Annotated in this window: 52 protein-coding genes (1 of these 52 running past the window's edge); 22 read left to right on the top strand and 30 right to left on the bottom strand. The window is 34.5% G+C overall.

Annotation, left to right across the window (positions count from 1 at the left end; genetic code table 11):
• Positions 1–482 carry the 5' portion of a DUF2490 domain-containing protein gene (locus J8281_RS06995; RefSeq protein ID WP_210196898.1) on the bottom strand. Its footprint begins 217 nt before the window's first position, so only the first 482 of its 699 coding nucleotides appear in the window; the start codon lies at positions 480–482; its stop codon lies off the left edge, out of view.
• A gap of 184 nt (positions 483–666) precedes the next feature.
• Positions 667–1,422 carry a carbonic anhydrase gene (locus J8281_RS06990; protein WP_210196897.1) on the bottom strand — a complete coding sequence of 252 codons (756 nt, stop codon included), beginning with the start codon at positions 1,420–1,422 and terminating at the stop codon, positions 667–669.
• Between the two features lie 560 nt (positions 1,423–1,982).
• Here J8281_RS06990 and corA point away from each other — a divergent pair.
• Positions 1,983–3,050, top strand: a complete 1,068-nt coding sequence (corA, locus tag J8281_RS06985) for a magnesium/cobalt transporter CorA (RefSeq protein WP_210196896.1) — start codon at positions 1,983–1,985, stop codon at positions 3,048–3,050.
• A 33-nt stretch (positions 3,051–3,083) separates the two neighbouring features.
• Here the strand turns inward: corA and J8281_RS06980 are convergent, their stop codons facing one another.
• The gene (locus tag J8281_RS06980) at positions 3,084–3,902 is read right to left on the bottom strand and encodes a hypothetical protein (protein ID WP_210196895.1); all 819 of its coding nucleotides are present in this window, start codon (positions 3,900–3,902) and stop codon (positions 3,084–3,086) included.
• A 281-nt stretch (positions 3,903–4,183) separates the two neighbouring features.
• Here J8281_RS06980 and J8281_RS06975 point away from each other — a divergent pair, with 281 nt between their 5' ends.
• From J8281_RS06975 to J8281_RS06965, 3 genes are all read left to right on the top strand, one after another.
• Entirely contained in the window at positions 4,184–7,213 is a 3,030-nt protein-coding gene (locus tag J8281_RS06975; protein WP_210196894.1) for a hypothetical protein, read from the top strand.
• A gap of 908 nt (positions 7,214–8,121) precedes the next feature.
• Positions 8,122–8,469 carry a type II toxin-antitoxin system MqsR family toxin gene (locus J8281_RS06970; protein ID WP_210196893.1) on the top strand — a complete coding sequence of 116 codons (348 nt, stop codon included), beginning with the start codon at positions 8,122–8,124 and terminating at the stop codon, positions 8,467–8,469.
• Between the two features lie 2 nt (positions 8,470–8,471).
• Positions 8,472–9,494, top strand: coding sequence for a type II TA system antitoxin MqsA family protein (locus J8281_RS06965; RefSeq protein ID WP_210196892.1), 1,023 nt, complete (start codon positions 8,472–8,474; stop codon positions 9,492–9,494).
• An 867-nt stretch (positions 9,495–10,361) separates the two neighbouring features.
• On the opposite strand, the gene J8281_RS06960 is transcribed toward J8281_RS06965, so the two are convergent.
• Positions 10,362–10,916, bottom strand: a complete 555-nt coding sequence (locus J8281_RS06960) for a DUF4251 domain-containing protein (RefSeq protein ID WP_210196891.1) — start codon at positions 10,914–10,916, stop codon at positions 10,362–10,364.
• Between the two features lie 383 nt (positions 10,917–11,299).
• Here J8281_RS06960 and J8281_RS06955 point away from each other — a divergent pair, with 383 nt between their 5' ends.
• Complete coding sequence (locus J8281_RS06955; RefSeq protein WP_210196890.1) at positions 11,300–12,496, top strand: multidrug effflux MFS transporter; 1,197 nt, start codon at positions 11,300–11,302, stop codon at positions 12,494–12,496.
• A 98-nt stretch (positions 12,497–12,594) separates the two neighbouring features.
• On the opposite strand, the gene J8281_RS06950 is transcribed toward J8281_RS06955, so the two are convergent.
• Complete coding sequence (locus tag J8281_RS06950; RefSeq protein ID WP_210196889.1) at positions 12,595–12,768, bottom strand: hypothetical protein; 174 nt, start codon at positions 12,766–12,768, stop codon at positions 12,595–12,597.
• A 405-nt stretch (positions 12,769–13,173) separates the two neighbouring features.
• On the opposite strand from J8281_RS06950, the gene J8281_RS06945 reads away from it, so the two are divergent.
• Complete coding sequence (locus tag J8281_RS06945; protein WP_210196888.1) at positions 13,174–13,752, top strand: YceI family protein; 579 nt, start codon at positions 13,174–13,176, stop codon at positions 13,750–13,752.
• Between the two features lie 465 nt (positions 13,753–14,217).
• On the opposite strand, the gene J8281_RS06940 is transcribed toward J8281_RS06945, so the two are convergent.
• From J8281_RS06940 to J8281_RS06850, 19 genes are all read right to left on the bottom strand, one after another.
• Complete coding sequence (locus tag J8281_RS06940; RefSeq protein WP_210196887.1) at positions 14,218–14,760, bottom strand: 4'-phosphopantetheinyl transferase superfamily protein; 543 nt, start codon at positions 14,758–14,760, stop codon at positions 14,218–14,220.
• Complete coding sequence (locus J8281_RS06935) at positions 14,757–15,011, bottom strand: phosphopantetheine-binding protein (protein ID WP_210196886.1); 255 nt, start codon at positions 15,009–15,011, stop codon at positions 14,757–14,759. Before J8281_RS06935 ends, J8281_RS06940 begins: the two co-directional genes overlap by 4 nt.
• Before the next feature lie 17 nt (positions 15,012–15,028).
• Positions 15,029–16,300 carry a beta-ketoacyl synthase gene (locus J8281_RS06930; RefSeq protein WP_210196885.1) on the bottom strand — a complete coding sequence of 424 codons (1,272 nt, stop codon included), beginning with the start codon at positions 16,298–16,300 and terminating at the stop codon, positions 15,029–15,031.
• Positions 16,301–16,349: 49 nt separating this feature from the next.
• Positions 16,350–16,799, bottom strand: a complete 450-nt coding sequence (locus J8281_RS06925) for a 3-hydroxyacyl-ACP dehydratase FabZ family protein (protein WP_210196884.1) — start codon at positions 16,797–16,799, stop codon at positions 16,350–16,352.
• Between the two features lie 148 nt (positions 16,800–16,947).
• The gene (locus tag J8281_RS06920; protein WP_210196883.1) at positions 16,948–17,769 is read right to left on the bottom strand and encodes an SDR family oxidoreductase; all 822 of its coding nucleotides are present in this window, start codon (positions 17,767–17,769) and stop codon (positions 16,948–16,950) included.
• A 54-nt stretch (positions 17,770–17,823) separates the two neighbouring features.
• A complete protein-coding gene (locus J8281_RS06915) occupies positions 17,824–18,876 on the bottom strand; it encodes a type III polyketide synthase (protein ID WP_210196882.1) in 1,053 nt (350 codons plus the stop codon).
• Between the two features lie 16 nt (positions 18,877–18,892).
• Positions 18,893–19,612 (bottom strand): methyltransferase domain-containing protein, encoded by a 720-nt coding sequence (locus J8281_RS06910; protein ID WP_210196881.1) that lies wholly within the window; start codon positions 19,610–19,612, stop codon positions 18,893–18,895.
• On the bottom strand, positions 19,603–20,751 hold the full coding sequence (locus J8281_RS06905; protein ID WP_246849019.1) for an NAD(P)/FAD-dependent oxidoreductase: 1,149 nt from the start codon (positions 20,749–20,751) through the stop codon (positions 19,603–19,605). Before J8281_RS06905 ends, J8281_RS06910 begins: the two co-directional genes overlap by 10 nt.
• Before the next feature lie 65 nt (positions 20,752–20,816).
• Positions 20,817–21,509 (bottom strand): OmpA family protein, encoded by a 693-nt coding sequence (locus J8281_RS06900; protein ID WP_210196880.1) that lies wholly within the window; start codon positions 21,507–21,509, stop codon positions 20,817–20,819.
• A 17-nt stretch (positions 21,510–21,526) separates the two neighbouring features.
• The gene (locus J8281_RS06895; RefSeq protein WP_210196879.1) at positions 21,527–22,006 is read right to left on the bottom strand and encodes a lipocalin family protein; all 480 of its coding nucleotides are present in this window, start codon (positions 22,004–22,006) and stop codon (positions 21,527–21,529) included.
• A gap of 300 nt (positions 22,007–22,306) precedes the next feature.
• Entirely contained in the window at positions 22,307–23,635 is a 1,329-nt protein-coding gene (locus tag J8281_RS06890) for an MFS transporter (protein ID WP_210196878.1), read from the bottom strand.
• Positions 23,636–23,883: 248 nt separating this feature from the next.
• A complete protein-coding gene (locus J8281_RS06885) occupies positions 23,884–24,705 on the bottom strand; it encodes a M48 family metallopeptidase (RefSeq protein WP_210196877.1) in 822 nt (273 codons plus the stop codon).
• Positions 24,706–24,993: 288 nt separating this feature from the next.
• Entirely contained in the window at positions 24,994–27,396 is a 2,403-nt protein-coding gene (locus J8281_RS06880; protein ID WP_210196876.1) for a glycoside hydrolase family 31 protein, read from the bottom strand.
• A 188-nt stretch (positions 27,397–27,584) separates the two neighbouring features.
• Positions 27,585–29,507, bottom strand: coding sequence for a 1,4-alpha-glucan branching protein GlgB (gene glgB, locus J8281_RS06875; protein ID WP_210196875.1), 1,923 nt, complete (start codon positions 29,505–29,507; stop codon positions 27,585–27,587).
• Between the two features lie 66 nt (positions 29,508–29,573).
• On the bottom strand, positions 29,574–30,845 hold the full coding sequence (locus tag J8281_RS06870; RefSeq protein WP_210196874.1) for a glucose-1-phosphate adenylyltransferase: 1,272 nt from the start codon (positions 30,843–30,845) through the stop codon (positions 29,574–29,576).
• Positions 30,842–32,257 carry a glycogen synthase gene (locus tag J8281_RS06865; protein ID WP_210196873.1) on the bottom strand — a complete coding sequence of 472 codons (1,416 nt, stop codon included), beginning with the start codon at positions 32,255–32,257 and terminating at the stop codon, positions 30,842–30,844. The genes J8281_RS06870 and J8281_RS06865 overlap by 4 nt, the downstream gene beginning before the upstream one ends.
• 555 nt (positions 32,258–32,812) lie before the next feature.
• Positions 32,813–33,181, bottom strand: a complete 369-nt coding sequence (locus J8281_RS06860; RefSeq protein WP_210196872.1) for a hypothetical protein — start codon at positions 33,179–33,181, stop codon at positions 32,813–32,815.
• An 83-nt stretch (positions 33,182–33,264) separates the two neighbouring features.
• Positions 33,265–33,966, bottom strand: a complete 702-nt coding sequence (locus J8281_RS06855; protein ID WP_210196871.1) for a YafY family protein — start codon at positions 33,964–33,966, stop codon at positions 33,265–33,267.
• Complete coding sequence (locus J8281_RS06850) at positions 33,963–35,285, bottom strand: cation:proton antiporter (protein ID WP_210196870.1); 1,323 nt, start codon at positions 35,283–35,285, stop codon at positions 33,963–33,965. Before J8281_RS06850 ends, J8281_RS06855 begins: the two co-directional genes overlap by 4 nt.
• Before the next feature lie 436 nt (positions 35,286–35,721).
• Here J8281_RS06850 and J8281_RS06845 point away from each other — a divergent pair, with 436 nt between their 5' ends.
• Complete coding sequence (locus J8281_RS06845) at positions 35,722–36,597, top strand: pirin family protein (RefSeq protein WP_210196869.1); 876 nt, start codon at positions 35,722–35,724, stop codon at positions 36,595–36,597.
• Between the two features lie 16 nt (positions 36,598–36,613).
• Here J8281_RS06845 and J8281_RS06840 read toward each other — a convergent pair whose 3' ends face one another.
• Positions 36,614–37,180, bottom strand: a complete 567-nt coding sequence (locus tag J8281_RS06840; RefSeq protein WP_246849018.1) for a hypothetical protein — start codon at positions 37,178–37,180, stop codon at positions 36,614–36,616.
• A gap of 465 nt (positions 37,181–37,645) precedes the next feature.
• Between J8281_RS06840 and J8281_RS06835 the strand changes: the two genes are divergently transcribed.
• A complete protein-coding gene (locus J8281_RS06835; protein ID WP_210196868.1) occupies positions 37,646–38,377 on the top strand; it encodes a hypothetical protein in 732 nt (243 codons plus the stop codon).
• 309 nt (positions 38,378–38,686) lie between these two features.
• Here J8281_RS06835 and J8281_RS06830 read toward each other — a convergent pair whose 3' ends face one another.
• Positions 38,687–39,265: a carboxymuconolactone decarboxylase family protein gene (locus J8281_RS06830; protein WP_210196867.1), complete on the bottom strand. Its 579-nt coding sequence runs from the start codon at positions 39,263–39,265 to the stop codon at positions 38,687–38,689.
• 170 nt (positions 39,266–39,435) lie between these two features.
• Here J8281_RS06830 and J8281_RS06825 point away from each other — a divergent pair, with 170 nt between their 5' ends.
• The 4 genes from J8281_RS06825 (at position 39,436) to J8281_RS06810 (ending at position 43,865) form a co-directional block, all read left to right on the top strand.
• Positions 39,436–40,323, top strand: a complete 888-nt coding sequence (locus tag J8281_RS06825) for a LamG-like jellyroll fold domain-containing protein (RefSeq protein WP_210196866.1) — start codon at positions 39,436–39,438, stop codon at positions 40,321–40,323.
• Between the two features lie 289 nt (positions 40,324–40,612).
• Positions 40,613–41,188: a DUF4494 domain-containing protein gene (locus J8281_RS06820; RefSeq protein WP_210196865.1), complete on the top strand. Its 576-nt coding sequence runs from the start codon at positions 40,613–40,615 to the stop codon at positions 41,186–41,188.
• A gap of 490 nt (positions 41,189–41,678) precedes the next feature.
• Positions 41,679–42,419 carry an SDR family oxidoreductase gene (locus J8281_RS06815; protein ID WP_210196864.1) on the top strand — a complete coding sequence of 247 codons (741 nt, stop codon included), beginning with the start codon at positions 41,679–41,681 and terminating at the stop codon, positions 42,417–42,419.
• Positions 42,420–42,467: 48 nt separating this feature from the next.
• The gene (locus J8281_RS06810; RefSeq protein ID WP_210196863.1) at positions 42,468–43,865 is read left to right on the top strand and encodes an NAD-dependent succinate-semialdehyde dehydrogenase; all 1,398 of its coding nucleotides are present in this window, start codon (positions 42,468–42,470) and stop codon (positions 43,863–43,865) included.
• Between the two features lie 313 nt (positions 43,866–44,178).
• Here J8281_RS06810 and J8281_RS06805 read toward each other — a convergent pair whose 3' ends face one another.
• From J8281_RS06805 to J8281_RS06790, 4 genes are all read right to left on the bottom strand, one after another.
• Positions 44,179–46,755: a toxin-antitoxin system YwqK family antitoxin gene (locus tag J8281_RS06805; RefSeq protein WP_210196862.1), complete on the bottom strand. Its 2,577-nt coding sequence runs from the start codon at positions 46,753–46,755 to the stop codon at positions 44,179–44,181.
• A gap of 377 nt (positions 46,756–47,132) precedes the next feature.
• Positions 47,133–48,575 carry a glycosyltransferase gene (locus J8281_RS06800; protein ID WP_210196861.1) on the bottom strand — a complete coding sequence of 481 codons (1,443 nt, stop codon included), beginning with the start codon at positions 48,573–48,575 and terminating at the stop codon, positions 47,133–47,135.
• Between the two features lie 334 nt (positions 48,576–48,909).
• The gene (locus tag J8281_RS06795) at positions 48,910–49,548 is read right to left on the bottom strand and encodes an SDR family oxidoreductase (RefSeq protein WP_210196860.1); all 639 of its coding nucleotides are present in this window, start codon (positions 49,546–49,548) and stop codon (positions 48,910–48,912) included.
• 119 nt (positions 49,549–49,667) lie between these two features.
• Positions 49,668–50,525 (bottom strand): hypothetical protein, encoded by an 858-nt coding sequence (locus tag J8281_RS06790; protein WP_210196859.1) that lies wholly within the window; start codon positions 50,523–50,525, stop codon positions 49,668–49,670.
• Between the two features lie 296 nt (positions 50,526–50,821).
• Between J8281_RS06790 and J8281_RS06785 the strand changes: the two genes are divergently transcribed.
• The 10 genes from J8281_RS06785 (at position 50,822) to J8281_RS06740 (ending at position 57,191) form a co-directional block, all read left to right on the top strand.
• Positions 50,822–51,043, top strand: a complete 222-nt coding sequence (locus J8281_RS06785; protein ID WP_210196858.1) for a hypothetical protein — start codon at positions 50,822–50,824, stop codon at positions 51,041–51,043.
• Between the two features lie 40 nt (positions 51,044–51,083).
• Positions 51,084–52,892: a tetratricopeptide repeat-containing sensor histidine kinase gene (locus J8281_RS06780; RefSeq protein WP_210196857.1), complete on the top strand. Its 1,809-nt coding sequence runs from the start codon at positions 51,084–51,086 to the stop codon at positions 52,890–52,892.
• A 12-nt stretch (positions 52,893–52,904) separates the two neighbouring features.
• Positions 52,905–53,573, top strand: coding sequence for a response regulator transcription factor (locus tag J8281_RS06775; RefSeq protein WP_210196856.1), 669 nt, complete (start codon positions 52,905–52,907; stop codon positions 53,571–53,573).
• Positions 53,574–53,694: 121 nt separating this feature from the next.
• Positions 53,695–53,868, top strand: coding sequence for a YegP family protein (locus J8281_RS19640; protein ID WP_210197106.1), 174 nt, complete (start codon positions 53,695–53,697; stop codon positions 53,866–53,868).
• Between the two features lie 173 nt (positions 53,869–54,041).
• On the top strand, positions 54,042–54,335 hold the full coding sequence (locus J8281_RS06765) for a TM2 domain-containing protein (RefSeq protein WP_210196855.1): 294 nt from the start codon (positions 54,042–54,044) through the stop codon (positions 54,333–54,335).
• 5 nt (positions 54,336–54,340) lie between these two features.
• Positions 54,341–54,880, top strand: coding sequence for a hypothetical protein (locus J8281_RS06760; protein WP_210196854.1), 540 nt, complete (start codon positions 54,341–54,343; stop codon positions 54,878–54,880).
• Between the two features lie 6 nt (positions 54,881–54,886).
• A complete protein-coding gene (locus tag J8281_RS06755; protein WP_210196853.1) occupies positions 54,887–55,942 on the top strand; it encodes a type I restriction endonuclease in 1,056 nt (351 codons plus the stop codon).
• 11 nt (positions 55,943–55,953) lie between these two features.
• Complete coding sequence (locus J8281_RS06750; protein WP_210196852.1) at positions 55,954–56,337, top strand: hypothetical protein; 384 nt, start codon at positions 55,954–55,956, stop codon at positions 56,335–56,337.
• A gap of 42 nt (positions 56,338–56,379) precedes the next feature.
• Positions 56,380–56,889: a thermonuclease family protein gene (locus tag J8281_RS06745; protein WP_210196851.1), complete on the top strand. Its 510-nt coding sequence runs from the start codon at positions 56,380–56,382 to the stop codon at positions 56,887–56,889.
• A gap of 29 nt (positions 56,890–56,918) precedes the next feature.
• Entirely contained in the window at positions 56,919–57,191 is a 273-nt protein-coding gene (locus tag J8281_RS06740; protein WP_210196850.1) for a hypothetical protein, read from the top strand.
• Positions 57,192–57,671: the final 480 nt, after the last annotated feature.

The following is a 57,671-nucleotide window of genomic DNA, read 5'->3' as shown; positions in this document are numbered from 1 at the left end:
TTTTGCACTAGTGTTTCCTTATTGATTGGAACATTGACAAATATATTGTATCGGTAACGGGTTCTAAAGTCCTGATCTTCTACCCAACGCTGCTCATATCGAAAACGATGCGTAAGAAGCAAACGCTTTAAAATCGTATTAGAAAAAAGAGCTTCTTGATATATACGATTTTCAGAAATAGGTGCGTCAATCTCTGTACCATAAGTTCCTGTTGTAATATTTGCAAAACCCATAGTAAATTTAACACCAGAATTTGTAGGTGAGTAGGTAATACCAGATCGTAATAAGAGTTGCTCTCGATCACCTAGACCCCGCCAATCTCGATATTGAAAATCTCCTTGTACTCCCCAATTTGATTCTTTAAAATTAATGTTGTAAAAATACATATACCAGGCACCCAATTGATTTTCATCTGGGGATTGTGCACTACTCTGCATACAACAAAACAAAGTGAGTATCACGAGTATACTTTTTATTTTCATACGTTTAAATCTTTTTAATTGTTTGGAAACGAAATAATTAAAAAATTGAGAGCGTATGTAACCGCTACGCTCTCACATTAAAAATTTTAAACATTCCCTTTGGTGAAGTAATTTTTAAAATTTTATGACTATTCGTTTTATAAATAATTATGTTGATTTAGCTATAGTTTTGAACAAGTCGTAATTAGCCCTTAATATTTTGTTTAAATTTAGGTAGACTTGTTATAGTTTCTTCTATAAATTCTACTTTTCCAGAGCTCAAATTATAGATGGCTCCTACAATTAAAACTTCGCCTTTGTCAAACTTACGACTTAATATTGGTTCTAGGTTTCTAAGTAAATTAACTTGTTCTACAACATTTGATCTAACCGCTAAATCTAATTCTTGGGTATCGTCTAAATTCGCCTCCTTGGCTTTTATAGCAGATGGTTTTATAGCGTTAATCAAACTAACTACATGTCCGGGAGGATTTTCTGGTAATTTCATGGCAGCGTCTACAGCCCCACAACTTTCGTGACCTAATACTACGATAAGTTTGGTGTTTAAAGCTACGGTTGCATATTCTATAGTTCCGTAGGAAGCTTCTGCCATAACTTGTCCGGCTGTTCTGGTTATAAATAAATCACCTACTCCCTGATCAAAAATAATCTCGTTAGGAACACGGCTATCTGCGCAACCAATAATCGTTGCAAATGGTTTTTGTCCTAATTGATTATTCTTGAGATCTGCATCTGTTTGTCTCGGACTAATACTTTTGTTTTCTGCAAAACGCTTATTACCGTATATTAGTTTTCGTAAACCATAATACGGATCAACATAAGCACTATCTCGATCTGCGAAATAAACATCATCTTTAGCTTTTAACAGAGTTTTTACCTTAGACTGACCAACCATAGAAAAGGACAGAAGAAAGGTGAATAGGTACATTACTTTTTTCATACGTTTAATTTTATTAATTATTTGATAATTGGTTAATTATAAAACAGAGAACATCTGTAACCGCTATGCTCTCACAATAAAAGTTCTAAATATTCTCCTTCTTGATAAAGAAGCTATTAAACTTTATTAATGTTCGTCTCATCTGTTTAACGGTATTTATAATTATTTGAACAAAATTAAAATTGTATTTGGGATTTCAACCATAATTGTATAAAATTTAACAGTATTACTTTTAATATTAATAGTATTTATATTGATGCTTTTTATGTTCTTCTTCAAAGTGGTTGAGCTACTGTTTAAATGCCTTTGCTATTGAACTCATTTAGACTTTTTTGATTCAAGCAGGACCGACCAATAGGAAGGTGCCAGACGGTGCGATTGCGAAAGGTTTTTTGATCAATTGAAGTGTTTTTCGCACTTCATAGCAGCGCTACAGAGTAATAAAAAGACAAAAATTGAGTGAAAAAGAGCATTTTTATAGCGAATTGAAAAAAGTCTAAATGAGTTCATTGTATAGCTATTTTTAATGTAGTACATTGTAGTTACAAAATATACAACTAATGAGCGATAACATACTATCTCCTGCTGAAAAGCAATCTGGCTTAGCACCTGGAACAATAGTATATACAGGAGACAAAACTTCTGGAGAATTATATATTGAAGTTTTTAATTATGATAAAGAAAGCTATCTTGAAAAGGAAGTAGATCATATCGGTAATGTATTTACCTACATTGATTCTGAAAAAATTACATGGATTAATATAAATGGTCTTAATCATATTGAAGCCATCAAAGAAATTGGATCGTATTGTAATTTACACCCTCTTATTTTAGAAGATATTGCGAATACACAGCAACGACCCAAAATAGATGAATATGATACCTATTTATTTGTGGTTTTGAAGATGCTATACTTTGATAAAGATGAAAATTTGGTCATCGAGCATATTAGTTTTGTACTAGGAGAGGGGTATGTGATCACTTTTCAAGAATCTGACGGCGATGTATTTGATACGATTCGTAACCGTATTAAACATAACAAAGGGAGAGTACGCACTATGAAAGCCGATTATTTGTTGTATGCTTTGATGGATGCAGTAGTTGATAACTATTTCAACTTAATTGAAGTTATGGGAGATAAAATTGAAGAATTAGAAGATGATTTATTTCAAGAAACGCCCAATGATGATATTGCCCATGATATTCAAAGCTTAAAAAAAGAAGTTTTAAAAATTAGAAAGGCAATTTTTCCATTGCGAGAGGTAGTAAATCGATTAGACAAAAATGAATATCAATTAATTGGAGAAAAAACACAGTTTTACTTAAGGGATTTATACGATCATATTATCCAGGTATCTGAAAATGTAGAAATCTATCGAGACATGATTTGGGGATTGATGGACATGTACATGACCACCATTAGCAACAAAATGAACGAGGTGATGAAAGTACTAACCATTATGGCTTCTATTTTTATTCCACTTACATTTCTCGCAGGAGTATATGGTATGAATTTTGAAAACATACCAGAGCTACGCTATAGATACGGGTATCATATCCTTTGGGGAGTTATGATTCTGGTGTTTTTCAGCTTATTGTATTACTTTAAAAGAAAGAAATGGTTGTAATAGCACAGCAGAATTAAAATGATTTTATTTAAATTATGAGACCAGTAAATCCTTACAACAATCTTCTTGGAAATCAATAAGTTCATATTTCGTTACCAAACAACAATAAAATTCCAAGGTTAATTTAGAGTCATTTAAAAAATGCCGCAATACTTCATCTTTGCAAATATTATCAGGATCAGGAAAAACACAAAATCCTGTCTGTGGGACTTCTCCATACTTTTCAAAATAATCCAGTAAACTTTGATACCTTCTCCTTCCCAATTCTTCGTGGCATGAAAATGCTACACCATTTATCTGATCTTCTAAATCTAATCTTCCTGCCTCTCGAATTCGTTCGTTTTGTGTCGGACAATTAGTAGAGAAACCAATATTTTTAAGAATTTTTGTACTCAAAACATTTTGAATCTCGGTTGGGTTTGTAAGATCCTCGATTATAGGCTTCAAATACAAATCTAAAGAATCCTGAGGTCTGTTTTTTAAATCATATTTTTGATAAAAAGATGCGCCTTGAGCGATAATTCGATTGGCATACGTTTCAAAATCCTGAAGGTTTGCATAACCAAAAGCCGAAAGTAATGTTTGCTGATCAGTATCTTGAAGAGTTCCTGTGCGTGCTATAGCATTAAATATAGAATCGGCTTCTTCTAAGTCTGGAATTACGACAGGTGGTGAATTCAACTCGATTACAAAATTTTTAAATTGTTCATCAGAGCCTAATTCACTTAAAGCAGTTATAGTGGTGTCATTTCCATTTCCAGTATCGTCGTCATCAGAACATGAAATATTCATCAGTAGTATACAAACGAAAAAAGAAGAAAAACCTAACTTTTTATATAAATAAAATTTCATTTTGATGGTTTAAATAGTATAGAAACAAATATATAAAATGAAAATGTTTTCTTAAAGGTTATGGCTACAGCATTTGGAATAATTTTGTTAACTAACCACCATAGCTGAAGATTGCTAATTATCTCTATATACATATTTTTTACCTTGAGTGGAGTAGATGGGGCTGATGAATACATCATGACTAAGCTCGAGACGACAAGCTAGTATTGATTTTTGGTATTTTGACATTTAGGTAATTTTACGGATATTTAAAATCATTTTAGCTTAATCTATTTATTCCTATGAATCTCTTTTTACACACAAGCGTGTTATTTTTATCACTTTTTGTTTCTACTACAACAGTTTTATCCCAAGATTTTGAAGCTTTAGAATATCGTACAGTGGGCCCAGCTCGTGGTGGTCGTGTTACGGCCGTAACGGGTATCGCTTCGCAACCAGGTACTTTTTATTTAGGAGCTTCGGGTGGGGGTGTTTGGAAGTCTGAAGACTATGGAACGACCTGGAACAACGTTTCTGACGGGTTTTTCGACACACCATCGATAGGGGCGATACGGGTAGCTAAAAACGATCCGAATATTGTATATGTTGGTACCGGTTCTGATGGATTACGAAGTAATGTCATTAGTGGAAAAGGAATATATAAGTCTATCGACGCAGGTACCACATGGGAACATATCGGTCTCAAAAACGTAGGACAAATTGGTGCTGTAGAAATCGATCCTACTAATAGTAATATTGTATGGGTTGCAGCTATCGGAAATGCTTTTAGAAGTAATAAGGAACGTGGAATTTTCAAAACTACCGACGGAGGAAAAAACTGGGAAAACGTATTATTCATATCAGATACCGTAGGTTTTTCAGATATTGAATTGTTACCAGGAAATCCTAATGTAGTTTATGCAGCAGCCTGGAAAGCTGAACGTAAACCCTGGACAATCATATCGGGAGGTACAACCGAAGAAGGAGGCATCTACAAATCTGTAAACGGAGGTAAAGATTGGATCAAACTCAAAAACGGACTCCCACAAGGGACTATCGGAAAGATAGATTTGGCCGTTTCGCCTGTTAATTCGAGTATTCTTTATGCAATTATCGAAGCACCACAAGGTGAACAAGGGCTCTATAAATCGGTCGATCAAGGTGCATCGTTCGAACATGTTTCAGATGACAAACGTTTGGTAAACAGACCCTTTTATTATACTAATGTAGCGCTAGACCCTACAAATCCAGATATTGTGTATTCTAATGCCAATCGGCTCATTATATCAAAAGATGGGGGAAAAACCTGGGAAGAAATGAAAGTTCCTCACGGAGATAATCATGACATTTGGTTAAATCCTAATAATCCACAACTGTTAATTCAGGCCAACGATGGCGGTGCCAATGTGAGTTTTAATGGTGGTAAAACCTGGTCAACCCAATTTAACCAGCCTACTGCCGAACTCTACCAAGTAGAAGTTGATGATCAATATCCATATTGGTTGTATGCAGGACAACAGGATAATTATACCACTATTGCAATACCTAGTTTTCCACCTAATGCGGTACAAAATGTGGGTACTGCCTGGGTCATTAACACCGGGGGTTGCGAAACGGGTCCTGCTGTGCCCAAACCGGGTAATTCTAACATTGTGTATGTTAATTGTAAAGGGCGCTTTGGGGTCTTCAATAAATTAACCGGGGTAGAAAAAAGTTATTACGTAGGTGCCACCAATATATACGGACATAATCCAAAGGATTTGAAGTATCGTTTTCAGCGGGTTGCACCCGTACATGTTTCTCCGCATAACGCCGATATAGTTTATCATGGATCACAATTTTTACACAAAACAGATTCTGATGGGCACTTCTGGGAAACCATTTCACCAGATTTAACCGCTTTTGAAGAAGATAAGCAAGTCATTTCTGGAGGCCCGATTACGCGTGATATTACAGGAGAAGAGTATTATAGCACCTTATATTCCATAAGAGAGTCTACTTTACAAGCAGGTCTGATTTGGACAGGATCTAATGATGGTGTGGTTTCGGTAACGAGAGATGGGGGCAAAACATGGCAAAATGTGACTCCGAAGAAATTGCCTAAGGGAGGCAGGGTAGAATCCATAGCACCCTCACTACACGATGTAGCCACTGCTTATATTGCAGTAGACAGGCACCTGTTAGGAGATTCGCGACCATATTTGTATAAAACTGCTAATTATGGCGCCAGTTGGACCTTATTAAGTACCGCATCCAACGGAATTCCAGAAGATTATACAGCTCGTGTTTTACGCGAAGATCCTGTAAAACCGGGATTGTTATACGCTGGCACAGAATATGGTATGTATATTTCGTTTAATGATGGTGGTAATTGGCAGTCGTTTCAACAAAATCTCCCGGTCACTCCGATAACAGATATTAAAATTTTTAGAGGAGATTTAGTGCTAAGTACCATGGGGCGTGGATTTTGGATTTTGGATAATATAACTAGTTTGCGAGATAAAGCAATGCCAAACCTGAGTACGGCACCACATCTTTTTAAACCAGATACTACGATTCGCTATCGCTATCCCAAGGTGCGTACCCATAACAGCTTTCCTAAGTATCCAAGAACGGCAGTGCATATGGATTACTATTTGCCAAAAGCCACCAAGGGTATTAAACTCGAGATTTTTAATGCTCAAAGAGAGCCGATCGTTACGATACTAAGTGATAGTACTGTACTAAAATCCTCGGTAAGTGAAGTAGAAGATATGAATTTGAGTACTACCTTTCGCTATGTAAACGAACAATTGAAATCAAAGAAAGGGCTAAACCGTTTTAGTTGGGACTTACGCGAAAAAGGGCCATGGCACAGCGAGAAGAAAAAGCGTTATAAAAACGGACCTATAGTGCCTCCGGGAACATATACGGTTTCACTTACGGTTGGTGATCAAAATATGGAACAGGATTTTGTAGTTTTGATAGATCCTCGGGTAAAATTAGAGGGCATGACTGAAGCGTTACTTCAGAAACAACACAACATGCAACAGAAAGTCATAACCTTATTAACAGAAGCTCGATTGTTGCAGAAACATTTAGAAAAAGAAATTAAAGCGCTAGAGTCCAAAAAAAGTGAGACTGACAAAAACAAACTAAAAACTCTAAAAGCAGCAATACAACAACTTAAGAATGATAAAGGTGCTTATCCGCAACAAATGTTGGTGGCACAAATATCATATATCTACAATATGGTGAACGGTGCTGATCAACGAATTGGCAAAGATGTTATCGCACGTTATGAGGAATTGAACGCTAATTTTACAGAAATTAAGAGTAGGGTTGGGATGTAGTTTGCGTTAAGATATTGGCTAGTTTTTTGATGTGATGTGGTAGCATTGTGTATTGGTATGGATCAAGCAATAAAATATAAATATGAACCTGAAGAAATGTTTAATAAATTAGTTAATAGATCTGAAATCGTAAGGGATGCTTCCCCAATTGCTGGCTGTTTTTGAGTTTTTATTCAATAATACACTGAAACTAATAGAAATTGAAGATAATATTACGTTATTGACTAAAAGTTTAAATAAATGATCAATCAAATATGGAAAAGCTGGCTTTTCCGTATTTGAAAACATAAAGAATAATGAAATTTGTATAAATTAGACCGTAGCTAGTTTAGGGGGTACTTACATAGGCAGCAGCAATTTTACATAACGGCAAATTATAGTTACAAATGTGAGCAGAATGTTTCAACAATAGTTTTTTTGGAATTATGATGACCCCAGTAGCTGCAATTACTATGAAATAGAATTATCCTGGGATATTTTACATAGTATTACATTATAGCTACGAATGAACTTAACGTGTCGCAAATTGGCTTTTACATAATTGCTGACGATATAAAACACCTAACGGTGTTATCATATCTGCAATTATGTAAAATACTACGTATGCGCCAATTTGCTATAATACACATTTGTACTATAATGTACTGCGTTATGTAACTTGAGCTTTGGATAAAAGCGAAAAGTTCTTACTACAGTTTCTTCAAAAAATTTATTCTAAAAGTTTCTTCTACAATGCTAATGGAACACTTTTTATGCGACGACGTAGGAGGGAAGCGTAATATGTGTGGAATGGCAATAATTTCAATTTACACACTTTAAAGTTATAAACAATTATGTTAATAACTATTTTTCACACTTTAAAGTTGAATATAGATATTTTCACTATATTTGTAATGTGAATTTATATCATGGCATCAAAAGAACAAGTAAAAAACTTCTTAAAGGAGTTCAAAGTAAACATGAATATCTGGGATATTCTTTTCCTCGACGATAGAGGAAAAAACTCCCAGACTCTTGCTGACTTGGAATTAATGCCTAATGAAAGAAAAAAAATTCTCGAAAATTTAGTAATTGATGATTACTGCGAAGGCCCTCTTGAAGAAACTCAATATGGAGGTTCAGAAATGTGGGTGTTCGGCAGGACGTTGAGAGGAAAGGAAGTTTATATTAAAATTACACTTGGACTTGAAAATACAAGTGTGATTTGTATTTCTTTTCATATTGCAGAGTATCCAATGGAATATCAATTTAAGTAATTATGAAGAGCCCATTTACAGGTAAAGAAATGTCTATTAAGATTAAAAAAGAGGATTTAACTTTTAGAAAGGAAACTTTTAATGTTACCTATCCTAGTTTTTATTGTACTGATAGTAAACAATATTTTACCACGACAGAATTTGATACTATTAAGATGAGACAAGCTTATAATCAGTATCGTGATAAGTATAATTTGCCTTTTCCTGAAGAAATTAGGGAAATACGAGCAAAATATGGCGTTTCTGCAACTAAAATGTCTGAAATTTTAGGTTTTGGTATTAATAGTTATAGAAATTATGAAAATGGTGAAGTGCCAAATCAATCAAATGCAAATTTGATTCAGTTAGCTAAAAACCCTATTCAATTTAAGTCTTTGGTCAATTTAAGTAATGTTTTCAAAATTGATAATGAGGATAAAAATGATTTTACAGTCGAAGGATACAAACTTCTTGATAAAATTGAAAAGTTAATAGAGGAAAAAAAGAAAATCAGATTTTCAATACGATTTGAAAATTATTTATTAGGAGATAAGTTACCTGATAATTATACAGGATATATAAGACCTAATATTGAAAAGTTAACTGAAATGGTGGTCTTCTTTGCAAAAAATATGCAGCCATATGTTACTCAATTAAATAAGCTCTTATTTTATTGTGACTTCCTTCATTATAAGTATGAAGCAGTTTCTATAAGTGGTACTCGATATAGAGCAATTAATATGGGTCCTGTTCCGAATAACTATGATAGTATTTTTGACTATATGGAAAGTACTAATGCAATCGATATAATTAAAAAGGAAAATGATTGGGGTTACAGTAAAGAATTTGTTAGTAATAAAGATTTTGCTTCTGAAAAATTTACAGAAAAAGAACTTGAAATTTTAGATAGAGTTTATCAAGAATTCAAGTGTAAAAACACAACTGAAATTATTGAGAGAAGTCATCTTGAAGATGCTTGGAAAGATAATTTTAAAAATGGCAAAAGTTTAATTGATTATAAATATGCGTTTAACTTAAATATATAAGCCGATAAAAAAACAAAATCCAATCTATTGCTGGTAACAATAAATTGGATATAAATGGGATTTAAAGTTTTCGAGGACTTCAATAATTTAAGACTTATCATCTTAACATTTCCCGTGTTTTGTTATACAAAGGTACAAATTAATATTAATTAAACAATACCTAGTATAACACCTACCTGAATAGTATGCTCAAGCTATTTTTAAGAAATGAGTTAATCCATTAATTGTTTCCAAAATTATATGCAGCCTTGAATTTTTGTTTCTTTTGTTTCAAGACAAAAGATAATGAAACACGAAAAAAAGATTAATTGAAGTTCTACATATAACAAGTGCATAGAATTTTATTTTTCTTAAAATTTATGCTCTTGTGGCAAGCTTATGAGAATCGTCTAAAATTTTTTATAACGTAATTTTATCGAATACGCGATTTTTAATAATAGCAAAAAGGTTAGCTTTTATTTTGGCGTTGGCAAGCGTTGGATAATTGTGTGTAAAATAAATTGCCAAAGCAATTTGATTTTATAAAACAATCGAGCGCTTGGTAGCGGCTATTTTACATAACGGCAAATTATAGCTACAAATGAGAGCAGAATGTTTAAACAATAGTTTTTTAGAAATTATGATGACCCCAGTAGCTAATATGACTATGAAATAGAATTACTGTGGGATATTTTACATAATACTACATTATAGTTACAATAGAACTATAAATGCCGCAAATTGACTTTTACATAATTACTATCGATATAAAACACTGACGTGTTGTTATATCTGCAATTATGTAAAATGCAAGCATCCGTCAAATTGCTTAAATAAATACATTTGTACTATAATTTATATTATGTAAAATAGAATAATTCGGAACCACTATTCTTTTGAATTTAGCCTTGACAAAGTACCTCGGTAACTTATTGAAGTTCTGTGCATACTATTGATAAAAATGGTACTCGTAAGATTAGGGAAAAGTGTTACTAATACATCGTAGGTATCACGTTCGCTCTTAGCTGTAAATTTTATTTCATAAATGTCTTTCTTCTTTGTATTTGAAATTTCAATTGTATCTGGCGAACCTTTATATTCAATTGCAATATCTGTAGCATTATAACTTCCTGCGATGCGTTGTTCTCCAAAAAAAGGTAAATACATGATAATACTGTCACCTTTCATCTTAAAGTAATTCGTATTTCCTATTAAATTCACCGAGCTCGTATTACTTCCTGGTGGCAATAATCCGATATTTGCGATGCCTATTACGCTACCCGTAACCAAAGGATATGCCCAATTTGAGATAATTTCAAATTCTTTTTCAGCAATCAGTTGATGCAAAGTGTTCCTTTGTGTTTCAGTCGCTACCCTATTTTTGTTGCTGCCACAACTCATTATACTATTCACTATAAATAATAAAAGCACTGTGTTTTTCATAGCTTTTCGTTAAGATTCCCTTAAATTACGCAAATTCCACGTATTTTTTACTATTTATTATTCTTCAGTCATTGAACAGATATCAACTTTTTGAATATCCAAAATTAGTAATAATTCTTTCCTAATGTCATGCTGAACTCGTTTCAGCATCCCATAAAATTAACGTATGAATTATGAGTCTAAACGGATTCTAAACCTATTTTACGAAGACGAAAAGTTCTTGACTGCGCTCAAACGGATATATAAACATATAGCAAGGTTTCAAATTACTGAAAAACAAATGACATCTAAAGATGATATCAGCTCATTTAACTGATGTAATCTTTTTTCAATTTTTAGCCAAACACAAGCATTCCCCTTTTCAAATACCGTACTTTTACCTGATGCAAGAAAACAAATTCGCTCAGTTTGAATTTATTGGTCTAATGGCATCTTTAATGTCTATTGTAGCGCTCGCTATCGACGCACTTTTACCTGCTTTAGATACTATTGGTATAAGTATAGGTACTACACAAGTCGCAGATAATCAATTGCTTATTACCATGATATTTTTAGGATTGGGTATTGGTCCGTTACTTTTTGGGCCTTTATCAGATCACATAGGTAGAAAACCAGTAGTGTATATAGGTTTCCTTATTTTTATTTTGGCGAGTCTTATCTGTGTTTTTGCCGAAAGCGTAGTTATGATGGTGGCAGGACGAATTTTACAGGGTATCGGTCTTTCGGCGCCACGAACTATGGCTATTGCCATGATACGAGATAAGTACAGCGGGGATTACATGGCGCGTATCATGTCTTTTGTAACCGTTGTATTTATTTTAGTACCTATTATTGCTCCCGCTTTAGGCAAGGCTGTATTAGATCATTTTCACTGGAAAGCTATATTTTATGTTCAGCTAATGATTAGTATAATTGTTTCCTTTTGGTTTTGGAAACGGCAACCTGAAACACTATCCAAATCAAAGCGAATCGCCTTAAATACTACTATATTTAGCAATGGTCTTAAAGAAATGAGTCGGCACAAAACCACAGTGGGTTATACTTTAATTTCCGGATTTATTGTTGGGTCATTTATGGTGTATTTAAGCACGTCTCAACAAATTTTCGAACAACAATATCAGTTAAAAGAAGAATTTCCGTACATATTCGGGTTATTGGCTTTTGCTATCGGAAGTGCAATTTTTCTTAACGGAACCCTAGTACTTAAATTAGGAATGGAAAAATTGATCACCACTTCCCTATTTGCTTATTTTACCATTTCGCTGCTATACATTATTTTGTTTCACAATGGCCAAAATCCTAACATCGTTATTTTATTGCTCTTTTTTGCAATGCAATTTTTTGCTATTGGATTTATGTTCGGAAATTTACGCGCGATGGCAATGGAGCCTATTGGTCATATCGCGGGTATAGGAGCAGCAATTACAGGATTTATCTCAACGCTTATGGCCGTACCCATTAGTACTTTTATCGGAAGATTTGTGGTTGACACGACGCTACCTTTGTTTGTTGGTTTTTTAATTTGTGCTACGCTTTCTTTACTTATTTTAGGATATCTAAGGTTACCCATTAAAAAATAATGACTTTATAACTAATATACCTGCTCTAAAATAATCTTTAAGACATTGAAACTTTGATTAGGGAACGTATATGTATCTCTACAATAAAAAAATCTCAATTATTTATTAGTTATTTCTTCGGTATCAGAGTTTTCTGAAGCGAGTAATTCACCATCACCAGCGATAGCAAACCGATCTCTTTTCGAACCATATCCAAAATTTGAAGAACGTCTGTATTTTGTTTGAAAATCTGCGAATCTTTTTTTCTTAGTGTCTTTTTCTTGATTACTCATAACTTAGTTTTTTTAAATGGATTACCTGGTTAACCTTCCTTTTCTATCGAATTTATTACTTTTTTCAATTATAATCTACTTGTTTTTATGACTTTATATTTATTTTATGATCTCTGTAATCCAAAATCCTACAAAACTATGGTTAAACATATTAGCAAAAATTTTTAGAATTGAATATATGAACTCAATAGGATAAAATATGTAGGGAATTACCACGGAATCAAATTGAATTACCTGTTTGTTTAACTTAATTTAATTCAGCTTTTCACTCCATGATGAAACTCAATAAAAAATGATAAAATTCTTTAGTTTACCTATGCAGTTTTCATTTCAATTTTCAGAATACTATCCATGTAATATTTAAATATACTAATCGACATTCGTTTTAAAATATTATTTTGCAGTATGAAATGGTATCTATGTATTATTTTTATTGGTTTCTTCTATGGTTTTGGTCAACGTACATTTCCAGATGATGGTTATGTTTCTCGTGCCGGAAATTATGCCCTCATTAACGATTTTAAAAATTTAGATTTTGATAATGATTCATCCCGGGTAACTTTCAATTTTATAGAAGATAACACAACCGGAACCATTGGCGGACTAGATTTTAACATACAATTTAATCCCGAGGATCCAGATAACGCTTCTTTTGTAGGTAGTGCTCAAATTAAAACGTTAGATACTAATAATTTTTTGAGAGATGGTCATTTAATGTGGAAAAAATTCTTCTACAAGACTAAATATCCCAAAATCTTCTTCAATAGTACTCATGTGATAGCTTTTGGAAATCATGTGTTTAAAGTAATTGGTGATCTAACCATTAAAGGAATAAAAAATGAAATCATTATTACGTTTACGTTGAACGACAATGAGTTAACAGGAACTACTTCAATAAATACTAGTAATTTTGACATCCATATTCATGATGAACGTAAAAAAAATAAACTCGATATTCAATTTCATTTTCCTATTCTAAAGTAAATTACCTCGGGACATGCCCAACGTCATTAAGTTAAGAACTAATTCATTGCTATACAATGTAATGCACATGTTATAAAATGATTTGTTCTTACTTATATTATGTGAAGCCGAAAGGTCATTTTTAGGTTTATTGATCAGGTCCTAACTGTGCCCGATCAGACAGGCAAAAGTGAATGAATACTATTCAAAGTGAGTTCGATGTAAGAAAATTGCTTCAGTCTGAGACATCCAATAAAAATTTTATCCGATGGTTGAACTGACATTCGTTGTATCGACGGCTTCTACTTCCTCCTTTTGAAGGAGGATTGAGGAGGATGTTTTTAAAGAAACCCCCATCTTTATCCACCACCTGCAACTCGCCTACAACTAACGTTGTATCGTCCTCAGCTATAAGCCCCATGGGTATTGTACCCTTTAGCGGTGCCGATAAAACCAAATTCTCTAGAATGCTTACGTATAACGATTTTAAATTATCAGTACGAAAGCAAAATATTTTCCATGATGTGTTAAGGAGCATGAGATTTGCAAATTATGCGTGTCTGTATATAAGTGTGGAATACCGTTTTCGTCTTTTTTAAGTGAAATAACGCTAGTATTTCCTGTCTTTTGAAATATTATTTGCTCAAGCTGTTTCTTAAGGTCGACAGTTCCCGAAAACATTTCAGAATAGTAATGCGTAGCATTATACTGAGTTGCAATACTGTATACGTAGCGATTTGTATATGTAGTATGCACATCATAAGTCGATTTGTCTATACATACTTTATGAGCTGAAGTGCATTCAATTTTTGTAGGATTAAAAACTGGTTTTTTCGAAAAAGATCGTTGATGCGCCTTGTAGGCAGCCTCTTTCATGCTCCAGAATGTCCAAACCTGAAGATTTTGATCCTTAGCAGTATGGATCTTTTCTTGTTCAGCCGCTGTAAAAATCTTTTGTAACCAACCTTTTCTTTGCCAATTACTTTCTAAGTTAGCAAGCTGAAGATCAACAACATCATTGCCGATCATTTTGCTGCAAGTTTTCCTTCAATAACCTCAATTGACGCTTTTACAGTCAACATTTTCTCCATAGACTCATTATCGATCTCTATATCAAATTCGTCTTCTACATCTAAGACCACATCGACCAAATTCGCTGAATTGATTTCAAGATCCTGTATAAAATCAGTCTCTTCGCTCAAGTTATTAAGACCTTCTTCATTTTGAACATAAGGTGTAATGATTGTTTTTAATTTTAAGAGTAATTTTTCATTATTCATCGTAAATAGGCATTGCTTTAATATTTTTTAAAGATAACACATGCATTGACATCTCCAAATCCAAAACTTGCTTTTGCGATAATATTAGGAGAAGTATAAAGTGTTTTCAAAGGTACCTGACGGTTATCTATTAAAGCTTCAATTTTGGGATGCAGATCTTCACAATTCATATTGCCAAAAATAAATCCATCTCGAAGTTGTAATACAGTGGCAACACTTTCAATACTTCCAGAGGCTGCAAGACAATGTCCTACATGACTTTTTAATGAATTAATGTATGGAAAATCTGATTTTTTACGACCAAGAGCTTCACACCAATTATTGATCTCTACAGGATCTTTGGATGTAGCCGTAAGATGCCCGTTAATCGCATCAATATCATCTGCATGAATTTCTGCATGTTGTACAGCCTTTTTTATACATCGTTGTACGGCTTCGTTATTGGGTGCTGTCATGCTTCCTCCATTCTGTTGAGCGCCACAGTTAACATGTCCTCCTAAAATTTCGGCATAAATAGTGGCTTTGCGAGCCATAGCACTATCCAGACTTTCAATAACCAGAGCTCCTGCTCCACTTCCTGGTACAAAACCGCCGGCGCTGGCACTCATTGGTCGTGAAGCTTTGGTGGGATCATCATTATACTTGTACGGTAAAATTCGCATAGCGTCGAATCCCCCCCAAACATAGGGTCCGCTATCACTTGTACTACCTGCCAGAACTATTTCAGCTTGACTGTTTACAATTCGATCATATGCCATAAGAATAGCTTCGGTACCCGTGCTACACGCTGAAGAATTGGTGGTTACTACATTGCCACAGCCCAACATTCCGCTTAAAAAAGCACTAATACCACTAGCCATCGTTTGAAGTACCGTATTACTTCCTAATCGTCGTACATTACCTTGATCAACCTTGTAAATTGCTTCGCGAAACTTATCTACACCAAGAATTCCGGTACCAAAAATCACACCTGCATCCCACAAAGGTGTTTCAGATGGTATACGCGGTAGTCCAGCATCTAACCAGGCATCAATACCTGCCATAACTCCATATTCAAGACCTGATGCTTTTAAACCTCTTAATTGAATAGAGTTAAAGTAATTGTTTAAATAATCATCATCATATAACGGTAAACCTGCAATTTGACAAGAAAATTTTAGATCTTTAAGTTCTTCTATAAACCGAATACCACTATCTAAATTTTGTATAGCTTCTTTGAATTTTGAAACGCTAGTTCCATTTGGTGCCACTACTCCCAAACCTGTAACCACTACTCGCCTACGACTCATAAATTGCCTTATTAAATTGAGAGGATTAAGTACTTGAATAATTGAACAGTCATAATTTCTTCTGATTAGAAAATGCAATACCAGCTACTACTCCTTTGGCTACGATAACTTCTTTAGCATTACGCATAACCACGTTACATTTAAGTTTATTAAATCGAAAATATACTTTTTCAGCCTCTACTATTACTTTTTCACCAGGAAAAACAGGTGCGAAAAAATTAATTTCGTTACTGGTCATGGCTACACTCCATTGCGTTTCATCCCAGGCATCTCCAAGAAGGTATATTCCGAAGCAAGCCATACCAATTTGAGCCATACATTCTGTTAGAATTACTCCCGGAGTAATGGGATTGTTCTTAAAATGACCTTTGTAAAAGTACTCATCTTTTAAAAAGGTATAATTTCCAACGATATGATGATCATCAAGCGTTAGAATGTTATCGACAAACAAAAATGGTTTATCATACGGTAACTTTGCAATAATATCTGTTCTAATCAATTTGTTTTGTATTAAAATGCGTAGCCATCATCTATTAGATCGAAGAGCCAAGAATCAAGAATCAAGATAAAAGATAATTTAGTGTCTTTGGTTCTTAAAGCGAAGCGGTTTTAATCAAAATACACCAAAAGCGTTGCCTCAGCGTAATTTATCTAAGATGTTCCCCTCCATTAACGGGAATTGTACAACCGTTAATCCAGGATGCCTCTTCTCTACATAGTAAATATACTACATTCGCTACATCTTTAGCGGTTGTTAATCGATTAAATGGATTCCGTGCTATGCTATGAGCCATAATTTTTTCATGCCCGGGTATTAAACGTAAGGATTTTGTATCTACAGCACCAGGTTGCAAACAGTTTGCTCTGATACCGTAGGGTGCAAATTCTAAAGCTATACTTCTTGTAATCGCTTCAAGTGTTACTTTTGCAGCCGAAACAGCGGCATAGTTTTTCCATGCCTTGGTGTTACCCTCGCTAGTAAAAGAAATAATCCTCGCATCTGTAGCAAATAATTCTGCTTTAAATATTGCCTTCGTCCAATCATAGAGACTAACGGCCATGGCATCTATAGTAAGATGAAAATCATCATTTTTCAGCTCATATTTGGCATCGTTCATAGGTTTCAAATTACCTTTGGCAATACTATGGATCAACACTTTGATTTTACCGCTCGGACTGTTTTTATGTATTTGAGAAATAAGTTCTTGTCGTTTTTCAGGTTTTAGAAGATCTACGTTATACGTTTGTAATTGTACCTGGTGTTTTCTAATTTCTTCAAATTTTTTTTCTATTTGAGGCACTTCGCTTTTACGATCGCGATGAATAATGATAATATTCATACCATGCGCTGCTAATTTTTTTGCAGAAGCCAAACCCAAACCACTACTACCTCCTAATATAAGAGCCCAAACCTCTTCTCTATTGTTTTTTTCGTCTGTGGCATTCGCAAAATCTTTATATGTGTTCATGCGTTTAAAAAATTCATCACGATTAAATTAGTAACCGCTTGTTATAATCATCGACTACCATTCTAACACTATTCTCTGTGCAGAAAAACCTGGTCCAAAACTAAGCATAAGTCCGGTCTCACCTGGTGATGGGTGTCTATTCATAAAACGTTCCAGAACATACAAGACCGTTGCACTACTCATATTACCATACTCTAGTAATACCGCTTTGGTATCTTCAATATTCTTACCCAGGTGTAAAAAGAGTTCTTCTACGGTTTGAACAATCTTTTTACCCCCTGGGTGAAATATAAGATGATCAATGTCTTTGATTGTTTTTCCGTGTTTCTTTAAAAATGGGTGAATGATTTTTGGGAAATGTGCTGCGATTTTTGCCGGGACTTCTTGATCTAAAACCATTTGAAGACCACCATTCGTAAGACGAAAACCCATCATCGTAGTGGCATCATAGAAATGGTACATTTCATCCCCGAGAATCTTTGGTCCTTTAGCATCATCTTCAGAAGAAAGCAATGTACACGCCGCTCCGTCTCCAAAAATAGCAGCACTTACCATATTAGTCATACTGAAATCATTTAATTGAAAGGTAGCCGTTGGTGATTCAATTGCAATCACTGCAGCGCGCTTCCCTGGATTAGATTGTAAAAAATTTCGGGCATAGATAATCCCCGAAACTCCCGCTGCACAACCCATTTCTGTAACCGGTAGCCTAATAATGTCTTGTTTTAATCCCAATTCGTTAATCAGATAAGCATCGAGCGAGGGAATCATGATACCTGTGCAGCTTACTGTAATAATATAATCTAGAGATGTAGCCTCCCAACTTGCTTGTTCCAGCGCTTTTTTAAGGACTGCAGTACCCAGTTTTTTAACTTCTCGAATATAGATATCATTTTTTGCTTCAAAAGATGTAGCAGTAAATACTTCTTCGATACTCATAATTCCGTAGCGTTTGTGAACAGCTGCGTTTTCAAAAATTTTTAACACTTTACGCCTAAAACGATCTTCTTGACCCGATAACCATTGGGAAACGAAAGGTAATATTTCTTGAGTCTCTCTAACATATGGTGGCAATTCTTTTGCTACCGTCGTAATTCTAACCTCCAAATTTATATATTTTTAACTACATGCATCGGGTGTCAATAATCCAGCGATAACGAAAAGCCCATTTCCAGTCAATTCGGTATTTGGTTAACCCCAATGCTTGTGTGTATTGTATCAATTCTTCTTTTTTAAATCCTCTTTTAATAGAAATTAAACCATCATATTTCGCAATTTTTCCTGTTATAAAAAATAAACTGAATATTTTAAACAGATAATACGCAATTTTGCTTCTATGCAAATCATTAATGATGACTCCTGTACGCGCCAAAGTAACCGATTTTCTTAAAACATTTTCGATTTCTTTACATGAGAGATGATGTAGTGTTAATGTGCAAATAATCACATCACAATAAAATGATGAATTTTGAATATGCAAAAGATCTAATTTGGCATAGGATATTTCGGGATATGCCGTACTTTGCTTTTTTGCATAGGCTAAACTTTTTTCGTTCAAATCAACTCCTATTAATTTAACGTGTAGGTTTTTTTTTCGAAACGATTGTGCTAAGGCACGCAACATTTCTCCGTCGCCACATCCCAAATCCACAATGGTTATTTCTTCGCCAGTAGTCCTGCCTTTGATGAGTTCGTGAACTGCATTTATCGTAATTGTATTTCCTCCTAACATTCGATTAACTCTAGAGAGATCTTTTAAAGCTGTTTGCAACGCACTATCTTCTAGTTCTGGATTATCCATAAGTTCGGGCTCATTACTTCTATGGTCTAAGTTTACAGGCATACGATTGGTTCTCCATGTGTTTGTTTGATAATTTTTGGTACTATAGATGGTATGGCAGAGGCTGTAAAATAGGCGGCTGTTTGTAAATGTGTATTCAGTAGTGTTTTTTGTAAAATTCTTCCTGCATACAGCCTTTTCGAAAAAGAAAGATTCCATTGTTGCACATATAGATTTTCAATTTTCTTTCTTGCTTGCGCTACAATTGTACTGTTATTTTGAATGAGTAACTCACATATGATTTGTGAACTTTTAAGAGCCATAGCCATTCCGTTACCGCATAGAGGATGTATTAATCCGGCAGCATCTCCTAACATGATAATATGGTTTTGAATATTCTTTTTTTTATCAAAGTTAATTTGACTGATCGTAATTGGTTTATCAAAGATTAGTTCGGCTTCATTAAAAAAATCACATAAATATTGGTTTTTACTCATTACTTTTTGCTGAAAGGTTTCAATCGCTTTGTATTTCTTAAAACTATCGTAGCTCACTAAATAACAAGCATTCACTCTATTATTTTCTACTTTTGAAAGTCCGCAATATCCGCCTTCAAAATTATGCAAGGCTACCGTATTTTCGGGAAAATTCGCTTTGTAATGTGCTTTAACCGCGAGCCATGGCGATTTTTTAAAACTGAAATCTCTTTGCAAGGATTTATCGAGTATCGAGCGTTTACCATACGCACCCAAGACATAATCACTTTGCAGTACGATACCGGTGCTGGTCTTGATGGTAAATTGATCTTTTTTATAGTGCACCTCTATGACCTGATCATTAAGTAATTGTGCTCCGGTTTTTGCGGCTTGTTGCCATAAATAGTTGTCTAGAGTGTAACGACTCACTCCAAATCCGCCCAAAGGTAGTTTACTTTTTATCGTATGACCTTTTTGAGTACTGATTACAAATTCTGAAATTTTAACCGGATTCAAAATGTCTAGATCGATTTCTAAAAATTCAAAATACGATAGCGCTTCGTTAGAAATATACTCTCCGCAAACTTTGTGCCTGGGATAGGTGTCTTTTTCAATTAAAATGACCGAAATACCAGCTTTTGCCAGATGAATTGCAGCTGTTAAACCAGCTAAACCACCACCTATGATCACAATTTGTGTATGAGAAATCATAAGGGGAAGATACATAAATTTGAAGCATAAAAAAATCCCGATACGATTTATCGGGATTTTAAAATGTGTTAAAAAAACAATTATTGTTTTACTTGATTTTGTGCATCTCTTTTCATCTTTTCATTCGCGACAATACCAAGCTCTACTCTTCTGTTTTTAGCTCTTCCTTCTGCAGTTCCATTATCGTATTTTGGAAGCGTTTCACCATGTGCATACGTAGTTAATCTACTTCGACTAATGCCCTGCGATACAAGATACTCTGTAACCGCATTTGCTCTTTTTTGAGAAAGCGTCATATTATAGGCGTCATCACCTGTATTATCGGTATGCCCTTCTACGATGATATTGGTATCTGGATACTCTTTAAATATACCAGCCAGTTTATTAAGGTTAGCCTGTGATTTCGAATTGATATTTGATTTATTAGTAGCAAAATAAACCCCACTATTTTCGTCGAATACTACGTCAATTCCTTCGCCAACTCGAGTTACTTCTGCACCTGGTATTTCTGATTCAATCTTTTGGGCTTGTTTATCCATTTGCTTACCGATAACACCACCGGCAACTCCTCCTACTACACCACCAATAACAGCTCCTAAGGCAGAATTTTTCTTTTTAACATTATTACCGATGATTCCGCCGATTACTGCACCAGCCGCAGTACCAATTACTGCACCTTTTTGTGTATTATTTGCATTTCTTGTGGCTTCACAGCTGCATAAAAATGCTACAGCCATGAATGTAATTCCTATATTTTTAAAAACTTGTTTCATTGTTAATGGATTTGTGTTTATTGTAATTTATTAAAATTCATTGTAATAACAAAGGGCTTTCCTTCTAAACTTACCGTCATAGCCCAGGTCATTGTAGTATCATCAAGATGTTGTAAAGCCATTCTATAGCCTGCATTGTTATTGGTGCTCTTTTTCTTTTCATTGATGGGTTTGAACATGAAGTAATACATCCCGTCTGATTCTGGTTTAGGAATTGTAAATCTAAAATTACGTGCTCCTGTAGCAATACATTCACTTTTATTGATCATGTATTTTCCTGTATTGTTGTTAGGAATGAATTTCCAGGTACTACCTGTAAAACATTCTGCAGAAGCATCGTTGTATAAGTTAACATCAAAGATACCACTACGATCATAACTAATATTATCAAGAGACCACTCTCCTTTTAAAGTCTTTTTTGCTGCAATTACTGTTTGTTGCGCAGTATTACAAGAGGCTAGCACAATAACGGCCAGCAGTACTATTAGATTTTTCATTGTTGTTGGTTTACTAAATTAAAATTATTGTTGATAACGCTTCAAATTCTATAATATTTCTATTAAAACCGAATATTAGCGTAAAATAAATGAAATAAAATAGACGAAATACTTTTTTAAGAGTTCAATTGGAATTTATACTTTTTGCGCTATGGTATGGTCATGAAGATTTACCTTTTTTAAGTTTATCTTGCAAGTAAAATCATTCTATTTATGTATTTGAATTTTTTAAACATTTGTTATACAAAATTATAGCATCCTTAAAAGGCAATTTGTCTCATTTAAGAAAATTGTTATCTCTTATCCTTGCGCATTTCGATTAGGTATCCTGTATAACAAGAAAAGACCTATGACAAAAAATAAAATAAGAAATAAAATGGAATACCGTACACTTCCTGTTAGTTGAGCAATGATTCCGTAAGAAAACATCCCAATAACAATTCCAATCTTTTCTGAAACATCATAAAAACTGAAATAAGAGGCAGTATCAACTGCATTTTCAGGTAATAATTTTGAATATGTGGATCTGGATAGTGCTTGTATTCCTCCCATAACCAAGCCTACTATTGCCGCAGCAATATAAAATTGAAATGGGGTTGTAATCGTGTATGCGTATATGCATATACCGATCCAAATCATATTAATGGCAATTAAGGTTCGAATATTTCCAAATTTTGAAGAAGCTCTAGAGGTTAACGTTGCGCCTACTACCGCTACCAATTGAATCAAAAGTATACTTATAATTAAACCAGTAGTTGCATTTTGTTCACCCCAGTCTAATTCTTCAATCCCAAAATAGGTAGCAATAAGCATAATGGTTTGTACGGCCATACTGTACACAAAAAAAGCACTAAGATACCGTCGTAATTTCAGATTACTTTGTAGCTTGTTCCATATGGTCTTAAGTTCTTTAAAACCATTAAAAAGTACTGCTTTTGTGAGTACATCTTTTTTGTTTCCTTTGGGTAAATAATAATAGGTGTATTGACTGAATCCTATCCACCAAACTCCTACCATCACAAAGGATAGTCTAGTAGGTGTACCTTCATCTTCAAATCCAAACCATTCAAATTTCAAAATCATGATTAAATTAATGATCAGTAACAATACACTCCCAATATATCCCATCGAAAACCCTTTGGCACTAATGGCATCTTGTTGTTCTGGAAATGCTATATCAGGTAAATAGGAATTATAAAAAACCAAACTTGCCCAAAAACCTATAAGCGCTAAGAAATAACATAACAAACCAAACCATAGAAATTCTAAAGAAAACCAGTATAAACCTATGCATGACAATGCACCCAGGTAGCAGAAAAATTTCAGGAAATTTTTCTTATTTCCAACATAGTCGGCAATACCAGAAAGCAACGGACTAATACATGATACTACCAAAAATGCCAACGCGGTAACATAACTAATAAGAGAATCATTGTTAAAGTCATACCCAAAAAACCGAACGGTATCGCTTATAATGTGATCCTGATCGTCTCGAATAATCGTTAGTGCTCCCCAAAAAATAGGAAAGATTGCAGATGAGATGGTTAAATTGTATACAGAATTTGCCCAATCGTAAAAAGCCCAGGCATTAAGCAATTTTTTATGTCCTTTCGGAAGTGTTTTACTCATATAGTATTATTAAAATTGATTGTCCGTTATTATACCTGAAATTTAACTGAGAAGTCATCCTGAATTCATTTCAGGATCTCATTAAGTATATTTTCAGTACATTGAAATGAGAAGCTGAAACGAGTTCAGCTTGACGCAAACCGTTTAGATTAAATTACGGATATTCATTTATTAAAAAAGCTGCTCTGAAAAACTCAGAACAGCTTCTAAAATAGTTATAATCTTTTTAACAAATAGAAACTTTACAATTATTTAAAGCGCGTTACTCCAAATTTGCGTGCTTCCGCCTTTGCTGCGGGAGCCCATGCTGTAAGATTTCGGATGCGCGTATCACTAGATGGGTGTGTGCTTAGAAATTCTGGAGGTGCTTGCCCACCACTATTTGCTTTCATGCGTCTCCATAAGTTTGCCGCCTCATCAGGATCGTATCCCGCTATCGCCATTAACTGTAAACCGATACGATCGGCCTCGGTTTCATGACTTCTGCTAAACGGAAGCATTACTCCTAACTGAGTCCCCAAACCAAAAGCAGTACCAATAATTTGTTGGGTTTGTGCGCTTTTATTTTGTATCGCAACCGAAGTAGCCACGCCGGCAACCTGCTGCAATTGACCTGCACTCATTCTTTGCTGACCATGATTAGCGAGTGCATGAGCTACTTCATGACCCATGATGGTTGCTACTCCGGTTTCATCTTTAGCTATTGGCATGATCCCTGTGTAGAAGACAATTTTACCTCCTGGCATACACCAGGCGTTTACAGCATCATCCTGTACCAAAGTGTACTCCCATCTATAGTCTTTAAGATAACCTTGATATCCATTAGCATTTAGCCACCGTTCTGAAGCCTTTGCTATCTTTTGCCCAACATTGTTAATCATTTGAGCCTGAGAAGTACCTTTAATCACTTTATTTTGACTCAAAAATTGATCATATTGCTGAAATGCCATTGGTAAAATTTGTGAATTGGATACCAATGCCAATGTTTTTTTTCCGGTGAAAGGATTCGTTTTGCACGATGCAATACTACAAAGCACTATCACTAATCCTATTATTTTTTTATAGTTCATGATATCGTTTAATGAATTATTACGTCATAAAATTACGAAAATCACAACTGTATTTTAATAATATTGACTTTAAATTTGACTCAATCCATAAGTTCAATCTTATTCTGGGCATAACGAAAATGGGGAGTTCAAAACCATTATAAATGAGATTTTTACATTAGGACTTTTGAAGCCAAGAGCTAAGACAAAAAGATAATCTAGTTTCTAGATTCTTAAAGTAAAATGGTCTTGATTCTGATACCTCTAAAAGCTCTGCCTCGAAGGTAATTCATTTTTATGGGTATCATATTAGCCTACAATGTGCAATTCGGTAAAATCTTTACGCACTACGATAGTATTTTCACTTTCTTGAAACTGAATGCTATTTAACGCAACGACTTCATTATCGATTTCGATTTCCTGGACTGCAAAAGGGAGTCCGATAAATTCAATCTTTATCATCTCATATTCGGTAATAAAGCTTCCATTTTTATGTTGTTGAATAATAAGTTCTTTTTCTTTACCCGTAAAAGAAAAACTTCGTAAACTAAATCTGCCTTTAGCATAATCATAGCCATCCTGGGCATCCTCAAAAACTTTTGAAATTTCTTTATTACCTAATTTGTAATATACTTCTAATTGTAGTGTTTCGATTTTCTTTTCACCTACATATTGCTGTACAGGATATTTGGGAATAATGGCTCCTTCTTTAACGAATAATGGAATGGTATCCAGATCTGCATCTACCCATTGCTCCATTCCACCTTTAATATATTCGCGAGTCCAATAATTATACCAATTCCCACGAGGAATGTACATTCTTCGACCTTTGGCATTAGGTTCCTGTACAGGGCAAACCAGCAATTGATTTCCAAAAATAAACTCATCGGTTCTATAATGAGTTTGTAAATCTGCTTGATCAAATAATACTAAAGGTTTCAGCATCGGGATACCTTCTTCGGCATATTCCCAAAACATCGTATATAAATAAGGTAACAATTGGTAGCGCAGTTCAACAAATTTACGAGTTACATTAACCACTTCTTCTCCAAAAGTCCAAGGTTCTTGATTACCATGATCCCCTGATGAATGCGTTCTGCAAAATGGATGAAATACACCCAGTTGTATCCATCGTGCATACAATTCTCCTGTAGGATGCTCTGCAAATCCTCCAATATCACTACCGGTAAACGACATACCGCTCATACTCATACGTTGCGCCTGTATATTTGCTATCCACAAATGCTCCCAGGTAGCAATGTTATCACCCGTCCAAGAAGATGTATAGCGTTGTGCGCCCGAATATGCAGATCGTGTGATGATAAACGGTCTTTTAGGATAGGCAAACCGTTTCACCCCCTCATAGGTCGCCCGTGCCATCTGTGTACCATAAATATTGTGTGCTTTTCTATGACTACAAGGGTTTCCTTCATAATTGTGTCTTACATCATTCGGAAATGTCTTACCGGGAACTTCCATCACTGCCGGTTCGTTCATGTCGTTCCAAACTCCTTTTACTCCTATTTCGTCAATGATTTCTTTAAATAGTCCAGACCACCATTCTCGTACTTCGGGATTGGTAAAATCTGGAAAATAGCATTCGCCAGGCCACACTTTTCCCCGCATATAGGGACCATCGGCTCGTTTACAAAAATAGTCTTTCTGCATCGCTTCCTGGTATACCCAATATTCGCTATCTATTTTTATTCCGGGATCGATAATAACAATAGTTTTAAAACCCTCTTCTGCCAACTCTGCTACCATTCGTTTTGGATCAGGGAAATACTCTTTATTCCATGTAAAGCACCTAAACCCATCCATATAATCAATATCCAGATAAATGGCATCACATGGTATTTGTAATGCTCTAAATTTGGTAGTGACCTCTTTCACTTTACTCTCAGGATAATAACTCCATTTGCATTGATGATAACCTAGTGCCCATAATGGTGGTAATTCTGGTTTACCTGTTAAATCGGTATACCGCGTAATCACATCTTGCATATTGGGACCATAGAAGAAGTAATAATTCATCTCCCCTCCCTGAGCCCAAAAACTAGTAACATTGCGACGTTCCTGACAAAAGTCAAAAAAAGTTTTGAATGTATTATCGAAGAAAATTCCATAAGCTCGTTCCTGATACATGCCAATGTAAAACGGCACACTTTTGTATAGCGGATCCTGATCTTTTCCAAACGCATATTGATCTGTTGCCCAATTCTCTATTCGTTTACCTTTGAGGTTGAGATGCATAGGTTTATCCCCCAGACCATAATAACATTCGCCTTGAGGAGCAGACTTACTCATTTTTACAATATTGCCGCCAAATTCATAACTTTGTTCCCAATGATACCCCCAATCATCTCTACAGATTACATTGCCTTCTAGATCTTTTATGGTTGAACTGAGGTTTTCTTTACCAATGGTTACTTCTAAACGTGAGGTAATAATGGCATACTCATGATCCCGCTCTTCTACCTCTAATTTACTATATCCTCTTGCTCCATCTTCACTAATGGCATATGAAAAATCTTTTTCAAAATTAAGATCTGTTGCATATCTAAATCGAATAACACTTCCTCGAATAATAGTAACCTGAAGTATAACACCATTTTCTGTAGTAAAATTGATCTTATCGACATCTTGGGCGAAACTATTAATTGCACCCGGAAATAAGTTTCCTTTTTGTTCTAGTTCTGTATTGATGATCATATGTATTACTTTTTGTTTAGCCTTGCGTTCTATAAAAAAACGACAACTTACTGTATTTAAAAATGAATTTTATAACTAGTTATCAAGAAAAATTAACGAAAACGTTTGCGATATTATATATTAACCAATCTTTAATTTTCAGGTTTTTACAATAGTTAATTTATAGCTTTAGAATTACTAAAAATAGGTTATGTTCTACATTCGTTTTTTATACTGAAGATGACTGCACCCAGGGGTGGAATACAAATTTCAGCAGACTTAGAACGATTGTTCCAATGTGTATTTGTGATTTTAATTTTTTCTGAATTCGTATACCCACTACCGCCATATTTTTTGTCATCACTATTAAAAATTTGATATAATGCTTGAACCTTCTCTGGAAGACCAATTGTATAATTCTTTCTGGGAACGGGAGTAAAATTACATGCAATAACTAGTGTGTCCTCTATCAAATGTCCATAGCGAACGTAGGTAATTACCGAATTGGTGGTATCCTCATGACTTATCCATTCAAAACCATCTGAGCTGAACTGTTTTTGGTACAGGGCAGGATAGGTTCTGTAGAGTATGTTAAGCTCTCGAACTAGCTTTTGTACACCTGAATGATACTCATATTGAAGTAGGTGCCAATCCAGACTATGCCCAAATTTCCATTCTTCTCGTTGTGCGAACTCGCCTCCCATAAAAATTAAATTTGTACCGGGGTGGGTATACATAAAACTGTATAACAACCTAAAGTTGGCAAACTGTTGCCACTCATCACCGGGCATTCTTCCGAGTAGGCTTCTCTTGCCATGTACTACTTCATCGTGCGATAGCGGTAGCATAAAATTTTCAGAAAACGCATAGGTCATACTAAAGGTAAGCTCATTTTGATGATGCCAACGATGAATAGGTTTTTTTTCAATATAATGTAAGGTGTCGTGCATCCAACCCATCATCCATTTCATACCAAAGCCGAGTCCGCCCAAATAGGTAGGTTTAGACACCATAGGAAACGAGGTTGATTCTTCGGCAATAGTTTGCACATCAGGAAAACTTGCATACACTTCTTTATTGAGTTCTTTTAAAAAAGAAATAGCCTCAAGGTATTCTCTACCGCCATATATGTTGGGCTGCCATTCTCCTTTTTCTCTAGAATAATCCAAATACAGCATCGAAGCTACCGCATCGACCCGTAACCCATCGATATGATACTGATCCAGCCAAAATATTGCATTACTTATCAAAAAACTTCGTACTTCATTACGGCCATAGTTAAAAATCAGACTTTTCCAATCGGGGTGGTATCCTTTCTGCTCGTCTGGATGTTCATACAGGCAAGTGCCATCAAAACCTCCTAATCCATGAGCATCTTCTGGAAAATGAGAGGGTACCCAGTCTAAAATGACACCAATATTATTTTGATGGAGCTTATCAATGAGAGACTTAAATTCTTCAGGATACCCGAAACGAGCAGTAGGCGCAAAATATCCTGTGATTTGATATCCCCATGACGGATCGTAAGGATGTTCCATAATCGGCATGATTTCGACATGTGTAAATTGCATTTCTTTACAATAAGACACCAGCTCGTCTGCATGTTCTAGATACGAAAGTGATCTGTTTTCTGCTACCTTTTTTTTCCATGAACCCAGATGTACTTCATAAACCGCGAAAGGAGCATCGAGTGCATTGTGTTTTTTACGCGTTCTCATCCAGGTTTTGTCTTGCCAGTAGTAGTCATCATCCCAAATTACGGATCCTGTTTTTGGCGGATGCTCACATCTACGTGCATATGGATCTACTTTTTCAGTTTTTACGTCTAGATGCGATTGTATTTTATATTTATACACGTCTCCTTTGGTGGCTCCGGGTATAAAACCTTCCCAAATACCTGATTTATCCCATCGTACATTGAGTAGATGCTCCCCTTCTGTCCAATAATTAAAATCTCCTACCACAGAAACCGACTTAGCTGCTGGTGCCCAAACGGCAAAATAGGTTCCCGCTACCCCATCAACCATCGTTGTGTGCGCGCCAAATTTTTCGTACAAACGATAATGTGTACCTGATTTGAATAGATTAACATCAAATTCTGAAAAAAAACTATGTGCAACTGTCGTACTCATATTCTACGGTATAGCTTTCGTAAACATAAATAGAGATTACTACTTTTATTTTTGCAGGTATCTTTTCTACAACACAAAACCGTCGGGTATAATAGATCGACTTTTTATGACTACGATTCCATCTTTAATCACATAGAGATCTTCTTCTGTATCTTCTAAATGTGCTCCCCCATTAATTGTTACGTTATTTCCTATTCTGGCATCCTTATCAATTATAGTGTAATTAATAGCACATTGCTCACCGACTCCAAAAGAAGGTAAGTTTTTAGTTTTATTTTCTTCTAGTTCAAGTACATCTTCATAAGTATTGCTACCAATCATATAGGTATTCCGTATCACAGTTTCTTTCCCGATTCTGGATCGTATTCCTATTACAGAGCGCTCTATTTTTTTCGCATTAATAATACATCCTTCGGCAATCATCGATTTTTCAATTAAAGTTCCTGAAATTTTGGATGGAGGCAGTATACGGGGTCGGGTTAAGACAGAACTGACCTTGTTAAACAAGTCAAACTTAGGAATAGCATCGGTTAAACTAATATTGGCTTCAAAAAAAGCACCTACATTACCAATATCTGTCCAATACCCTTCATATTGATAGGCTAATACTTTATGCGTACCAATGGATTGCGGAATGATTTCTTTACCAAAATCGACAGTATCAGGATCAGAAAGAATGTCGATAAGCAAATCTTTATTAAAGATATAAATCCCCATCGAAGCCAAATATTCTCTATTCTCGCTTTTCATTTCATCACTCACTTCAGATTCCCAGCCCGGTAGTTTGTCCAGGCTTGGTTTTTCGGTAAAAGATGTAATAAAACTCTCGTTATCGGTTTTTAAAATACCAAATTCTGTAGCTTCTTTAGGAACTACAGGAAGCGTTGCTACAGAAATGTCTGCTTCTTTTTGAATATGCTCTTTCAACATTTGATCAAAATCCATTTTATACAACTGATCGCCAGACAGGATCAAGGCGTATTCAAATTCGTGATTAAGTAAATGATGCATTGACTGCCGAACCGCATCTGCAGTCCCTTGATACCATGTTTTATTATCCGGAGTTTGTTCTGCTGCCAAAATATCAACAAATGCATTACTAAAAGAACTAAAAACATACGTGTTTTTAATATGTCTATTTAAAGATGCCGAATTAAACTGAGTAAGTACAAACATTCTTTTGATATCGCAATGAATACAATTTGAGATCGGTATGTCTACCAATCGATATTTACCTGCGATAGATACTGCGGGTTTGGATCTTTTTTCGGTGAGAGGATATAAACGGGTACCTTGACCGCCTCCCAGAATAATAGCTAAGACTTTTTTGTTGATCATTTTGGTGGTATAAGAGAATTATATAGATTAATGTATTCTTGCGCTGATCGATCCCATGAATGATCGATCTTCATAATTTGTCTTTGTAACTTTTTATATGCATTTTGATTTTCATAGAGGGCAAGGGCTCTTTTAATTGAATAACAAACATCCCATACCAGGACCTGATCATGACAAATACCAAAACCCCCATCACCTATATCGATCACGGTATCCTTTAATCCTCCTGTTCTTCGAACTATGGGTAAAGTACCATATCGTAAAGCATACATTTGATTAAGGCCACAGGGTTCTACTCTAGAAGGCATTAACAAAAAGTCTGCTCCTGCATAAATCCTATGAGATAATTGTTCGTTGTAGCCAATATGCGCATGGTATCGATGTTTAAATACATCTTTTAACGAACGTAATTTTTCTTCGGTATCTTGGTGTCCTGATCCTAAAACAATGCAATTAATGTTGGTATTGCTCATGGATTCTTCAATAATTTCGGGAAGTAAATCTGCGCCTTTTTCATGTACTAATCGCCCTATAAAGGCAAAAAGCGGAGCATTGAATGTTAAATCAAAATGATCACAGAGCCATTTTTTGTTGGCTTTTCTTCCTGAAACCAGTGTACCTATCTTATAATTTTTTACCAGCATAGCATCGGTTTCAGGATTCCAGGTAGCCGTGTCTATTCCGTTAAGAATGCCTTTACATTTTTTACTTTCGTTTTGTAGTAATCGCTCTAATCCGTTGGCATTGTTCTGTAGTTCCTTCATATAATTAGGTGAAACTGTAGTTACCTTCCAGGCATTTTTGATTCCTGCGGCTAACGGATTAACACGTTGATCCCAATCTAATAATCCAATCTTTTGTCGATCAAAATTTGGCAGTAAATTTAATTTATCATATCCCAACTGTCCTTGATATTGCGCGTTATGAATAGTAAAAACAGTGGGGATATTTCGAAGGTTCATGTAGCCTTGCCCATGTGTCATTAAAAATGGAACAAAACCGGTATGATGATCATGGCAATGAACAATATCACAATGCTGCATAGCATTATTTATGAAATCCAAAACCGAAAGTTGAAATGCGACAGACCGTTCTGCTTCATCCCGATGCCCATATACACTCGAGCGATCAAGAAGTTTTGGGATGTACACCATATATACTGTAAATCCCAAATCGGGTGAAGTAAGCTTGAATACAGTATATGTTATGCGCTGATCTCCCATAACAATAGCTCCTGCATAAAATTTTTCAAATTCACTTTTTTTAGTGAAGTCATTATCAATAAAAGGCATGATAACATGTGCACTATGGCCAAAATTATTTTGATACCTTGGTAATGACCCTAGCACATCTGCAAGACCTCCTACTTTGGCAATTGGATAGCATTCAAAACTTACATGAAGAATAGTCATTAAAAATAGCAACTATATTAGAAATTAATACGAGTTTATAACATTCTTCTAAGCTATAAAAAAGAAGGGTAATAACACTTCAAAATATCTAAAAATAGTCGCTTTAAAATGAAGATTTAATAAAAATATAATAAGCGAATGTCGTATCATCACGAATTGCCGGTAATTTACTTTTAAAAGAGCTATGCAGTAGAATATTTATAAATAGGGTTACTCATCTAAATCTCAGATACTACTTTTCGGGATATTTATGATCAGTGATGGCTTACACCCCTCTAAATCTCCCCTCAAGGGGAGACTTTTGGCTCCTTTCCTTTGAAGACGATGGCGCGATAGCGACAGGCAAAATAGAGCGCAGGAAAAGGGATGGATATTTTTATCGTCATAAAAGATTATGCGAACTAAAATGGTAACACTTTTTACAACTATGTCGTAGCACTCGAATTGATATTATTTGTAAACAATACCTCCATCTTTTTAACCCGCTCCGAGGGAAAAGCTATTCTTTTACTAAAGATGAAGGCATTGCTAAATTATACCAGTTCTATTTTAAAATTACTCATCAAATTGATTAAAAATAGAATAATGATTCATTTGCAACGATTCTGGCATAATCATATCAAAGAATTTTGAAGCTTTTTTGTCGGTCACTAAAAGCTTTGCTGCTATTTTAGCAGATTTCATATCTGTCCAATACAGCATATCGACATAATCTCCCTGCGCCGTTCTTGCTGTAGTTCTCTCTATAAAACCGTGATACAATTTTATAATTTCGTTGAGCGATTCCAGAGCATTTTGTATTTCTTGTTCTGTATATTTTGGATGAGGTGTAAATACAACGATCTCGACTACGCTTTTTTTTGTTTTGGCAATAGATAGATGACTTTCAGGTTTTACTGAACAATCGAATAATAAATTAACCATATTGATTAGAATTAATGTGATCTTGTTTACTAATTTTAATCAAAAATAGAATGCATGTATGACAACCCTATGTCAGTAGTAATTTACGAAGAAAAATTTGTTCGGTAAAGATGTGCTCTTCTATTATAATAATCTTCGAGTGTAAATTTTTGGGAGTGAAAAAATTGTTGAGTTTCTAACAGTTTATCAATACGATCTGTTCGAAATTCGCGATAATCGTTGCGTAACCTGCAATATGCGATCATAATCCAAGTATTATTAGTGAAGTATACGCCTAGGGGTTCTACTAAGCGTTTACTTAATTCTTCGCTTGCTTTAGTGTATTGAATTTCTAGAACTCTTAGGTTGGTAATAGCTTGCTGAATAACGGCTAACGAATTACTAGGATGTTTAACTCGTTGATCATATGTAAATATACGTTGATTTAAAATCTCTAATTTCTTTTTTTGTGTGGTTTTAAGTACGGCTATTACCTTTTCAACAGCTTCAAGATATTCGTTAATTAGCGACTGATCATTATTTGTTTTAATAATTTTGGATGCCGTTAATAATGCGTTGGCTTCTTTTTCAGTAAACATGATAGGAGGTAATGTATATCCTTCAACCAAAAAATAACCTGTACCCGCTTCTGCTCCAATAGGTACACCTGCATCTGTTAATGCCTGCATATCGCGATAAATAGTGCGTAAGCTTACTTCGAATTTATCTGCAAGCTCGGCTGCTTGTACTATTCTTCTAGATTGTAACTTAACCAAAATTGCAGTTAATCGATGTAAACGTTTCATGGTTCGTTATGATCTTCGTTTGAATTGGTATCGACATCAAGGTCACTTAAATCTGTGGCATTATTTATGAAATATTCAGTCTCTTCTACGGTCTCAGTTGCAGCTATCGGTGCTGTACCTAACCCCTGTTCTAAGTTTACTTTTTTGTCTCTTATCATTCCTCCGGTCATAACTAAGCTCGTACCAATGATTACAAATAATAGAATCCCAGGTTCAAATCCGTCTATAGTAGCTTCAGCAGGGATTGCGTAGAATAAAAGTACAGTAATCAATCCTCTGGGGGCTATAAACAACTGCGGAAAAATATCTTTCCCCATAAAAAGGCGAAGTAAACCGTAACGTATGGCATAAATCGAGATCAGAATTAATATACTAATTAAGGTGACTTTTAGACTTAAAAGAGAGGATAGTACAATGGTAACTCCAAAAATAACGAAGAATAATGTACGCACAACGAATGCAGTTTCTGCCGTAATCACATGCAGTTCGTGATATATCAATTTGGCCTTTTCAAAATCCAGATATTGTTTAAGACTACCTTGAAAAAATAATTTCATATTAGCAATTACTAATCCAAAAATTAAAATGATGATTAAAGACGACAGATGCATTTTTTTACCTAGCCCATAGAGCAATAACAATACTGCAATAAGCAGAAATAGTTTGACCTGACTTTTGATTTTCTGAAAAATTAAAATGATCGCATAACTTGCTACCAAAGAGATAACGATCGTAAGAATTAAATTTAGAAAAAAACCTCCTACACCAGAATCTTCCGCAGGGTTTAATCTTCCGGTAAGAAAATAAAACAACATAATACCCAAGATGTCTGAAAAAGTACTTTCATAAACATGAAACTCTTTCTTCGCTTCGCTTAATCCACTTACACTTGGAATGATAATAGCACTACTTAAAATAGATAGAGGTGTCGCATATAACCAAGCCGATTGCATTGTCATACCATCGATCAAAGCTTTTAATATTACAGCTGCGATAAACGTTGAAGCCACTAGACCTATGAGTGCTATAGCCATCGATTTTAGAATAGGCATAAGCTTATCGCTTTTCAATTTTAATTCTAACGCAGCCTCAAGTACAATCATAATTAACCCAACAATCCCTAAAACTTCGAGCATCGGAAAAAAATCTATAGAATCTGCGTCAAAGGCTTTAATCACATACTGTAATATTATACCCAGTATAATCAACATCAAAACTGCCGGAATGTTGGTTCTTTTTGCAATACCATTAAAAATAAAAGATAGGATAATGACTAATGAGATTTCGATTATCAGGTTATAAGAAGAAAAAATTTCCATATAAGTAGGTCAAAGGTTGGTGTTATAGTTATCGAACTTATGTAGTTTACTTAAAAAGTCAAGATAAATTCACTGTTTTTATAAAACGATCGAAAAGATAGTAAATTATTTTAAAAGTAAACTATCCTGAGATAAATCTATCAAGTACAGATGAGGTCACCAGGCTTCTATTTAGATGTATAAGAATCACACAAACTGCTTAACAGGTTGTATTCACATAAATTTAACTAGTAGATCATTTAAATCGCATATCTTTATAAAGCTTTATTTGAAGTTTTCATTCTAGATTACAATGACACATTTTGCACTCTAATTTCATCCTTTTTCATAATATAGCTAAGGTTATGGTACGCAAAATGGTCTCATTAGGTGGCAAAAGCTTATTTTTTGATTCTAGACAAAAACTTCAGACGAGTTCTAATATAAATATGATAGTATGTCAAACACAGGATTAATAATTGAAGAAAGGAGCCGGGATATAGGTGACTTTCTAGTAGGCCGACTTATTCCTTTTAGGAAAAAAAGAATGGTAGGTCCGTTTATTTTTATTGATCATATGGGCCCCACCACCATAAAAGAAGGAAATTATATGGATGTAGATCAACATCCTCATATAGGTTTGTCAACGTTAACATTTATGCTCGAAGGGGAACTTATGCATAGAGATAGTATAGGTACAGAACAGCGTATATCCCCAGGATCGGTAAATTGGATGGTGGCTGGCAAAGGGGTCACACATACAGAACGTACTCCTTTAGATTTGAGAGGTACCAAAGAATTTACAGCTCATGGTTACCAGATATGGGTTGCCCTTCCTAAACATTTGGAAGATATAGATCCCGAATTTCACCATATTGATGCCTCTAGTATTCCGAATTGGAACGATGGTACTGCTAAATTTAAACTTATAGCAGGAAGTGGTTTTGGGAAAACGTCTCCTCTACCTGTACATTCTGAATTATTTATGATAGGCATAAAAGCTGAAGATTCATATACCCTCAACGTTCAGGGAGAATTAGAAGGAGAAATTGGTATTTGTATCGTGACGGGAGCTATAGAAGCCTGCAACGAAACCATCAATGAAGGTAATATGCTAGTTTCCAAAGTCGAAGACAGTTGCACTCTAATCCTAAAACCTGGGACGCATGTTTTACTATTTGGTGGACAACCTTTTCCTGAAGAACGGCACATCTATTGGAATTTTGTATCCTCCAGTAAGGATAAAATTGAAAATGCCAAGAAACTTTGGGAAAATAAAGCATTTCCAAAAGTAAGTAATGATCATACCTACGTTCCTTTACCAGGAACATAACCGTATTGTCGTTGTTTTATACCAATTCTCTTCGTAATTCGTTAAGAGAAATAGTACTATTTATTAATCGAGTTACTACTTCTTTTCTAAATTCATCGAGATTATCATATTCGTAATATTTGGCCCATTTGTGCGTTTCTAGTAAGTTTTTAATCTGTTTGATTAATTTTCTAGTCGCGTCTGATGAGCGTACTATTGCGATTCCATCATAATCAGGATTATCTTTATGCATGTAACTCACCTTGTTTGTGCTAAAATCTACTGAAATATAGTAAGCGTCGACATCAGGATCCAGGTTTTCTCTAAAATCACCCCAATCTGCATACCCCAATCGTAAGTCATCTATTTCTGCCGGATACTCTGAAACAAGTCTCCATTGACATTTTGCAGCCCTGCCCCAATGATTTGATAAACGATACACGCCATACTTTGTATAATAATAGGTACTGCCAGACTCACTTCTATAGTTTGGCTTTCTCTTTGAAATTTCTCGAAGTGCCGCACCTTTAAAAATGCAATATGTTTTATTAAAAAAATTATATCGAGTAAATACTTTTTTTTGTTCCTTTTCTTGACTTTCCAAACCTTAAAATTTTCCCGGTATAAAGAACTTGTATTTTTTTGAAAAAATGAAATATTTATAGCTGAAACGAACAGTAAGAAATTTTGAAAACATTTAAAAATGTGAAACGGAAGTTGATACCCATAACGATTAAGCGGCTACATACGATAAAAAGCCTATAAAAGTTTACCAATACTAATATGTGGTATAGGGTCTTATGATCTGAAACTAAAAACCATTTAAGGAGTTATAAGAACAGCTAAAAAATAGGTTACCCCTTTTTTCGGAAATCCCCCAATATTTATAAGTGTCTAAACCCTAAAATGTTAGGGGTGAAAATGTTGAAATAAGGGGTGATCAACGGTACCAACTCCTTTATGAAGCCAATACATTTGTTTTAACAGTTGACTATACACTTTTACACGCCGGCAATCGAAAAGGGGGAAGCAACTACTTATTAAAATATAAATATTAAAACTAGAACAAATGAAAAATTTATTAAATCTTCGAGCCATCACATTTTTAGGATTTGGAGTACTATTTATGGTATCCTGTGAAAAATCTGAAACTGAAAATGACATCGTCCAAGTTTCTGAACAGACTGAAAATGAAAGTTTTAAAAGCCAAACGGGGAATGATGGAGAAATTCTTAAAGTTAAAGAGACCCTTCAACCTGTGTTAAAAATTCATTTTACCAAGGATGTACCTCACGATGTTGCAGTACAAGAATTCAATAAAGCTGCTACAGCATATATCGCTAAGCAACCAAAACAGTCAAATAAAGGGTTTAGCACAGAATGGTTTTATCGTGTATGGGTAAGAACAGGAACACAAACTCATAATGAAACCAGTGGTCCTGTAGGTACTTTTGTTAGATTCACTACAAGCGTTGGCACATATACTCCGGCATTTAATTGGATGGATGATGCCGGAGATAGCCTAGATGGAGGTTGGGATGGATACTTATTTAGAGCCACTTTTCCAGGTCAGGCTATAGAATGGGTAGAAGTAGATTACGGGTATTTATATCTCAAGGGAACCGATGGTTGGTTTGTGAAAGATTACGTATGCCAAATTTGGAAAGAAGATCAAACAGTAACAGCAACAGGCTCATCTGGGTTTTGGAGCAATCCTAATATTTGGTTGGATAATGACACCTCTGATGGGTGGGATAATTACTACTCGGGTAATACTGGAACAGGAAGATTAAATTTTTAACCGTTCTGATTCCCATCTAAATAACAAAAAAATGATTGTCTAAAAAGTTATTAAAGTAAATTACCACGAGTAAGTTTTTTGGGATGTTCTTTAAAAAAATAATTTCAAAGTAAACTTTCAGGTAGTAGACGCTCTTGCAGTGTTAATAGAAAGATTAATTTGAAATTATTTTATCTATAAATGGGCAATATATACCAGATTTCTTCACTTTAATTGAAATAATAATTTTTTAGATGATCACTTTGTACTTTTTGTACCTTTAATGTACGTGCAGTTTATCTATTTTACAACGAAGCCAATTAGTTATAGTTATTTAACTTCTGTCTTCGATAAGGCCTCAGCAAAACCTTCATCGATATTAATTTTTGTAGCCGCAGCCAGATGGCTATAAAAAACGGCCATACCCGACATGGCTATTATTTCAAGAATTTCTGGTTTTGAATATCCCAATTTTTGTAACTTCTCAAAATCTGCTTCACTAGAAGAGTTGGGATCTCGAGATAAACGTACGGCAAAATCAATAGCCGCTTTGTCCTTTGGATCATCTGAAGCAGAAAGGGTATGTTCATTAACCAAACATTCTATTTGCTCTGGTAAGGCACCCATGGCAAAACAAAATACCTGATGTGCAGTTTCGCAATAGTTGCAATTTTTTGAAGATGATATGGCAATCATAATCATCTCTTTTACTTTACGATTTAAAACACCACTGCCCAAAATGTACTTCATGGCGGGAACAATACCATGTAAAGCTAAAGGTGCATGTCCCCATACCTGAAAAAAATTGGGTACAAAAGGGGCACCGAGTTCTTTTTTTATGGTGTTAAACGTATTTTCTAATTCTTCAGTAGTAATAGGGTCTTCTATAATTGAACTAATAGTTTTCATAGCTGGGGGATATTTAAATTGGTTTTATAGTAAAGGTACTAATTGATTTTAAATCATAAAGATACTACGAATATATTTTGAAAGAACTACCCTGAATGGTATTTTTGATTAAAACATTTTTTATACAGTTGTATCAACTAATTTCAAAAACACACAAATCCCACCAAACTATGATATCCAATAGAATCGCAAGTAGTATTTTATTTTCTAGTGTATTATTTGTCTCAGTAGTAACGTCATGTCATGAAAATAAAGATGTCGATACCGAAAATCTTAAAACATCACTTACCTTCTATGCTTCTTTTGATGAGGGTATCAATGCAGATTTTGCACTAGGCGATAAACAGCTCTATAGTGTTCGAAATAGAAAGGCTAGAGATTCGGCTCAATTGGGGTTACATAAACCCGGTGTTCGAATTGCCAAGAACGATGGGATTTTTGGTGACGCGCTTCGTTTTACAGAACGAAGTAAAGGAAGCATTTATTACCCCAGTAAGAATAATATTAGTTATAATAAAACGGATTGGAGTGGTGCGATATCATTCTGGTTACAATTAGATCCCAATACCGACCTAAAACCCGGTTATTGTGATCCTATCCAAATTACAGATGTTAGTTATAATGACGCCTCAATCTGGGTTGATTTTACCAAAGAGAACCCTAGGGATTTTCGGTTGGGAGTAATAGGTGATCGAGATATCTGGAATCCTAATCCCGAAGGACCGGATAATGAAAATCCAATCTTTATAGAAAAATTACCGGTAGTTGAAAATCCACCGTTCAGAAAGGATGCCTGGACACACGTGCTTATCAATTTTTCGAACCTGAATACCCAACAAGGAAAAGCTTCACTATTTATTGATGGAAAATTGAAAGGCGAAAGATCAAATATTACCACTCCTTTTACATGGGATGTAGAACTCTCAAATATCTATATCGGATTAGGGTACATCGGTCTCATGGATGAATTATCTATTTTCAACAAAGCACTATCCCATAAAGAAATCAACACACTTTTTGCCCTTCAAAATGGTGTGCACGATCTTTTGGATAAATAATACCAGTTCTACTTTGAAATTACTCATTAAAACCTGCCTACCTGGCGGATACAGGCAGGATTGCCATTTTACGTTTATCCCGCTTTATGCATTAGAATGTCGTTATTCGGTTTACGGGGCTTATCTAACGTAAATTTCCTCGAAGGAATTAGACCCTTTCGCGGTGCCAATAAACTGCTGAATGATAATCACCTAAGATATACTTGTAAAAATTGTGAATATCTATATCTTAAGGAAGCGTTTCAGACCTTATGAAAAAATTATATTTGTTTACCTAAAAAACAAAAATATGAGCGCAACCTGGTATGAATGTAAAGTAAAATACAGAAAAACGAATGACTCTGGAGTTCAAAAACTAACCACAGAGCCTTATTTAATCGATGCCGTTTCTTATACCGAAGCCGAAACTCGAATTAACGAAGAAATGTCTGCATATATTAGTGAAGAATTCAAAATTACCAATATAAAAGTAGCTAATTATGCCGAAATACATCCTTTTGAAAATTCAGATCGATGGTTTAAATCAAAAGTAGCTCTAATTGCTTATGATGAAGAGAGTGGTAAAGAGCGAAAATCAAATATGTATTTATTAGTTCAGGCAAATGACGTAAAAGAAGCTTTCGACAATACGAATGATGCTATGAAAAATACCATGGGAGATTATACAATTCCCGCCATATCAGAATCGCCAATCATGGATGTATTTCCTTATTTTTCTGGAGACGAAGTAGCGTCAGAAAAAATAGAAAGATTCAATACGCTCAAAAACGCGGTTCCAGAGCATGACGAACCCAACCATTCAATAAAAGTGCTGAATACAGATCACAAAGTAATTCATTCGAATTTTGATCAAGAAGAAGAATAACCATACGATTTTCTACATAACATACAATCAGACCAGGGGCTGAATGATTTACTTTTTTGTAAAAAATTCAGCCTCTTTTCGTATACCTAGCATTCATTTTATCTGACGCTCTCCCCTTCTGCTACATGTTTTTAGGCATTCGTTGAAAATAATTTTTCAATTTCAAGGGTAAGCCTCGGGAGTATTATACCTTTTGGCGGTACCCATAAAACTAAAACTCTGATCAAGTTAATGAAGGTTGCGATACCATTAATTGCAGCCAGCCAAAACCCTTACTTTTAGAAGTATTAATTAAACCCGCTTTATGCATTAGAAAATCTATTACGGCTTTAAACTGCTGCAAAACCAAGCACTGCGTTGTATTTTTAAGTTTCACCGTAGCGATGCTATGCTGAAACTTAGAAAACACTTGGTTTTATGGCATTTTCAACCCTCATTACGAAATTCTAATGCATAAACCGGGTTAAAGAATTTTAAAAATAAAAAAATTATGGATTTAGAAGGAAAAGTAGTGATCATTACAGGTGCCTCTAGTGGCATAGGAGAAGCAACAGCTTTGAAACTGAGTAAAAACGGAGCTAAAGTTGTATTAATGGCAAGACGAGAAAATCGCCTTAACGAATTAAAAGAAAAGATCGAAAATAATGGCGGACATGCTTTAGTTGCAACAGGAGATGTTACAAAATCATCTGATTTTGAAGCGGTGGTAAATAAGACTTTAGATCAATACGGGACAATTAATGCACTCGTTAACAATGCTGGTCTTATGCCCCTCTCTTTTATAATGAAATTAAAGACCGATGAGTGGGATAAAATGGTCGATGTAAATATCAAAGGTGTGCTCAACGGTGTAGCAGCTGTTTTACCCACACTTACTGAAAATAAAGGAGGGCACATTATCAATATTTCATCTACAGCTGCTTATAAGTATTTTCCTGGCGGGGCTGTGTATTGTGCTACAAAAGCTGCTGTTAAAATGTTTTCTGAAGGATTACGACAAGAACTGGCTCCGCAGTACGGAATTAATGTGACCTCTATCGAACCGGGTGCAGTTTCTACCGAACTTACCGATACGATTACCGATGAAGATATTAAGGAAAAGTTATCAGACATGTTAGAAATGACCACACTGGAGTCTGAAGATATTGCCAACGCCATTTATTATGCGCTTACGCAGCCACATCGGGTAAATATTAACGATGTTTATATCATGCCAAGCGAACAAAAATAAAGGTAAAATCTAAAAAAGCTAAGAATAATAATTAATTAAATAACCAACATGAATGTAGCAACAAAAGAAAGTGCAATTACCACTGTTAATCCAACAACAGGGCAAGAAATTACGCACTATGAATATATGTCGGATGCAGAGTTGAATAAAGCCATAGAAAACTGCCATCAGGCATTTTTGGATTGGAAACAGAAATCAACCCAAGATAGAGCAGCCATTATCTCTGCAATTGGTAAGCAATTAAAAGAACATAAAAATGAGCTCGCAGAACTTATGACCCAAGAGATGGGTAAATTGGTAAAACAAAGCAAGCAAGAAGTAGACTTATGCGCCGCTATTTGCGAATATACTTCAGAAAATGGTCCTGAACAATTACAACCTGAAGAAAGAAAACTGTCTAATGGTGGTCGTGGTAGGGTTACCTTTTCACCTATCGGAATAGTGTATGGGATACAGCCTTGGAATTATCCCAGCTATCAGGTGATACGTTTTGCGATTGCTAATATAATGGCAGGAAATGGAGTATTGCTAAAGCATGCAGCTAACGTAACAGGAACAGGCAAGTTATTAGAAAAAATTTTTAAAGAAGCAGGATTACCAAAACACCTCTTTACTACATTAATTATAGATCATGATCAATCTGATCATGTTATTTCTAATCAACATGTACGTGGAGTTACCCTTACCGGAAGTTCTGAAGCCGGAGAAGTAATTGCAGAAAAAGCGGGAAAAGAACTTAAAAAAACAGTCTTAGAGCTAGGCAGTAATGATGCATATATTGTTTTAGAAGATGCTGATTTGGAGCTGGCTGTCGAGAAGTGCGTAAAGGGGCGTATTTATAACAACGGAGAAACATGTATTGCCGCCAAACGCTTTATTATAGTGGATAAAATTTATGAAGATTTTAAAAATGCATTTGTCGATGCAATGAAAAACCTTACGGTGGGAGATCCAATGTCGAAAGATAGCGATATAGGCCCCATGGCACGAGAAGATTTGCGAGAAAAACTTCATGATCAGGTACAAGAAAGTGTTCACCACGGAGCAGAAGTTTTATGTGGCGGAAAAATACCCGAAGGCGAGGGATTTTTCTATCCACCAACCGTTTTAGAAAATGTACAACCGGGTCAGCCTGCATATGATGATGAACTTTTCGGACCCGTAGCTTCTCTCATTAAAGCAGAAAATCAAGAGGATGCTATGCGAATTGCTAATGACAGCCGCTTTGGATTAGGCGGAGGAATTTTTACAAAAGACGTTGAAAAAGCTATTCATCTGGCAGAACAGCATTTTGATACAGGTATGGTATTTATCAATTCTTTCGGATTGGCACAACCTAATATGCCTTTTGGAGGTGTTAAAAACTCTGGATATGGCAGAGAACATGGTGGTTTTGGAGTAAAAGAATTTGTGAATACCAAATCTATTATCATTTTAGAAGATTAGTAAGTGTACAACATTTAGTACTTCATTGTCTAAACACACTAAAATGAGGGTGTCTAAAAAGTATTAAAAAACGTCATTACGAAAAATTTTAATTTTGAAGTAATCTGTTTATCAAAAACTTAAGTTCAACAGATTCCTTCGCTTCTCTCGGAATGACAACCTTTTTAGACACCCTCATTTTTTATTATCTATAGATTCAACTTAAAAAGATGTACATATACTAACGGTAAGCTATCGAAAATCGTAAATTTTATAACCTTAAATCTAATTTAAAACCCTAGGTTCTACCCATTATCCCAAAAACGAGAAGTTACTAATACAACTTAGTTTCATAAATGTAGCGTATATCAAAACCAAGTTTATCTGATCTTACAAATTGACCTCGGCCATTATCATTTTCTTTTAATTCAAAAACAATAGCCCCTTTTGGATCAAATACGGTAATTGCCAATTCATTTTCTGTTTTTGATAGCAGCAAACTATTGCCGGGTTGTACACCATAACTATCTTCTTTTAGTAGTACAGTGCCACTTTCTAACTTTCCGTTATCAAAGTGCGCGGTATACTTACTATTTCCATTTTTATCGTATCGTATCACTTCTCCCCCAAGAGCCCCGTTATCTAGAGTGTACGAATACTTGAGACGCTCGGTATCTTTAAAGAAAATAGCTACGCGTTTTTTATTATTTTCAGAATGGTATACTTTTTTAATATCATCTGCTCTGGTGATGACCTCTTTTTCTATAGTTCCATTTTTGTACCAACGTTCTGTTCTATCAGCACCTTTTCTATATTGATATATTTCTTTTCCTTCATAGGGTTTATCTGCTTTATAGATTAAAGCACTTGCAATACTGCCATCGGGGTGGTAATACACCGTTTTCCCTTCTAACTTACCGGCTTCATAGTTTTTTACTTCTTTTTTACGACCGTCTTTATCGTAAATAACAAATTCTCCTTCTTTTTGATCATTTTTATACGTTCCAGAGCGTAGTACATTTTCATTATAATCTAATTGCTTGTATACTCCTTCTTTTTTTCCATTTTTTATACTGAAAAGTTCTCGAGACACATGGTCATAGACCTGACCTTGCCAAGGTTTACCATCTTTAAATTTCAATTGAGCAATGACCTCTCCTTGTTTAGAATAATATGTTGCTTTATCAGCTATATTTGTATCTTCGATAAGTACATATTTAGAGTTTTTGAAACCTGATCTATTAGTGATGGCATATTCCTTTCGTTTTAAAATCTCACCATTTTTTCGCTCTTCATAAATTTGTATTTGATCAGAATTGTAAAAGTATTTGATGTACAAGCCATCTTTGGTTTTAGGAGTAAAGGTTCCTAAAAGATTTCCTTTGCGATCGTAATATAATTCTTTGGCAATATCGTAACCTTCAAAAATAGTTTCATTTCTTTTTTGGTCGATATCGTGATAATATGCTATTTTTCGATTACGCGATCGTGTCACAAGATCATAGAATGTTTCTTCTTTACCAACTTTTGAAGAATCTTTATAAAAGTATTGGTATCGAATTTCGTGTGTTAGAACACCTTTTTCATAAGTAGAGATGTTGGTGAATTTTCCATTGGAATTTACAGCATACGAAGTCCCGTTAAAAGGAGAAAAGTAATTTTCATTTTTTGAAGTCACCTGGCTTAATTGGTTGCCTTGCTGATCATAAAATGTAGCGGTATTATTCTCGAAAATTTTAAAAGGACGTCTCGTGCCGTAATAGTAGGTAACTTCTTTAATTGATTTTCCTTCTTTAAACACCTCGAGACGATCGGGATTTATCTTAGTACCATCCCAGGGTAGGTAATTTTTATACGTAAGTTCAGCTATTTGATTACCTTTTTCATCATAACTTATCTCAGACATTTTCTGTTTATCCTTGTACACCACTTTGGTTCGCACCTGTTTATTTTTAAAATAAGATGTTGCTTCGGTAAGATTCCCTTCTTTATCATAAATTTCTATAGACTTAATTAGTGCCAGTTCGTCTTTTTTATAGTCTGAAAAAAATCGAATTCGTTTTCCATCATAAAACCTTCGAATTCCTTTCTCTTTTTTCACATAGATAGAATCCATCGTAGCACCACCCTCGGTATAGTACACAATTTTGGGTTTGGGCTCTTCAATAAATTGATCTCGAAGCTGTTCATTAGGGTAAAACGTAGCAACAACCTCTCTGTTATTTTTATCTACCTCTATAATTTGTTTGACCCTCATAGGATCGTAATAATAATACACATCGGTTCCCTGATCCTGATATTCGAGAGTGTCTCGTATTGCGGTCCCTATATGTTTCCCTTGTTGATCATAAAACATTCTCTTAACAACATAACGTTTTGAAGCATCTTTGAGGTAGGTTTCGGTTCTAATTCCGTCCAGATCATTGTCATGAATGATTTCTACGATCAAACTATCTCGTTTTGCAATATAAAAGTCGTATTGATTCGCTTTCATATTGACTTCTCCAGAAACAAAACGTCCATCTTTATAAGTACCCTTCATTTCTTTTTCTCGATAAAAAGAACGTGTATCGCCATTAAGTCGATTATCAGTATATTCTAGAGATTGTGAGAGTTGCCCGTTTTTATCATACCAGGTGATAAGACCTTCCCAATGATCCTTATCTGCATATTTTGAAAAACCTTTCATTTGCAAGGTATGATCAATATAATAGTCTTTTACTTCGTAAAGTTTCCCTTTTTTCTGTACGGGCGGTCGATAATAGGTAGCATCAGATTTTGTCGTTTTTTTCCACTTGGTGGTATACCAAATCGTATCGTTTTGAGCTGAGGTTACTTGAATAGTGCTAATACACAGTACAACCAGTAACTTGAAATAAGGGTTGTATACTTTATATCCCATCTTTTGCATCTGTATTTATTATTTTACGCAAGCATAAAAGGCCTGGTAAGAAATTAGTACTTTATGCTAAAATAGAATTTTTGTTGGTATGACTTCCCCGAGATATTAGAATTTTTGAAAGAACAATTGATTGTCCGTTATTATACCTGAAATTTAACTGAGAAGTCATCCTGAATTCATTTCAGGATCTCATGAAGTTTATTTTCAGTACATTGAGATGAGAAGCTGAAACGAGTTCAGCTTGACGCAAACCGTTTAAGTTAAATTATGGATATTCATAAGAACAATAACGAAAGCGAAGAACGGGTCACTAATTATAATAAGACTTCTTCAATAAAAAAATCATCCTGTTTTTATAAGGATGATTCTTGATGATCAAAGATCTATTACGATGTTATAGTGACGGGAACAACATCAATGGGTTGTTGTTCTTTCAATTGTTTTTTGGTAAGGTCTCTGGTTAACCAGCCGCTTCTTCCTGCTGTGGCAATAGCATACGGCGTAATCCAAAACAAGGTAAAAGCATAAAAAATACTATAGGGATACGCCCATAAAGCTTCGGAAATACTGTGCTTTTTGGCATAAAAGAATGCTTGAATACTTGAAAACACTAAAATTCCCACTAACGTAGCACTAATAAATAATAAAGGATAAGTAAAAACGAAAAATACCATTAATGCTATTCCGGGATATGCCATGATCATTTTCAACCATTGATTAAGTAATAATACCCTGGTACCGTTTTTAGATTCGGTTCTAAAATTAGTAAATGCGAATTTACTCATTGCAATATTCTCTCGAATGTTGCTTCTCTCCCACCGGATAAACATCTTGTAGAGATTTTTATAACGTTCGGGGATATTAGTATACACATAAGCTGTACGTTGAAACAAGACATTATACCCTTGTTTTAAGATCATGTTGGTCATAGCTCTATCTTCTCCGATTTTGGAAACCTGTCCCATAAACGTCTGGCTAATCCAATCTTCTAAACAATTAAAAACAGCCTCTTTACGATATGCAGATAAGGCTCCTGGTGTACACAATACAGAACCCAAAGCACTTTGTGCAGAGCGTATAAACTCAAAACTAAATGCGAAACTCACGTTCAGCATTCTTGGTATTAATGCTTTATCTCTATTTAAAACACGTACGTTACCCGCTACCGCTCCACAATTTTCATTGACTATAAAAGGAGATACCATTACTCGCAACGTATCTTTTTTTACAATCGAGTCACTATCTACTGTAATAAAAACATCACCCATCCCCAAATTAAATCCGCGATACAAGGCATGTCTCTTTCCTTTATTTTTGGGTTGTTGATAAATCGATACGCGATTACCTAATTCCTCTTTAGCCTTCTTCATCCACTCCCAGGTATCGTCCTGGCTACCATCATCGATAGAGATAATCTGCAATTTTTCGATAGGGTAATCACTTTTTGCTAAACTATGTAGTGTTTTGTGCACTAACTCCCCTTCATTATACGCCGGAACAATTACAGTACATAGAGGCAACTCTTTATCAGTTACAGAATCAACGACTTTATATCGCAAATACAAAAATAATATGTACCCGATAAAGCTAATTTTGATAGTTAGCAAAACTATCCCTAAGATAACCAGAGTAATTCCCCATGTGGTGTTCATACGTTCCAGGTGAATTTCCTCAAAATAAGGTTGCAAGAAATAAAACATAGAAGCTGCTCCAAAAAGCACTATAAAAGTAGCTATCAGGATTGCTATTGATGATGTATTATTTTTTAATTGTTCTACTGAATCAAATCCTGCATTTGGTGTTGAATTTGAAATGATGTGTCCCTTCATAACTATTTTTTTAATTTCCAATTCCAGAAATACCAATAGTGATACCATATTTGAAATTCTGTTGAATCACAGACTATTAGCAAATTACAAAAGATCTAAAGGTGTGGATCTTTTACACAGGTAAGGTATAATTTCCCCACTTTTTAGGTTAAAAATGAGCGAATATTTGTATGCTACCGTTACCGAATAAGATCAATGAGAAACAAAATAATTCGATGCTAATGAATCTATAATCCATAAAAAACCGCTTTGATAAGATTATCAAAGCGGTTCTTTATTTGTTTAAACTATTACTTTAAGGTTTACTATACCTTACCATTTATTATAAAGGCAACTATGAAGTTTGTACAGCACTCATAGCCTCTTCAATATGATGTTCTCCGTTAAGGATTTCGAATACATTACGATTGGCTATGGTATCTTTTAAACTATTGACCAAAACTTTGGCTACATCGCCCCTGGGTATTTCTCCGTTTTTAGTATCCAGATGTTCCGCAAGTCTTATTTTTCCGGTAGGCACCTGATTACTTAACGTTCCCGGTCTAACTATGGTAAAATTTAATCCACTATTAGCAAGATATTCATCGGCATCCTGCTTTGCCTGCAGATAGTCCTGGAGATCATCTGACTGTTGTGGTGCATCAGCTCCTATCGAGCTTAACATGACTAATTTTTGAACTTTATTCTTTTTTGACGCATCAACAATTTTCATAGCCCCTTTACGATCTACTTTATCTAATGCTTTTCCTTTAGAACCTGCCGCAAAGATTACTTTGTCTATGCCTTGCGTCGTATGTGAAACATCTTGAGTAAGGTCTCCCAATATGGTTTTTATACCTTGTTGTTCAAAATTTGCTTGCTGTTGTTTTTTACGAACCATAGCAATGGGCTCATAATTTTGATCTTTGTTTAAAATATCGACGACTTTATTTCCTGTGGTGCCTGTTGCACCTACTACTAGTATTTTTTCCATTCTATAATATACTCAGAGCATTACTTTTTTACAAGCATACAATAGCGTTTAACGAGTATTTAACGACAGCTTATAAAACCGTCTTAATTTTTTTATATAGCTAATAAATAGTATCGTTATTATTCGCCAAAAACATACTTACGTACAATGGTTTCAGTAACTGGTCTTAATATTTTATTATTGACCGGATGTCTACCTCCTGTTGTAAAAAACTCTATATCCCCTCCTTCTCTATCATACCAAAATAATGCCTTACCATTTTTAAAAAATACCATTGTGGTGTCTAATTTTACTTTTTTAAAATTTTCGACTAAATTTTGATCATACAACACATCAGGATACGAAGTTGTACCACAAGTTGTTTTTTCATAATGGTTTTCTTTCCATATCATGCAATCTTTTTGTTCCCAATTCGGAATAAAATATATAAGGATTGTGATTCCTATAAAAGTTATAGTGATTACTATTTTTTTTAGTTTTCCTTCCCTGATACCATCTTTCGTTCTTCCTTCATCATTTTCATCAATTACTTTCCTTGTATCGAAATTATCATCACATACAATCACATTATTTTTTGAATTATTCTCTTGTACTTTTTTAGAGGATTTCCCTTCACTTTTTCGGAACTCAGAATATGGTCGCGGTTGAAAATCAATTAACCATGCAGTGAACTCAACTATTTCCTTATTGGGTTTTTGAGTTAATCCATTTAGAAAATTCTTTACAGTTAAAAACTTTTCAGCTTTTGTATTACCTAAATGGCTATAAAGATCTTTGTCTTTTGAGATATTAAAGAAAGCCGATAAAATTTGGGAATCTAAATTTCCTTTTCTTGTATAAAAAACTTCTTTACTGGCTGATCTTATACTTCCAGGTGTAAGGTTCTCGAAGAACCAATTCAACTGGTGAGAACTATCTTTTCGTATAAGTTCAAATTTGTCTAATACTTCCTTTATATACTTCTCAAAAGTAATCATACCAATAAATTGAAAATAAATTAAAAGCGAATTTTCCGAATTAATCCGAAATCATACGAATAATCCGAATCACTTACTAATAGTGGGGTAAAACAGCTTTTTCTTTGTGACAGATTTAGTTTTTGTCTTGATTAGCTATCAAACAAATGTATACAAACTAAATCGAAACTGGAAATATAAGACAGGATCAGATAACTGAAACTGGGAAGTACAATTAGCTTTTTCTGTCTTCGACTTTCCAAAACATACTTCCCAAACAAAGAAGAGGCCTCTTCTGAATTCAAATGAGTTGCTGGTTGGCAATTATCCTCTGGGCTAAAACCCCAGACAGCAACCGCTATGTCAAATTTCAAAATTCAGAAGCCATGCGTAAAGCAATTTTAATATTAGGAATCATTTTATTTAATATGTCATTATTTTCTTGTACAACCTCGGACCTTGCCGAAGAAATCGGTATCGAAGAAGTAGCAACAGAAGGTGAAGAGGCAGAAGTAAATGAAGTTCCGGATGAAGATTAAATTATAACTATTTATCAGAATCATTTTTTAAATTAGAGGAATGAAGCTAAAGCTAACATTCCTCTTTTTATTTGTTTGTGGGTTTACAAGCATATCATGGTCATATCAAAAAGATACACAAATCATTGAAACTTGGAAAGATAGTTGTAAATATTATGGTAAGATCAGAAAATATGATAGTGCAGTTTTCTACTCGCAAAAAATACTAAATTTTCTACACGGTTCTAATGATAGTGTATCAATTGCAAAAGCTTTATTTAGATTAGGGTATTATCAAAGAGCTAACTTACATATTGTTAATGCTTTTGTAAACTATAATAAATCATTTCACATTTTTGTGGGTTTAAAAGACAGCGTCAATATTGGTAAAAAAGCTCTTAATATTTCAAATCTTCAAAACTCTATTGGAGACTTCTCAGGAGCTGAAATAACCGCTATTAACGGATTAAAGCATCTAAAAAACACAAAAGAAAATAAATATGTCTCTGGTTTATATAACAGTTTGGCAATATCTTCCTCCAGAAAGAAAGACTATGCTGATGCTATATCTTGGTATGAAAGGGCTATTTCAATAACATCCGATTCAATTTCATTATTGAAATATCACAACAACATTGCTGTAGCTCTTATTCATCAAACTAAGTATAAAAAAGCTCAAACAAAATTGGTTACAATAACTTCTAGTTCTATTCTGGAACAGGATTCTATTTTATTGTCTAAAGTCAAAGATAATCTTGCATATACAAAGTCCTTACTTAATGAACCAACTGCTGAGAAAGAATTATTACAAGCTCTGGAAATTAGAAAAAGAATGAGAGACTACTCAGGTCAATTTGCAAGTTGTATACATCTTACCGAACATTATCAAAATCGTAATCAAGATAATACCGCGTTAGATTATGCAAACAAAGCTTATCAAATTGCAAATCAAATAAAAAGTACTGAATCTAAATTAAAAACTCTTTCGTTTTTGATTGACTTAGAGGATAATCCAAAAAAAGTAGCAAAAGAATACAGAAAATTGAACGACAGTATTAATAATTACAGGAATACAATTAAGAATCAATTTGCCAAAATTATCTATGGAGTCGAGGAAAAACAAAAAGAGAATTTAGTTCTTAAAAAGCAATCGGCAGAAAAAAACTTAAAGCTTTCTAAGGAAACATCAAGGAGAAATGTTCTTATTCTGGTCTCTTTTATATTAGTTATCGCTATAATATCAATTTTTTTAATCTGGAAACAGCGCATTAAAACAGCCCGAATTGAAGAACGACACAAAACTAAATCGAGACTATCCAAAAAACTACATGACGAAGTAGGTAATGATCTCTACTACCTCCTACTCCAATTACAAAAGGTATCTGGTTTTGATAATAATCACGAAAATCTAAAGATTCTAAAGGGCTTTGATAGCGTATATAACAAAATCAGAGACTTCTCAAGAGATCATAAGATTGAAACGGGTGAAGAATATGGTGATGAACTCCTATCACTGCTGGACTCATATGGAGATGAAGAAACTAAAGTAATTACTAGTGAACTTGAACCTGATTTTTGGAATGAAATCTCTCCATTAAAAAAAGAAGAGTTGTATTTCGTATTGAAAGAGCTTCTTACCAATATGAAAAGGCATAGTAAAGCCAATGTAGTAGCGATTACCTTTACCAAAGAAAATAAAAAGGTAATCGTCAACTACGTAGACAATGGCATCGGTACAGATCTCAACAAAACAATTTCAAAAAATGGTCTGAGCAATGTGGAAATCCGCATGAAAGACATAGGCGGAACCATTACTTTTGACTCAAAACCAGAAGAAGGTTTCAAGGCCACGATGGTTTTTAGCACCTAATTTGAATAGTTTATGTTTAAAAAAATTTTGATTGCTGAAGATGTAGACAATGAAAACCTCGGAATTGTTTCTGCAGTTAAGGAGTTCACAGATGCAACAGTTGATACCGCCCAGTTTTGCGACAAAACGTTGCTAAAGATCAAAGAAGCATTACGAAAAAATATTCCTTATGATCTATTGATTAGTGATCTTTCTTTTGCTTTGGACTATAAGAAGCATAACATAACTTCTGGAAAACAACTTATTGAAGAAGTAAAAAAAGTACAACCCGATATTAGGATCATCGTTTTTACCGGAGAAAAAAAGCCTGCCATCATCAAATCCTTTTTTGCCAATCAAAAAATCAATGGATATGTCTGTAAAGGACTTTATGGATTATCTGAATTAACAAAAGCTATTACTGCCGTAGATAGAGGAAATACCTATACCTGTCCTGTTTCTAAAGATGCATTACATCAAAAAAATGTGTTACAATTAAATAAGTATGAAGTACAACTTTTAAAACTTCTGGCAAAAGGATATAAACAAGATGAGATAAGTCAACGTTTTATAGAAAACAACATAACGCCTAATAGTAGACGATCTATAGAAGATAAAATACGAAAACTGCGCGACGATTTTAGTGCCAAAACCAATATACAACTTGTCTATATTGTTAATCAACTAGGACTAATTGAGTAAATCATAAATATTTCTATCTTAAATATGATCCCTTGTGAATTTCCACAAGGGATTCTTTTTTGATCAAAGTAATTTTGAACTAGTATTAATTTAAAACCAATTATAGAATGGCAGATCCAAAATTAAAATTCACAAAAGTAATAATGGTGAGTACTATTTTAATTTACATGCAAGTAATAATCAAATTATTGCAACAGGTGAAACTTATACCACAAAACAAGGTTGTGAAAACGGAATAGAATCAGTAAAAACCAACGCACCAATTGCCGAAATTGAAGATGTAACCAACGAATAAGAATTGGGAATACACCATGCTTGTTTGGGGTAGCAAGCATTACTGACCTCACAGGTTTTAAAACGTGTGAGGTTTTTTGTTTTGTTAAATAATTATGGTCTGTGGAAATCCACAAGGGATTGGTTATCGATGATGGTAAGTTTGAAATGAATTAATATAAAAACTTTAATATCATGAATAAACACTATTTACAATCTCAAATCAAATCAACAGGAACAGCATACTTGTTTTACTTTTTATTATTTGGAGCTCATTATGCATATTTAGGTAAATGGGGACTACAAATACTATTTTGGTTTACACTAGGAGGTCTAGGGTTCTGGTCATTAATAGATCTTTTTACAATGTCTAACAAAGTTGATAAACATAATCTCTTAATTTTTGAGAAGATCGAAGAAATCGAAGCGTCAGAAAAACAATCAGAACAAGAAAGACAAGTAGCAATGATTGCAGCCATTAAAAATTAAACAATATGGAAAAAATCGTTTTAACATTATTACTGACTTTGGTATCAATTGTAGGCATAGCACAGGATCAAAAAATTGATCCCAAACAAAGTAATGCTGAAATCTTTTCGGCAAAATCAGGAACTTTAATTGAAAAACAGTTCAGAAAAGCGGGAAAAATAGGTCTTACCGAGCTCAAGATAATCAAACTTACTGATATGATTTCTGGTCAATCTATTAGTGCTCTCAGATTTGAACTAGAAGTTTCTGGAAAATATAGTTCAGATACTAAGATAGCTTCTTTAGATATTGATGAGATTGATGCCTTAATTAAATCAATACAGGTTATAAATGAAGATGTATTCAATTTTCCACCCGAAAATTATACTGAGATTACCTTCAGAAGTAGAAGTGGTTTTAAAGCTGGTTGTTACTGGAGTAAAGATCAATGGAAACCTTACATACAAATTGAAAAACATGATCGCAAGTCACTAGTAAGGTTAAGTAAAGGTGATTTTTTAACCCTCCTGGAATTACTTAAACAGGTGAAAGAAGAACTTAAATAAACAACTATGGAACTAAACAACCAACTCAAAGCCCTAGCCGATAAGATCGAGCAGCTTAAAGATCAAATTGAAACCGAAGAATCAACTAAACATGCTTTTGTATTACCTTTTATAAATCTTTTGGGTTATGATAGCTTTAATCCTACTGAGGTAGTACCTGAATTCACAGCTGATCTTGGATTAAAGAAAGGTGAAAAAGTAGATTATGCCATCTTTCATGATGAAGAACCTGTAATGATTATAGAATGTAAAAACTGGAAGGAAGATCTCAATGTTCATAATTCTCAACTATTTAGGTACTTCCATGTTACGGAAACGTCTTTTGCTCTTTTAACTAACGGTATTCACTATCGTTTTTATACAGATCTGGAGGAATCAAATAAAATGGACGAAAAGCCATTCCTAGAATTTAATATTACTGATCTTAAAGAGAATGTTATCAATGAAATAGCAAAATTTCATAAATCGAATTTTGATGTAGATAAAATATTTGATAACGCAAGTGATCTTAAATATTTAAAAGAAATAAAGAAGTTGATTACTAATGAACTGTCTGAGTCATCTTCAGAATTTGTAAGATTATTTGCATCAAAGGTATATTCTGGAAGATTGACTGAAAGAATTATGGATGATTTCTCTGGATTAGTACATAAAGCATTTGCACAAACATTTAGTGAAAAAGTAAATGATCGATTAAATGCAGCTTTGAATAAAGAAGCTGAAAAACAACAAGAAGAAGAATTTGAAGAGGAAGAAGAAATTAGTAAAATTATTACCACAGAAGAGGAATTAGAAGCTTTTCGGATAGTCATTGCGATTCTAAGGCGTAAAGTAGAAAAAAGTCGTATCGTGCATAGAGATACACAATCTTATTTTGGAATTCTATTAGATGATAACAACAGAAAGCCTATTTGTAGACTTCATCTCGATGGTAATAAAAAATATATCAGTCTTTTTGACCAAAATAAAAATGTACAACGTGAACAGATTCAATCTGTAGATGATATTTATGAGTATGGAGAACAATTACTAAAAACTATAGATCATTACGAACAAGAATAAAATATCCTACTATGAAAAAACTAATACCCCTATTCTTACTAATAATCGCATCCTACCATTGCAACTCACAAAGTGTAGAGGCAAGTCTTTACTTAAAAGAAGAATTAGTTAAACAAAGAGATGATCTATTAAAAAAGGCACAAGAACTACAAGGCAGAATTGATGCTATTGATAAAAAGTTAGGTAATAAACCTGCATCTACACATACCGTCCAATATCTGACTAAAAATGCTACCTATAACGACGGTAGTTATATAAGATCAAAAGAGACTCAAAGTAATAAACAGTATAAGTCTAGATCTACAAGAACCTACCATAGAGGTCCTCGCGGTGGTTGCTATTATATAAATTCTAATGGCAATAAAACCTATGTTGCCAGAAACATGTGTAAATAATTACTTAAAATTAATACCTTTAAGTGTCATAAAACTAACTATATGATCAAAAACTATTTTGCCTACGTATTAATTCTGATTACATGTTTATCTTTTACTGCTAGTGATAAATTACCCAACGAATTTTTTGCTAAAGTAATAGGGGTAAAAGACGGAGATACGATTGAGGTTCTCTATAAAAAAGAACCTATAGTCATAAGATTAGAGCATATCGATTGCCCAGAGAAAAAGCAACCTTTTGGACAAAAAGCAAAGCAATTTACGTCTGATTTCTGTTTTGATAAAAAGGTAGAAGTAATTTCTAAAGGGAAATATGATCGATACAGAAGGCTTATTGCAGTCATCAAAAATAAAAATCAAGTCTTAAATAAAGAATTGGTAGCTAATGGATATGCATTGCATTTTAAGAAATATTCTAAAGATTCTTCATATACAATTCTTGAAGAACAAGCAAAGCTTCAGAAAAAAGGAATGTGGTTTCAGGAAGAACTAATTGAACCGTGGTTATTCAGAAAGCGGAAAAAGTCAAATAATAAAAAGACAAATCAATAATTTATATATGATTACAAAACTACACCAACATGAAAACAATCGTATTAATCCCATTAATCCTTTTCTCGTACTCTTTGTTTGCTCAAGAACAAAAAAAAGAGAAGAAAAAGGATGAAATAAAGGTATTTATCTGTAATAGCATGACCAGTGATAAGTATCATTATAAAAAGGAATGTAAAGGATTGACAAGATGTAATGATACCATAAAAAAAATATCGCTCAGAAAAGCTAAAAATGTATATGGTAGAAACGTATGTGGTTACGAAACTCACATAGAGAGTTCGGGTAAGTACGAAAACTAAACTCGCACGCAATTCCCTATACCAACAACACATATAACACACGCTACACAACCCAACAACCCTCCCCCACAAAATTTTATCGACCAACGGCATACGGCAGTTGTCCCGCACAGTTAGGTAACCCTCCCGCACACTAGTTTTATCGATCAGCGGTATAGGGTCACCCGTCCGCGCAGGCTAAAAAGTAACCCGCACACTAGGGTGAGGCGTCCGCGCGGCGCGGAGACCCCAACCCAGTGCGCGGGCCAGTGATAGTAAGCCTTTTAACCCGTTTTATGCATTAGAAAATCTATTACGGCTTTAAACTGCTGCAAAACCAAGCACTACGTTGTATTTTTAAGTTTCACCGTAGCGGTGCCTTTAGATTTGTTTTCTGAAAATAAAACTAATAATAAATGTCGATAATGATGTTGAAAAGAGGGGGTTTGGGGGAGACTGATAACTTACTTAAATTGTTGATAATAAAAAAGAACGGAGTGA

It is taken from the genome of Aquimarina sp. U1-2, from assembly GCF_017897595.1.
Classification (GTDB): domain Bacteria; phylum Bacteroidota; class Bacteroidia; order Flavobacteriales; family Flavobacteriaceae; genus Aquimarina.
This window is presented reverse-complemented; position numbering and strand designations above follow the sequence as displayed.

Bases quoted from the DNA above. Each gene is read 5' to 3' on its own strand.
- J8281_RS06740 (WP_210196850.1), top strand. From the start codon at position 56,919: ATGAAAACAATCGTATTAATCCCATTAATCCTTTTCTCGTACTCTTTG.
- J8281_RS06760 (WP_210196854.1), top strand. From the start codon at position 54,341: ATGGAAAAAATCGTTTTAACATTATTACTGACTTTGGTATCAATTGTA.
- J8281_RS06900 (WP_210196880.1), bottom strand. From the start codon at position 21,509: ATGAAACAAGTTTTTAAAAATATAGGAATTACATTCATGGCTGTAGCA.
- J8281_RS06800 (WP_210196861.1), bottom strand. From the start codon at position 48,575: ATGAAGGGACACATCATTTCAAATTCAACACCAAATGCAGGATTTGAT.
- J8281_RS06815 (WP_210196864.1), top strand. From the start codon at position 41,679: ATGGATTTAGAAGGAAAAGTAGTGATCATTACAGGTGCCTCTAGTGGC.
- glgB (WP_210196875.1), bottom strand. From the start codon at position 29,507: ATGAGTACGACAGTTGCACATAGTTTTTTTTCAGAATTTGATGTTAAT.
- J8281_RS06755 (WP_210196853.1), top strand. From the start codon at position 54,887: ATGGAACTAAACAACCAACTCAAAGCCCTAGCCGATAAGATCGAGCAG.
- J8281_RS06845 (WP_210196869.1), top strand. From the start codon at position 35,722: ATGTCAAACACAGGATTAATAATTGAAGAAAGGAGCCGGGATATAGGT.
- J8281_RS06980 (WP_210196895.1), bottom strand. From the start codon at position 3,902: ATGAAATTTTATTTATATAAAAAGTTAGGTTTTTCTTCTTTTTTCGTT.
- J8281_RS06990 (WP_210196897.1), bottom strand. From the start codon at position 1,422: ATGAAAAAAGTAATGTACCTATTCACCTTTCTTCTGTCCTTTTCTATG.
- J8281_RS06765 (WP_210196855.1), top strand. From the start codon at position 54,042: ATGAATAAACACTATTTACAATCTCAAATCAAATCAACAGGAACAGCA.
- J8281_RS06935 (WP_210196886.1), bottom strand. From the start codon at position 15,011: ATGAATAATGAAAAATTACTCTTAAAATTAAAAACAATCATTACACCT.
- J8281_RS06795 (WP_210196860.1), bottom strand. From the start codon at position 49,548: ATGGAAAAAATACTAGTAGTAGGTGCAACAGGCACCACAGGAAATAAA.
- J8281_RS06975 (WP_210196894.1), top strand. From the start codon at position 4,184: ATGAATCTCTTTTTACACACAAGCGTGTTATTTTTATCACTTTTTGTT.
- J8281_RS06860 (WP_210196872.1), bottom strand. From the start codon at position 33,181: ATGGTTAATTTATTATTCGATTGTTCAGTAAAACCTGAAAGTCATCTA.
- J8281_RS06830 (WP_210196867.1), bottom strand. From the start codon at position 39,265: ATGAAAACTATTAGTTCAATTATAGAAGACCCTATTACTACTGAAGAA.
- J8281_RS06825 (WP_210196866.1), top strand. From the start codon at position 39,436: ATGATATCCAATAGAATCGCAAGTAGTATTTTATTTTCTAGTGTATTA.
- J8281_RS06885 (WP_210196877.1), bottom strand. From the start codon at position 24,705: ATGAACTATAAAAAAATAATAGGATTAGTGATAGTGCTTTGTAGTATT.
- J8281_RS06745 (WP_210196851.1), top strand. From the start codon at position 56,380: ATGATCAAAAACTATTTTGCCTACGTATTAATTCTGATTACATGTTTA.
- J8281_RS06870 (WP_210196874.1), bottom strand. From the start codon at position 30,845: ATGATCAACAAAAAAGTCTTAGCTATTATTCTGGGAGGCGGTCAAGGT.
- corA (WP_210196896.1), top strand. From the start codon at position 1,983: ATGAGCGATAACATACTATCTCCTGCTGAAAAGCAATCTGGCTTAGCA.
- J8281_RS06930 (WP_210196885.1), bottom strand. From the start codon at position 16,300: ATGAGTCGTAGGCGAGTAGTGGTTACAGGTTTGGGAGTAGTGGCACCA.
- J8281_RS06940 (WP_210196887.1), bottom strand. From the start codon at position 14,760: ATGATCGGCAATGATGTTGTTGATCTTCAGCTTGCTAACTTAGAAAGT.
- J8281_RS06750 (WP_210196852.1), top strand. From the start codon at position 55,954: ATGAAAAAACTAATACCCCTATTCTTACTAATAATCGCATCCTACCAT.
- J8281_RS06775 (WP_210196856.1), top strand. From the start codon at position 52,905: ATGTTTAAAAAAATTTTGATTGCTGAAGATGTAGACAATGAAAACCTC.
- J8281_RS06790 (WP_210196859.1), bottom strand. From the start codon at position 50,525: ATGATTACTTTTGAGAAGTATATAAAGGAAGTATTAGACAAATTTGAA.
- J8281_RS06855 (WP_210196871.1), bottom strand. From the start codon at position 33,966: ATGAAACGTTTACATCGATTAACTGCAATTTTGGTTAAGTTACAATCT.
- J8281_RS06810 (WP_210196863.1), top strand. From the start codon at position 42,468: ATGAATGTAGCAACAAAAGAAAGTGCAATTACCACTGTTAATCCAACA.
- J8281_RS06945 (WP_210196888.1), top strand. From the start codon at position 13,174: ATGAAATGGTATCTATGTATTATTTTTATTGGTTTCTTCTATGGTTTT.
- J8281_RS06910 (WP_210196881.1), bottom strand. From the start codon at position 19,612: ATGCCTGTAAACTTAGACCATAGAAGTAATGAGCCCGAACTTATGGAT.
- J8281_RS06880 (WP_210196876.1), bottom strand. From the start codon at position 27,396: ATGATCATCAATACAGAACTAGAACAAAAAGGAAACTTATTTCCGGGT.
- J8281_RS06890 (WP_210196878.1), bottom strand. From the start codon at position 23,635: ATGAGTAAAACACTTCCGAAAGGACATAAAAAATTGCTTAATGCCTGG.
- J8281_RS06835 (WP_210196868.1), top strand. From the start codon at position 37,646: ATGAAAAATTTATTAAATCTTCGAGCCATCACATTTTTAGGATTTGGA.
- J8281_RS06780 (WP_210196857.1), top strand. From the start codon at position 51,084: ATGAAGCTAAAGCTAACATTCCTCTTTTTATTTGTTTGTGGGTTTACA.
- J8281_RS06865 (WP_210196873.1), bottom strand. From the start codon at position 32,257: ATGACTATTCTTCATGTAAGTTTTGAATGCTATCCAATTGCCAAAGTA.
- J8281_RS06955 (WP_210196890.1), top strand. From the start codon at position 11,300: ATGCAAGAAAACAAATTCGCTCAGTTTGAATTTATTGGTCTAATGGCA.
- J8281_RS06970 (WP_210196893.1), top strand. From the start codon at position 8,122: ATGGCATCAAAAGAACAAGTAAAAAACTTCTTAAAGGAGTTCAAAGTA.
- J8281_RS06960 (WP_210196891.1), bottom strand. From the start codon at position 10,916: ATGAAAAACACAGTGCTTTTATTATTTATAGTGAATAGTATAATGAGT.
- J8281_RS06820 (WP_210196865.1), top strand. From the start codon at position 40,613: ATGAGCGCAACCTGGTATGAATGTAAAGTAAAATACAGAAAAACGAAT.
- J8281_RS06895 (WP_210196879.1), bottom strand. From the start codon at position 22,006: ATGAAAAATCTAATAGTACTGCTGGCCGTTATTGTGCTAGCCTCTTGT.
- J8281_RS06950 (WP_210196889.1), bottom strand. From the start codon at position 12,768: ATGAGTAATCAAGAAAAAGACACTAAGAAAAAAAGATTCGCAGATTTT.
- J8281_RS06805 (WP_210196862.1), bottom strand. From the start codon at position 46,755: ATGCAAAAGATGGGATATAAAGTATACAACCCTTATTTCAAGTTACTG.
- J8281_RS06850 (WP_210196870.1), bottom strand. From the start codon at position 35,285: ATGGAAATTTTTTCTTCTTATAACCTGATAATCGAAATCTCATTAGTC.
- J8281_RS06905 (WP_246849019.1), bottom strand. From the start codon at position 20,751: ATGTATCTTCCCCTTATGATTTCTCATACACAAATTGTGATCATAGGT.
- J8281_RS06965 (WP_210196892.1), top strand. From the start codon at position 8,472: ATGAAGAGCCCATTTACAGGTAAAGAAATGTCTATTAAGATTAAAAAA.
- J8281_RS06920 (WP_210196883.1), bottom strand. From the start codon at position 17,769: ATGAACACATATAAAGATTTTGCGAATGCCACAGACGAAAAAAACAAT.